General features: G+C 43.7%; 60 protein-coding genes and 1 riboswitch (2 of these 61 only partly in view). Of the genes, 40 read left to right on the top strand and 20 right to left on the bottom strand.

Annotation, left to right across the window (positions count from 1 at the left end):
- The 6 genes in view from mreC to AC0VYG_RS13475 are tightly spaced (at most 49 nt apart) and all read left to right on the top strand, a layout consistent with a single transcriptional unit that may run on beyond the window.
- On the top strand, positions 1-538 hold the 3' portion of the coding sequence (gene mreC, locus AC0VYG_RS13500; protein WP_475428513.1) for a rod shape-determining protein MreC. Its footprint begins 251 nt before the window's first position; only the last 538 of its 789 coding nucleotides appear in the window; its start codon lies beyond the left edge, outside the window; the stop codon is at positions 536-538.
- Positions 535-1,008: a rod shape-determining protein MreD gene (gene mreD, locus AC0VYG_RS13495; RefSeq protein ID WP_475428512.1), complete on the top strand. Its 474-nt coding sequence runs from the start codon at positions 535-537 to the stop codon at positions 1,006-1,008. Before mreC ends, mreD begins: the two co-directional genes overlap by 4 nt.
- 49 nt (positions 1,009-1,057) lie before the next feature.
- A complete protein-coding gene (locus AC0VYG_RS13490; RefSeq protein WP_475428511.1) occupies positions 1,058-1,669 on the top strand; it encodes a Maf family protein in 612 nt (203 codons plus the stop codon).
- Positions 1,662-3,116 (top strand): ribonuclease G, encoded by a 1,455-nt coding sequence (gene rng, locus AC0VYG_RS13485; RefSeq protein ID WP_475428510.1) that lies wholly within the window; start codon positions 1,662-1,664, stop codon positions 3,114-3,116. The genes AC0VYG_RS13490 and rng overlap by 8 nt, the downstream gene beginning before the upstream one ends.
- Positions 3,117-3,130: 14 nt before the next feature.
- Positions 3,131-7,015 carry a YhdP family protein gene (locus AC0VYG_RS13480; protein ID WP_475428509.1) on the top strand — a complete coding sequence of 1,295 codons (3,885 nt, stop codon included), beginning with the start codon at positions 3,131-3,133 and terminating at the stop codon, positions 7,013-7,015.
- Entirely contained in the window at positions 7,012-7,851 is an 840-nt protein-coding gene (locus AC0VYG_RS13475; protein ID WP_475428508.1) for a carbon-nitrogen hydrolase family protein, read from the top strand. The genes AC0VYG_RS13480 and AC0VYG_RS13475 overlap by 4 nt, the downstream gene beginning before the upstream one ends.
- 119 nt (positions 7,852-7,970) lie before the next feature.
- On the opposite strand, the gene yjgA is transcribed toward AC0VYG_RS13475, so the two are convergent.
- The 9 genes from yjgA to AC0VYG_RS13430 all read right to left on the bottom strand — a co-directional run bounded on the left by yjgA (position 7,971) and on the right by AC0VYG_RS13430 (position 14,993).
- Positions 7,971-8,504 carry a ribosome biogenesis factor YjgA gene (gene yjgA / locus AC0VYG_RS13470; RefSeq protein WP_475428507.1) on the bottom strand — a complete coding sequence of 178 codons (534 nt, stop codon included), beginning with the start codon at positions 8,502-8,504 and terminating at the stop codon, positions 7,971-7,973.
- A 6-nt stretch (positions 8,505-8,510) separates the two neighbouring features.
- Complete coding sequence (mgtE, locus tag AC0VYG_RS13465) at positions 8,511-9,863, bottom strand: magnesium transporter (RefSeq protein ID WP_475428506.1); 1,353 nt, start codon at positions 9,861-9,863, stop codon at positions 8,511-8,513.
- An 8-nt stretch (positions 9,864-9,871) separates the two neighbouring features.
- The gene (locus AC0VYG_RS13460) at positions 9,872-10,141 is read right to left on the bottom strand and encodes an HPr family phosphocarrier protein (RefSeq protein ID WP_475428505.1); all 270 of its coding nucleotides are present in this window, start codon (positions 10,139-10,141) and stop codon (positions 9,872-9,874) included.
- Positions 10,142-10,167: 26 nt separating this feature from the next.
- Positions 10,168-10,620 carry a PTS sugar transporter subunit IIA gene (locus AC0VYG_RS13455; RefSeq protein ID WP_475428504.1) on the bottom strand — a complete coding sequence of 151 codons (453 nt, stop codon included), beginning with the start codon at positions 10,618-10,620 and terminating at the stop codon, positions 10,168-10,170.
- 17 nt (positions 10,621-10,637) lie between these two features.
- The gene (locus AC0VYG_RS13450; RefSeq protein WP_475428503.1) at positions 10,638-12,137 is read right to left on the bottom strand and encodes an RNA polymerase factor sigma-54; all 1,500 of its coding nucleotides are present in this window, start codon (positions 12,135-12,137) and stop codon (positions 10,638-10,640) included.
- 87 nt (positions 12,138-12,224) lie between these two features.
- Positions 12,225-12,950 (bottom strand): LPS export ABC transporter ATP-binding protein, encoded by a 726-nt coding sequence (gene lptB, locus AC0VYG_RS13445; protein WP_475428502.1) that lies wholly within the window; start codon positions 12,948-12,950, stop codon positions 12,225-12,227.
- Positions 12,951-13,481: a lipopolysaccharide transport periplasmic protein LptA gene (gene lptA, locus AC0VYG_RS13440; protein WP_475428501.1), complete on the bottom strand. Its 531-nt coding sequence runs from the start codon at positions 13,479-13,481 to the stop codon at positions 12,951-12,953.
- A complete protein-coding gene (gene lptC, locus AC0VYG_RS13435) occupies positions 13,465-14,031 on the bottom strand; it encodes an LPS export ABC transporter periplasmic protein LptC (RefSeq protein ID WP_475428500.1) in 567 nt (188 codons plus the stop codon). Before lptC ends, lptA begins: the two co-directional genes overlap by 17 nt.
- Positions 14,031-14,993, bottom strand: a complete 963-nt coding sequence (locus tag AC0VYG_RS13430) for a calcium/sodium antiporter (protein ID WP_475428499.1) — start codon at positions 14,991-14,993, stop codon at positions 14,031-14,033. Before AC0VYG_RS13430 ends, lptC begins: the two co-directional genes overlap by 1 nt.
- Positions 14,994-15,219: 226 nt before the next feature.
- On the opposite strand from AC0VYG_RS13430, the gene AC0VYG_RS13425 reads away from it, so the two are divergent.
- The 9 genes from AC0VYG_RS13425 to AC0VYG_RS13385 all read left to right on the top strand — a co-directional run bounded on the left by AC0VYG_RS13425 (position 15,220) and on the right by AC0VYG_RS13385 (position 22,150).
- Positions 15,220-15,963, top strand: coding sequence for an ABC transporter ATP-binding protein (locus AC0VYG_RS13425; protein WP_475428498.1), 744 nt, complete (start codon positions 15,220-15,222; stop codon positions 15,961-15,963).
- Positions 15,960-16,745: a lipid asymmetry maintenance ABC transporter permease subunit MlaE gene (gene mlaE, locus AC0VYG_RS13420; RefSeq protein ID WP_475428497.1), complete on the top strand. Its 786-nt coding sequence runs from the start codon at positions 15,960-15,962 to the stop codon at positions 16,743-16,745. The genes AC0VYG_RS13425 and mlaE overlap by 4 nt, the downstream gene beginning before the upstream one ends.
- A gap of 1 nt (position 16,746) precedes the next feature.
- Positions 16,747-17,220 carry an outer membrane lipid asymmetry maintenance protein MlaD gene (mlaD, locus tag AC0VYG_RS13415; RefSeq protein WP_475428496.1) on the top strand — a complete coding sequence of 158 codons (474 nt, stop codon included), beginning with the start codon at positions 16,747-16,749 and terminating at the stop codon, positions 17,218-17,220.
- A gap of 20 nt (positions 17,221-17,240) precedes the next feature.
- The gene (locus AC0VYG_RS13410; RefSeq protein ID WP_475428495.1) at positions 17,241-17,861 is read left to right on the top strand and encodes an MlaC/ttg2D family ABC transporter substrate-binding protein; all 621 of its coding nucleotides are present in this window, start codon (positions 17,241-17,243) and stop codon (positions 17,859-17,861) included.
- Between the two features lie 230 nt (positions 17,862-18,091).
- A complete protein-coding gene (locus AC0VYG_RS13405; protein WP_475428494.1) occupies positions 18,092-18,328 on the top strand; it encodes a BolA family protein in 237 nt (78 codons plus the stop codon).
- 23 nt (positions 18,329-18,351) lie between these two features.
- Positions 18,352-19,614 carry a UDP-N-acetylglucosamine 1-carboxyvinyltransferase gene (murA, locus tag AC0VYG_RS13400; protein ID WP_475428493.1) on the top strand — a complete coding sequence of 421 codons (1,263 nt, stop codon included), beginning with the start codon at positions 18,352-18,354 and terminating at the stop codon, positions 19,612-19,614.
- Position 19,615: 1 nt separating this feature from the next.
- Entirely contained in the window at positions 19,616-20,260 is a 645-nt protein-coding gene (gene hisG, locus AC0VYG_RS13395; RefSeq protein WP_475428492.1) for an ATP phosphoribosyltransferase, read from the top strand.
- The gene (gene hisD / locus AC0VYG_RS13390; protein WP_475428491.1) at positions 20,260-21,591 is read left to right on the top strand and encodes a histidinol dehydrogenase; all 1,332 of its coding nucleotides are present in this window, start codon (positions 20,260-20,262) and stop codon (positions 21,589-21,591) included. Before hisG ends, hisD begins: the two co-directional genes overlap by 1 nt.
- Entirely contained in the window at positions 21,581-22,150 is a 570-nt protein-coding gene (locus tag AC0VYG_RS13385; RefSeq protein WP_475428490.1) for an SRPBCC family protein, read from the top strand. The genes hisD and AC0VYG_RS13385 overlap by 11 nt, the downstream gene beginning before the upstream one ends.
- Before the next feature lie 94 nt (positions 22,151-22,244).
- Here the strand turns inward: AC0VYG_RS13385 and AC0VYG_RS13380 are convergent, their stop codons facing one another.
- Positions 22,245-23,297, bottom strand: coding sequence for a S1C family serine protease (locus AC0VYG_RS13380; RefSeq protein ID WP_475428489.1), 1,053 nt, complete (start codon positions 23,295-23,297; stop codon positions 22,245-22,247).
- A gap of 16 nt (positions 23,298-23,313) precedes the next feature.
- Between AC0VYG_RS13380 and AC0VYG_RS13375 the strand changes: the two genes are divergently transcribed.
- Complete coding sequence (locus AC0VYG_RS13375; protein WP_475428488.1) at positions 23,314-24,075, top strand: Nif3-like dinuclear metal center hexameric protein; 762 nt, start codon at positions 23,314-23,316, stop codon at positions 24,073-24,075.
- 84 nt (positions 24,076-24,159) lie between these two features.
- Here AC0VYG_RS13375 and AC0VYG_RS13370 read toward each other — a convergent pair whose 3' ends face one another.
- Entirely contained in the window at positions 24,160-24,618 is a 459-nt protein-coding gene (locus AC0VYG_RS13370) for a ZapG family protein (protein WP_475428487.1), read from the bottom strand.
- Positions 24,619-24,746: 128 nt separating this feature from the next.
- Between AC0VYG_RS13370 and zapE the strand changes: the two genes are divergently transcribed.
- From zapE to AC0VYG_RS13325, 9 genes are all read left to right on the top strand, one after another.
- Positions 24,747-25,847 carry a cell division protein ZapE gene (gene zapE, locus AC0VYG_RS13365; protein ID WP_475428486.1) on the top strand — a complete coding sequence of 367 codons (1,101 nt, stop codon included), beginning with the start codon at positions 24,747-24,749 and terminating at the stop codon, positions 25,845-25,847.
- Positions 25,848-25,999: 152 nt separating this feature from the next.
- A complete protein-coding gene (rplM, locus tag AC0VYG_RS13360; protein ID WP_067014800.1) occupies positions 26,000-26,428 on the top strand; it encodes a 50S ribosomal protein L13 in 429 nt (142 codons plus the stop codon).
- A gap of 14 nt (positions 26,429-26,442) precedes the next feature.
- Entirely contained in the window at positions 26,443-26,835 is a 393-nt protein-coding gene (gene rpsI, locus AC0VYG_RS13355) for a 30S ribosomal protein S9 (RefSeq protein ID WP_067014797.1), read from the top strand.
- Positions 26,836-26,996: 161 nt separating this feature from the next.
- Positions 26,997-27,593, top strand: a complete 597-nt coding sequence (petA, locus tag AC0VYG_RS13350; protein WP_475428485.1) for a ubiquinol-cytochrome c reductase iron-sulfur subunit — start codon at positions 26,997-26,999, stop codon at positions 27,591-27,593.
- Positions 27,593-28,834, top strand: coding sequence for a cytochrome b (locus AC0VYG_RS13345; RefSeq protein WP_475428484.1), 1,242 nt, complete (start codon positions 27,593-27,595; stop codon positions 28,832-28,834). Before petA ends, AC0VYG_RS13345 begins: the two co-directional genes overlap by 1 nt.
- On the top strand, positions 28,831-29,568 hold the full coding sequence (locus tag AC0VYG_RS13340; protein ID WP_475428483.1) for a cytochrome c1: 738 nt from the start codon (positions 28,831-28,833) through the stop codon (positions 29,566-29,568). The genes AC0VYG_RS13345 and AC0VYG_RS13340 overlap by 4 nt, the downstream gene beginning before the upstream one ends.
- A 97-nt stretch (positions 29,569-29,665) precedes the next feature.
- A complete protein-coding gene (locus tag AC0VYG_RS13335) occupies positions 29,666-30,298 on the top strand; it encodes a glutathione S-transferase N-terminal domain-containing protein (protein ID WP_067014785.1) in 633 nt (210 codons plus the stop codon).
- Between the two features lie 327 nt (positions 30,299-30,625).
- The gene (locus tag AC0VYG_RS13330; RefSeq protein WP_475428482.1) at positions 30,626-31,012 is read left to right on the top strand and encodes a stringent starvation protein B; all 387 of its coding nucleotides are present in this window, start codon (positions 30,626-30,628) and stop codon (positions 31,010-31,012) included.
- Positions 31,013-31,154: 142 nt separating this feature from the next.
- The gene (locus AC0VYG_RS13325; protein ID WP_475428481.1) at positions 31,155-32,822 is read left to right on the top strand and encodes an ABC transporter ATP-binding protein; all 1,668 of its coding nucleotides are present in this window, start codon (positions 31,155-31,157) and stop codon (positions 32,820-32,822) included.
- Between the two features lie 40 nt (positions 32,823-32,862).
- On the opposite strand, the gene AC0VYG_RS13320 is transcribed toward AC0VYG_RS13325, so the two are convergent.
- The 3 genes from AC0VYG_RS13320 to AC0VYG_RS13310 are packed head-to-tail and all read right to left on the bottom strand — an operon-like array spanning position 32,863 to position 35,685.
- On the bottom strand, positions 32,863-33,456 hold the full coding sequence (locus AC0VYG_RS13320; RefSeq protein ID WP_199474744.1) for an SIS domain-containing protein: 594 nt from the start codon (positions 33,454-33,456) through the stop codon (positions 32,863-32,865).
- 5 nt (positions 33,457-33,461) lie between these two features.
- Positions 33,462-33,845, bottom strand: a complete 384-nt coding sequence (locus tag AC0VYG_RS13315; RefSeq protein ID WP_475428480.1) for a YraN family protein — start codon at positions 33,843-33,845, stop codon at positions 33,462-33,464.
- On the bottom strand, positions 33,796-35,685 hold the full coding sequence (locus AC0VYG_RS13310) for a penicillin-binding protein activator (RefSeq protein ID WP_475428479.1): 1,890 nt from the start codon (positions 35,683-35,685) through the stop codon (positions 33,796-33,798). The genes AC0VYG_RS13315 and AC0VYG_RS13310 overlap by 50 nt, the downstream gene beginning before the upstream one ends.
- Between AC0VYG_RS13310 and rsmI the strand changes: the two genes are divergently transcribed.
- Entirely contained in the window at positions 35,684-36,544 is an 861-nt protein-coding gene (rsmI, locus tag AC0VYG_RS13305; protein ID WP_475428478.1) for a 16S rRNA (cytidine(1402)-2'-O)-methyltransferase, read from the top strand. The genes AC0VYG_RS13310 and rsmI overlap by 2 nt on opposite strands.
- A gap of 34 nt (positions 36,545-36,578) precedes the next feature.
- The gene (locus tag AC0VYG_RS13300; RefSeq protein ID WP_475428477.1) at positions 36,579-37,373 is read left to right on the top strand and encodes a transporter substrate-binding domain-containing protein; all 795 of its coding nucleotides are present in this window, start codon (positions 36,579-36,581) and stop codon (positions 37,371-37,373) included.
- A gap of 165 nt (positions 37,374-37,538) precedes the next feature.
- On the opposite strand, the gene AC0VYG_RS13295 is transcribed toward AC0VYG_RS13300, so the two are convergent.
- The 3 genes from AC0VYG_RS13295 to AC0VYG_RS13285 all read right to left on the bottom strand — a co-directional run bounded on the left by AC0VYG_RS13295 (position 37,539) and on the right by AC0VYG_RS13285 (position 40,691).
- Positions 37,539-38,804: an Nramp family divalent metal transporter gene (locus tag AC0VYG_RS13295; RefSeq protein WP_475428476.1), complete on the bottom strand. Its 1,266-nt coding sequence runs from the start codon at positions 38,802-38,804 to the stop codon at positions 37,539-37,541.
- 100 nt (positions 38,805-38,904) lie between these two features.
- Entirely contained in the window at positions 38,905-39,825 is a 921-nt protein-coding gene (locus AC0VYG_RS13290; protein ID WP_475428475.1) for a dihydrodipicolinate synthase family protein, read from the bottom strand.
- Positions 39,826-39,857: 32 nt separating this feature from the next.
- A complete protein-coding gene (locus tag AC0VYG_RS13285; protein WP_475449860.1) occupies positions 39,858-40,691 on the bottom strand; it encodes an IclR family transcriptional regulator in 834 nt (277 codons plus the stop codon).
- 166 nt (positions 40,692-40,857) lie between these two features.
- Positions 40,858-40,962: riboswitch (TPP riboswitch) on the top strand.
- A gap of 184 nt (positions 40,963-41,146) precedes the next feature.
- Here AC0VYG_RS13285 and thiC point away from each other — a divergent pair.
- The 7 genes from thiC to AC0VYG_RS13250 all read left to right on the top strand — a co-directional run bounded on the left by thiC (position 41,147) and on the right by AC0VYG_RS13250 (position 48,248).
- Positions 41,147-43,183, top strand: coding sequence for a phosphomethylpyrimidine synthase ThiC (thiC, locus tag AC0VYG_RS13280; protein ID WP_475428473.1), 2,037 nt, complete (start codon positions 41,147-41,149; stop codon positions 43,181-43,183).
- Between the two features lie 15 nt (positions 43,184-43,198).
- Positions 43,199-44,731, top strand: a complete 1,533-nt coding sequence (thiE, locus tag AC0VYG_RS13275; protein ID WP_475428472.1) for a thiamine phosphate synthase — start codon at positions 43,199-43,201, stop codon at positions 44,729-44,731.
- Positions 44,728-44,925: a sulfur carrier protein ThiS gene (gene thiS / locus AC0VYG_RS13270; protein ID WP_475428471.1), complete on the top strand. Its 198-nt coding sequence runs from the start codon at positions 44,728-44,730 to the stop codon at positions 44,923-44,925. The genes thiE and thiS overlap by 4 nt, the downstream gene beginning before the upstream one ends.
- 1 nt (position 44,926) lies before the next feature.
- Entirely contained in the window at positions 44,927-45,703 is a 777-nt protein-coding gene (locus AC0VYG_RS13265; protein ID WP_475428470.1) for a thiazole synthase, read from the top strand.
- The gene (gene thiH / locus AC0VYG_RS13260) at positions 45,700-46,872 is read left to right on the top strand and encodes a 2-iminoacetate synthase ThiH (protein WP_475428469.1); all 1,173 of its coding nucleotides are present in this window, start codon (positions 45,700-45,702) and stop codon (positions 46,870-46,872) included. Before AC0VYG_RS13265 ends, thiH begins: the two co-directional genes overlap by 4 nt.
- Before the next feature lie 229 nt (positions 46,873-47,101).
- Positions 47,102-47,569 carry a Spy/CpxP family protein refolding chaperone gene (locus tag AC0VYG_RS13255; RefSeq protein WP_475428468.1) on the top strand — a complete coding sequence of 156 codons (468 nt, stop codon included), beginning with the start codon at positions 47,102-47,104 and terminating at the stop codon, positions 47,567-47,569.
- 193 nt (positions 47,570-47,762) lie between these two features.
- Entirely contained in the window at positions 47,763-48,248 is a 486-nt protein-coding gene (locus AC0VYG_RS13250; protein ID WP_475428467.1) for a DUF192 domain-containing protein, read from the top strand.
- A gap of 77 nt (positions 48,249-48,325) precedes the next feature.
- Here the strand turns inward: AC0VYG_RS13250 and aroA are convergent, their stop codons facing one another.
- Complete coding sequence (gene aroA, locus AC0VYG_RS13245; RefSeq protein ID WP_475428466.1) at positions 48,326-49,603, bottom strand: 3-phosphoshikimate 1-carboxyvinyltransferase; 1,278 nt, start codon at positions 49,601-49,603, stop codon at positions 48,326-48,328.
- A 57-nt stretch (positions 49,604-49,660) separates the two neighbouring features.
- Positions 49,661-50,554 (bottom strand): MurR/RpiR family transcriptional regulator, encoded by an 894-nt coding sequence (locus AC0VYG_RS13240; RefSeq protein WP_067014746.1) that lies wholly within the window; start codon positions 50,552-50,554, stop codon positions 49,661-49,663.
- 372 nt (positions 50,555-50,926) lie between these two features.
- Between AC0VYG_RS13240 and alc the strand changes: the two genes are divergently transcribed.
- The 4 genes from alc to AC0VYG_RS13220 all read left to right on the top strand — a co-directional run bounded on the left by alc (position 50,927) and on the right by AC0VYG_RS13220 (position 54,179).
- Complete coding sequence (gene alc, locus AC0VYG_RS13235; protein ID WP_475428465.1) at positions 50,927-51,913, top strand: allantoicase; 987 nt, start codon at positions 50,927-50,929, stop codon at positions 51,911-51,913.
- A gap of 65 nt (positions 51,914-51,978) precedes the next feature.
- The gene (locus tag AC0VYG_RS13230) at positions 51,979-52,509 is read left to right on the top strand and encodes an ureidoglycolate lyase (protein WP_475428464.1); all 531 of its coding nucleotides are present in this window, start codon (positions 51,979-51,981) and stop codon (positions 52,507-52,509) included.
- Between the two features lie 30 nt (positions 52,510-52,539).
- The gene (locus tag AC0VYG_RS13225) at positions 52,540-53,439 is read left to right on the top strand and encodes an aldo/keto reductase (RefSeq protein WP_475428463.1); all 900 of its coding nucleotides are present in this window, start codon (positions 52,540-52,542) and stop codon (positions 53,437-53,439) included.
- A gap of 230 nt (positions 53,440-53,669) precedes the next feature.
- Positions 53,670-54,179 (top strand): putative pterin-binding protein, encoded by a 510-nt coding sequence (locus AC0VYG_RS13220; protein WP_475428462.1) that lies wholly within the window; start codon positions 53,670-53,672, stop codon positions 54,177-54,179.
- Positions 54,180-54,190: 11 nt separating this feature from the next.
- Here the strand turns inward: AC0VYG_RS13220 and AC0VYG_RS13215 are convergent, their stop codons facing one another.
- Positions 54,191-54,718: a YchJ family protein gene (locus AC0VYG_RS13215; protein WP_475428461.1), complete on the bottom strand. Its 528-nt coding sequence runs from the start codon at positions 54,716-54,718 to the stop codon at positions 54,191-54,193.
- Positions 54,719-54,798: 80 nt separating this feature from the next.
- Between AC0VYG_RS13215 and sbcB the strand changes: the two genes are divergently transcribed.
- Entirely contained in the window at positions 54,799-56,250 is a 1,452-nt protein-coding gene (sbcB, locus tag AC0VYG_RS13210; protein WP_475428460.1) for an exodeoxyribonuclease I, read from the top strand.
- 12 nt (positions 56,251-56,262) lie between these two features.
- Positions 56,263-56,470, top strand: partial view of an AI-2E family transporter gene (locus tag AC0VYG_RS13205; protein WP_475428459.1) — the start only. The gene runs 851 nt beyond the window's last position; the window shows 208 of its 1,059 coding nt (coding positions 1-208); it begins with the start codon at positions 56,263-56,265; its stop codon lies off the right edge, out of view.

The following is a 56,470-nucleotide window of genomic DNA, read 5'->3' as shown; positions in this document are numbered from 1 at the left end:
AAATGTGAGATTGCGTGAGCTGCTTGATGCTTCCCAGAGGGTGAATGAAAAAGTTGTCTTGGCTGAGGTGATTGGTTTTGACCAGAATCCGTATAGTCAAAAAGTACTGATTAACAAGGGGTTTTCATCTGGTGCTTATGTAGGTGAGCCGGTCTTAGATGCCACTGGTGTCTTTGGTCAAATCGTCGAAACCTCTGCTTATACCAGTCGTGTCTTATTGATAGCGGATGCCAGTCATTTTTTACCTGTACAACTTGCCCGGACTGGGTTTAGGGGAGTGCTGCGAGGTATTGGGAATTTGCATCATATGAAATTGATGAGTGTGCCTCAGTCAGCCGATATTAGAAAAGGTGATATATTGACGACATCGGGTTTAGGGAATCGTTTTCCTGCAGGGTATCCTGTCGGTGTTGTTCGAGAAGTTAAGCATATTCCAGGGCAGCCTTATGCCGATGTGGATGTAGTGCCACTGGCCCAACTTGGACGTAGTCGTCATGTTATGTTAATTGATAGACCCAAATCGGAGCGTGATAAATGAGAGCTTTCTTTGTTTTCATAGTGACGTTGATTGCCGCTTTAATGCTGGAGGCTATGCCCCTTCCTGAGTCTTTGATTTGGTATCGACCTGAATGGGTTCTGTTGGTGATCTTATATTGGGTAATAGCCTTGCCCTTTCGTGTGGGGGTGGGACTGGCTTGGTTTTTGGGGTTATTGGTCGATTTGCTTCAGGGCGGCATTATTGGTCAGCATTCGTTAACCTATGTCATTATTGCCTATACTTGTGGTGTGTTTTATAAACGCTTACGAATGTATCATCGTTGGCAACAAGGTTTGTTTGTCTGTTTGCTGGTAAGTGTGAATCAGCTGGTAGATTTTTGGATTGATCATTATTTTGGTGACGCTAAACCGACGTTGATGATCTTTATGCCTGCCATTGTGACGGGGCTACTGTGGCCATGGTCATTTATTCTTTTGCGCAGCATACGTCGTATTTACGCGATTCGTTAGATCAATGATATTAGGCGTTTGTTGGGCTATTTTTTATTAGGATAGGTTTATGCTTGTTTTGGCCTCTGCATCGCCAAGAAGGAAAGAACTGTTAGGAACATTGGTCAGAGAATTTGATGTTTGCCCTGCAGATATTGATGAAACGCCTCATGAGGCGGAAACTGCCCATGACTATGTCACACGAATGGCGTTCGAAAAAGCACAAGCTGTCGCTTCACAGTATCGTCAAAATCCCATATCAAAAAGCGAGCGCTGTGTTATTTTGGCGTCTGATACCAGTGTCGTCGTTGATGGGAAGGTGTTAGGTAAGCCTGCCTCTTTTGAAGACGCTAAGTGCATGCTACGGCTATTGTCTGGCCGATCTCATCAGGTGATGACGTCTTTATGTTTATGTGATAAAGATAGTGAGCACGTACAGTTAACCAACGTGGTGACGGACGTGTCATTTAGGTTTATATCTGATGTTGAAATTGCTCAATATTGGCATACTGGTGAGCCCCAAGATAAAGCGGGAGCGTATGCTATCCAGGGATTAGGCGCTGTGTTTGTTTCACATCTTTCTGGTTCCTACTCTGCGGTTGTAGGTTTGCCCCTATTCGAAACGTCGCAGCTTCTAGCATTATATGGGATTCATTCCCTTGAGGAGATATCTCATGAGTGAAGATGTATTAATTAATGTCACTCCGATGGAGGTTCGAGTGGCGTTGGTAGAGAATGGCGTCCTTCAAGAAGTCTATATCGAACGTTCTAGCCGCAAGGGGATCGTTGGTAATATTTATCAAGGTAAAGTGGTCCGCGTGTTACCAGGAATGCAGGCAGCCTTTGTTGACATAGGCTTAGAGCGAGCGGCTTTTATTCATGTCTCTGAGGTGGTGGATCGAGATGCTGTTAACCCAAGTGATCAAATTGGTGATTATTTGCGTGAAGGGCAATCTCTGGTGGTTCAAGTAACAAAAGATCCTATTAGCACCAAAGGCGCTCGTTTAACCACGCATTTATCTATTCCGTCTCGTTATCTGGTTTATATGCCAGACCAGTCTCATGTCGGTGTCAGTCAGCGTATCGAAGATGAAGCAGAGCGTGAGCGTCTAAAATCTCTAGTGTCAACGGCATTAACCGAGGCGGATGAATCCAATGGCTATATTCTTCGTACCGCAGCAGAGCGTGCTGGTGAAGAAGAAATTTTGTCGGATATTAAGTTTTTAACGCGGTTATGGCAATCCGTTAAAAAACGCATCAAAAGTGCTAGGTCACCTTCCGTTATCTATGAGGATTTGCCTTTGCATTTGCGTACCATGAGAGATTTGGTGAGCTTGACGACAGAGAAAATTCGCATTGATTCACGTGAAAACTACAATAAACTGCGCTCTTTTGCGGAAGACTTTATTCCAGAGCTTAGGGATCGTATTGAATATTATCCGGGTGAGCGTCCCATTTTTGATCTGTACAGCGTGGAAGATGAAATTCAAAAGGCGCTGGATCGTAAGGTGCAGTTAAAGTCCGGTGGTTACCTTTTGGTAGAGCAAACTGAGTCGATGACAACGATCGATGTCAATACCGGAGCATTTGTTGGAAGTCGTAATTTAGAAGAGACGATCTATAAAACGAACCTTGAGGCCGCTACAGCGATTGGACGCCAATTGCGTTTACGTAATCTGGGTGGCATCATCATTATTGATTTTATCGATATGGAAGATGATGAGCACAAGCGTCAAGTATTGAGAATGCTTGATAAAACACTAGAGCTTGATCATGCTAAGACCAAAATTACGGGTGTGTCGGATTTAGGGTTAGTGGAAATGACGCGCAAACGTACACGTGAAAGTCTTGGTCAGACATTATGTGAGCCATGTCGGGCTTGTCGCGGTAGTGGCTTAGTAAAAACGCCGGAAACTGTCTGCTACGAAGTGTTTAGGGAGATTTTAAGGGCCGATAGGGCATATGACTCCCAAACTTACACTGTATTAGCGGCCAGTTCTGTGGTGGATCGCTTTCTTGATGAGGAAAGTGCTGGTGTTGCGGAATTAGAAGCATTTATTGGTAAAACTATTCGTTTTCAGGTTGATCCTGTATATACACAAGATCAGTATGATGTCGTCCTAAGATAAACGGAGAAACCTGGATGGCTAAACCTCTGCAACGTGCGATTAGTATTATTTGGTGGATTTTAGTCTTCATTGTTGCTTTTTTAGCACTTGTTATTGTTGCCGCCAAGCTGCTGTTGCCACTTTTAAATGAGTACCGCCCTCAGATAGAGCGAAATCTGAGTCAAATCTCGGGCTATCATATTTCTCTGGGCAAAATAGGAGGAGGGTTAGAAGGAATTGATCCTACTATTTATGCTTCTAATGCGAACCTAGATATTGATGGCCAGTCTGTTGTTTCAGTGTCAGAAGTCCGTATACGCCTCAATACCATTAAATCTCTTTTAACCTTTAGTCCGAAATTCACCTACGTTCGATTTACTAATCCTTCTGTGGCACTTCAAGAGCGACAAGGTAAATGGCAACTGAAAGGGGCAAAAGCAAGCCATGATGTTCAAAATGATGTAGGAATAGAGAGAATCCTTGGCTACTTGATGGCACAAAAGCGTTTTTCAATGTTAGATGCCAAGGTTATTCTCGATAGTGATCAATTTGGTAATCACAAGTTATTGATTCCCAAAGCTTATGTATTTCAAAGCGACTTAAGCTCTTGGGTTAAGCTAAAGGCTTATTTGGATGGTAAATCAGAGCCGTTTACCATCAAGGCCAAAGTGTCACGGTTATTGGGGCTGATAGGCGATTATCATGTTCAAGCCAATATTAATGTTCCCAATATTCAGCTGCCGTTAATTGATAGTTCATTTTCATGGGCCAAACCCTTCAAAAGCATTCAGGTTGGCGGTAAGTTTTGGTTAAACTATCGAGTGGGTCATTCTCTTGATTTGCAAGGGCAAAGTACGACTCTTGCTGTCGCGCTAAAGAATGGTCAAACCTACCAAGCTCATCCTGACTTCAAGCTTCGCTTTAGCCAGCGTTTTCCAAGTTTATCTCTGAGTGTGAATGATCTTGCCATTGAGGATGGAACAGGTCATGTTGCTGCTAGCACTAATCTGGTTTATGACTGGTCTGAAGCGAGTGATCGTTCTTTTGTTAAGTTTGATCAGATAGATTTAGGAGCGGTTAAAAGGATTGCAGTAAACTTTTTGCAACCTAAATGGCATGTTACTTCATTATTAGAGGGTTTGAATCCCAAGGGCGTCGCAAGTAACGGATCGCTATTACTTGATTTTCATGGCAAGGATCCTTCCTATCATTACTTAAGTAATTTTCAGAATGCCTCCATCGACGGGTTTAATGGTATTCCTAAGGCAACCCACCTAAATGGCACCTTTAACTTAACGGATGAAGGAGGAGCGGTTCAGTTTAAGGGTAAGGATGGTTATCTTGAGTTTCCAACTGTCTATGATAAAGGGTGGGATGTCAATCAAATATCTGGACAAGTGAATTGGAGGGAAAACCAAGGTACTTTCATTGTGTCTGGCAAGGATTTGTATCTATCTCGTCATAATACGCAGGTCGTTGGTGGCTTTAGGGTGGAATCTCGGCCAAACGAGTCAGATTGGTTGTCGCTCAGTTTGGGGGTTGATCATGTGCCCGTCAAAGACCGTAATGAATACATTCCCAAAGGGGTGTTAGATCCATCGACACTGGACTGGTTGAATCAAGCATTCAAGTCCGGAAAAGGGACGATCAATAACATGAGTCTTGTCGTCCAGACAGGGCTTAAAAAGGGTGACGATGCGAACGTTCTTATGAAGATGAACGTGAAGAATGCAGACGTGGCTTTTGCTAAAGATTGGCCTGTGGCAAAACAGGTAAATGGTGAAGTTGAGCTGGAAAAATCGGGTTTGCATGTGGCCGTGAAGTCCGCCACCTTGTCAGGTCTTGCTGTTAACAATATTTTTGTTGATTTGCCGATTGAGAAAAATAAGGCTGACTGGGTGAATGTCCATGGTAACTTAGAACAGAATTCAACATCTGTTTTAACTCTGCTTCGTACTACGCCACTGAAAAATTCTGTTTTGTCCGCTTTTGACAAATGGCGCATATCAGGGCCGATAAAAGGAGATTTTTCTGTCGATATTCCTTTATCCCATGATCATTCTGATCCCAAAATCGGCCTTAATTTGCAATTCCAAAATAACCCCTTGTATATCGGTGATGTCGACTTAAATACAAGGGTGAAGCAAGGTCAATTACACTTTGATTCGAGTAAAGGTTTTTACAATACTCGGTTTGATGTTCAGGCATTGTCTGGTGATACGACTGTTTCTATGTCCTCTAAGAATAAAGCGGACGGTAGTATGGTTATTCTGGCAGATATGACGGGAACAGCAAAAATTGGCGATGTTGCGAAATGGCAAAAAGCGCCGCAGTTATTGGCGTCTAATCTATCAGGAAGCATGAAGTATTCTGCGCTGCTTAGTGTCAATCAGGCCCAAGCCGGGCAAGTTGATTTAACCGTTAATAGTGATCTTTCTGGTGTTCGTATTGATTTACCTAAGCCCTTTAATAAGCAAGAAAATGTATCTGAGCCACTTTCTCTGAAGATTATGTCCCATCAACATGACCTTGTAATTCAAGGGCAATATGGAGCAAAAGTTCGCTCTAAGCTTTTGTTCAAATCGGCTGAATTTGTTGGTGGGCAAGTTCTTATTAATAGTAAAAAGCCACTGGATCAGGTCCTTTATAAGGGCTTATCTATTGATGGTCAGATAAAAAAAGTGGATGTGGATGCGTGGAAAAAGGCATTCTTTTCACCGCAGGTTAGCTCTCCTGCTGCAGAGGCTGGAAAAATACATAACACTAAGAAGGTTGCTGGATTATCCGCTTCTTTGGCGTTGCCTAAATGGCTTCGAAAAGTTGATTTTATTATTGATCAAGTGGTAGTTAACCCTCAAAACACCTTTCATAACATGAAAGTGACTTATAGTGATGGAGATAAAACCCTAAAAGTTGCCTCTGATGAGATGAACTTCATGTTGGATACTTATAAGAATAAACCCAGATTACGTATTGGTTATTTGAATTGGACAACAGCGCCCAGTACTGCGAATAAGAAAGGTAAGAAAGATCAGGCCGCTAATCAGCAAAATACGATAAGTGAGCCGCCAATACATGCTAATGACATCCCTAGTATGTATTTATCGATTAATAAGTTGTTTATTAATCAAAGGCCCTATGGAGACTGGAATCTTACGATTGAGAGTGATGGTAATGAATTACGAATCGACCCTTTGTCTTCTTCTTTAAAACAAGGGAGTTTCGATGGTCGCTTGTTATGGGTTGATGATGGTTCGCGCTCAAAAGTTGAATTGTCGATGGCTATTAAAGGTGAAAATTTAGCGGAATTGACCAAAAAGTTCGCTAAAAATGCGTTTATCACATCACAAAAATACGATATTAATGTGTCATTGGCTTGGCAAGGCAACCCGTTTGAGTTCAACAGAAAGACGGTCTCTGGGCGTATTGCGTTTTCCGCGTCTGATGGTAACGCATCAAAAGTGGATGATATGCCTGTCTTTCTTAAAGTCTTTGGTATATTTAATGTCGAATCATTGACGCGTCGGCTATCGCTGGACTTTTCTGATCTCTTTGAGCCGGGTCTGACCTTCGATAGCGTTAATGGAGACTTTGTTGTTAATAAAGGTATTATACAAACAACGACACCTTTATCGATAATTTCTCCATCGGCAGATTTATCCATTGAGGGGAAAGCTAACATTGTCAATGAGACCTTGGATGAGGTGTTAACGGCCACCTTGCCGATTAGCGGCACGTTGCCATTGGCTGGATTGATCTGGTCGACTCCTCAGATCGCTGGGTTGCTATATTTAACCGATAAGTTGATAGGTGATCAAATTTCCAAAGTGACCAGCGTTCAGTATAAGGTTCAAGGGCCGTTTGGTAATCCTACTCTTACGCCAATTGTCCACAAATTTAAAAAAGGATCGAATAGATGACGGAAACCCTTCGTATTGCGGCGATTCAGCTAACCAGTGGGGCAGATTTTAACGAAAATCTGCAAGAGGTTAAGAAATGGGTCGTCAAAGCCGCAGCTGATGACGCAAGAGTTATCGTGCTGCCTGAGAATGTTTTTTTGTTCAATGGCAAAGGTATGCGTGTCCTTGCCGAATCTGATGATCAAGGAATGTTGTTGAGAGAGGTGGCTGAATGGGCCCGCAATTATGGGGTGTATTTAGTGGTTGGCTCTCATCCTAGTCTTGTCAATGAGGGGGGAGAGCTTGTTGCTAATCAGCGTGTGCGTCAGTCTTGTATGGTCTTTGACCCCAATGGTGAATTGGTACAGCGCTACGATAAGATTCATCTGTTTGATGTGTCTGTGGACGATAAAGCAGGGTCTTACCGCGAGTCCGATTACATCGAGCCTGGAGACTTGGAAGTCAAAATATTTGAAGTCGATGGTTTTAAAGTAGGGCTGACCATCTGTTATGACGTACGCTTTCCTGAACTTTTTAGACGGCTATCCAAAGAAGGCGCGGAGCTTATACTTGTTCCAGCCGCTTTCACCTACGTGACTGGTAAGGCCCATTGGGATACTCTTCTGGCAGCCAGGGCCATTGAAAATCAGTGCTTTGTTATGGGGGTGAATCAATGTGGTTGGCATACTCAGACGCGTCAAACCTATGGGCACAGTGTTTTATATTCTCCAAATGGTGAGATGTTGAAACAGTTGCAAGAAGAGCCAGGGTATTTTGTGGGAGAGATAGACAAAAGCAGTCTACAGACATGTCGTACTAAAATGCCCTGTTTAGAGCACCGACGCTTTACAAGCTAAGCAAATAGTATTGAGTTCATAATAATTGATAAAGGCTCAAGAGAGCCTTTATCTTGCTTTAAGCGATGATGTTGATGACAATCTGTCAGGTTAGTAAAGTAAGCTAACAAAGAGGGAGGTTACTCTTTTAGTCCAAGTTTCTTTTCTTCAACATCACGAAGAAAGCGGAACAGCTTTTTGCGGTTGGTGGTTTTGCCATCTTCGGATACCTCTTTTTGAGACTGGCGAATAAGCTGTCTCAGCAGTTGGATGTCTTCTAATCCTGGATGATCTTCTAGGTATTGTGATAGCACTTCTTTGCTATGCTCACCGATCAATTCGTCGCGTTTTATTTCCAGTTGGTGGAATAATTTGTTATAGGCAGCTGAGGTTGTATCAAACATGGCAACTTGCTTGGCAATTGCTTCATGGTCTTCGGTACGCATTACCTTGCCTATGTATTGTAAGTGTCTTCTCATCGCTTCTCGTTGCTTGATGCGATCAGCTTCGGCAAGGGCATCTCTGAGTGTTTCTGACATCACAACTTTTTTTTGCTGATTTTTGCTCAGTGCTAACAGTTTCTTACCGACTTCTTGCAGGGCTTCCATTTCGCGTTTGATCTGCGTTTTACTCTTAGGGATGTCGTCTTCATTAAATTGATCAAAGTCAGTCATGGGAACCTATACTAAAAAAATGGTGGCGAGACCAAGGAAGGCTAAAAAGCCGACTACATCGGTCACGGTAGTCAAAATAACACTGGCCGCTAAGGCGGGGTCGATACCAAGTTTTTTTAAGAAAATTGGTAAAAGAGTTCCAGTAAGAGCGGCAATCAAAAGGTTGATGATGGTCGCCCCCGCAATGATATAGGCAATCTTGAGGTTGTCAAACCAAACTGCTGTCAGTATGGCAATAACGGTTGACCAAAGAAGACCATTGAGTAAACCAACAATCAGTTCCCTGTTTAGTAACCAACGCATATTGGCAGAGCCAATCTGATCCAAGGCGATCCCGCGTATGACCAAAGTAAGAACTTGAGAGCCGGCGATGCCTCCCATGCTGGCAACAATGGGCATTAAAACGGCCAGCGCAACAACTTGGTTGAGAGTGTGTTGAAAAAGACCGATGACGTACGAGGCAATAAAGGCGGTGATTAAGTTGATTCCTAACCAAACAGCACGACGGCGAGTGGTTTTCATGATTGGCGAGAAAGTGTCTTCGTCGTCTTCCAAACCGGCCATACTGAGCATGGAGTGTTCGGCTTCATCCCGAATAACATCGACCACGTCATCAATGGTAATACGCCCAAGTAGCTTTCCCGTACTGCGATCAATAACGGGGGCGGAGACCAAATCCATTTTTTCAAACACTTGGGCGACTTCGCTTACGGATGTGTCTGAGTGGATGGCGGTGTGGTCTGTCTCCATAATGTCTCGTACAGTGGTTTTTGTATCACAGACTAGGAGTTTGGCTAAGGGAAGCGTTCCCAAAAGTCGGTTTGAGCGGCTGACAACTAACAGGCTATCTGTCATGTCAGGAATTTGTTTATATTGTCGAAGGTAACGAAATACTCTGTCCAAGGTGACGTTAGGGCGAATGGTAATGGTGTCTGTGTTCATTAAGCCACCGGCGGAGTCTTCCGAGTAGCTTAATAAGGCCTCAACTCTTAGTCTGTCCTGAGGAGGCATGGATAAGAGGACTTCACTTACCACCTTGTCTGGCAGGTGTTGCAGTAAGTCGGCTAAATCATCGCTTTCAAAGTGTTCAGATACGGCAACCACCCGCTGGGTGCTCATATTCTCTAGAAACTGTAGGCGTATGTCTTCGTTTAGGTATTGAAGAACCTCGCCTTGGTTTTTGTCTTCAATGAGTTCCCAAAGCTGCTTACGTTCTTTAGGGGGAGAGGATTCTAAAAGGCTAGCAACATCTTGTGCGGGTAAAGCGCCATTTAATAAATAGCGCGTTTGTAATGTGGCGCCAGACTCTAAAGACTCTGTGACCGTTTGTAGGTGGGCGAGTGTATTTTTATCTGGCATTGTTGTCCTTATTCATCTTCCCCAAAGCGATCATTGATTAATGCAATAATGGCCTTGATGGCATCTTCTTCATCTTCACCATTGGTTTTAATGGTGATGTCCGTGCCCTTGCCAGCAGCTAGCATCATCATTGCCATAATGCTTTTACCATCGACATTACGCCCGTCTTTCTCGATGGTAACATCGCAAGAAAAGCGAGAAGTGGTTTCGACTAGTTTTCCTGCGGCTCGTGCATGAAGGCCAAGTTTGTTGATAATGGTGACAGACTCTTCCAACATACCTTTTTCCTTAATTAAGATTAAATCTAATTCAATAATGATTCTAACTCAGTAAGAAGGGCTTGATTGGTCTCGGCCGCTCTTAATTTATTGAGTTTTTCGGTAGATTGCGCCAGCTCGGCAATTTCTGATAGGGTCGATAAATGGTTGTCGCATTCGCTTGGCGGCACAATCAAAGCAAAAATTAAATCCACATTTTTCTTGTCCACGGAGTCGAAATTAATGGCGGATTGCAATGACATGACAACTAGAGCTGTGTGGTTGGCACTCTCCAAACGGCAATGGGGGATGGCAATGCCATTGCCTATGCCAGTACTGCCAAGTTTTTCACGTCCTAGTAATGCATCATAAACTGCTTCGTTGTCGCAATGTAACCGGTTTGATGCAACTTCAGCAATACTTTCTAGTACGCGTTTCTTGCTGATAATATCTTGTTTGGCGATAACGAGTTCAGCTTTTAATATAGATTTCAAAGGCATAAAGAAATGTATCCGTATTAGATGAGTCGTTTGCGTTCATTGGAAGGCGGAATATTCATCGCCTCACGATATTTTGCTACAGTTCGCCTAGCAACCTGAATACCTTGTTCCGCTAAAATACTGGCTAGTTTGTTGTCACTAAGCGGTTTTTTGGCTGGTTCTTCGCTAACGAGCTTCTTAATCATAGCTCGAATAGCGGTCGAAGAACATTCCCCTCCAGAAGCGGTATTGACATGACTGGAGAAAAAATATTTCAGCTCAAAAATGCCTTTAGGAGTATGCATGTATTTCTGTGTGGTTACTCGAGAAATAGTAGACTCATGCATGCCGACCTCTTCTGCGACATCATGAAGCACCATAGGTTTCATAGCTTCTTCACCGAGTTCGAAGAAGTCGATCTGTCGATTCACAATGCAACTAGTGACTTTTAGTAAAGTTTCATTGCGGCTTTGCAAGCTTTTCATGAACCATTTTGCTTCTTGCAAGGAGTTTTTGATGTACGTGACATCTTCTGATGTGGAAGCTGTTGCTGCCATGGCGGAGTAGGTTTCGTTTATCTTAACCGGTGGCAGAGCGTCATTATTCAGTTCAACTTGCCAGACGTTATTGCGTTTTCGTACAGACACATCGGGGATAACATAATCGGTATCGTCCGTGTCAATGATGGACCCTGGTCGAGGATTAAGTTGCTGGATCAGTTCAATCACTTCTTTGAGCGATTCTTCCTTTAGTTTTGTTTTTCGGCTTAATTGAGTGAAATCTCGATTACCAAGCAGAGGGAGATAGTTGTCTACTAAATTATAGGTGCTCTTATACAAAGGGTGCTCGCGGAACAGTTCTAATTGAACTAACAAGCAATCACGCAGATCAATAGAGCATACACCAACGGGATCAAAACGTTGTAAGCGGTGTTGAACCGCAATGACCTCATCAAGCTCAAGGTCTTCAAGTTCAGAGGTCAATGACTCCCAAATTTCATCTGGGGAAATGCTTAAATACCCATCGGACTGAACACACTCAATGATGGCGTAAGCAATCTCAATATCCCTATCTGACATGTGGGTGAGGTTGAGCTGCCAAATTAAATGGTCTTGAATGCTTTCTTCTGGTGCGTTACGACTTTCAAAATCCCCATCATTTTCATAGCTGTTGGAGTGGCTGACAGACGCTGCTGAATTTTGGTAGGTATCGTCCCAATCGCTGTCAATGGATAGCTCTTCTGGAATACTATCGGTCCATTCTGATTCGACCTTTGCTTCTTCGCTGCTGTTTGACTCAACCTTTTTTTCAGACGCGTGTGTGTTGTCGCTATCACTATCGCGTTCTTTCAATGCTGATGGGGCATCACTAGAAGTGTATTCCTCATCATCAATTTCCAGTAGCGGATTAGACTCTAAAAATTCATGGATCTCCTGTTTAAGATCCAACGTTGAAAGCTGCAGTAAACGAATGGCTTGCTGCAACTGTGGCGTCATGGTCAGTTGTTGACCAAGCTTTAATTGTAAAGACTGCTTCATAGAGCAACTCTTTTATCGTTAAGTTGAAAGTAAGAAAGATGGAACAAGTTATGCATGTTACTCCCTTTGAGTTGCAAAAATAAGAGGTTATAAGCGGAAGTCGTCACCTAAGTAGACTTTTTTCACTTGTTCGTTGTTGATAACGGTATCGGCATCCCCTGATGCGATGATGTGTCCATTACCAACAATGTAGGCTTTATCACAGATGTCGAGAGTTTCTCTGACGTTGTGGTCGGTAATTAACACACCAATACCACTTTCTTGTAAATGCCTGATAATGAGCTTTATATCGCCCACTGAAATAGGATCCACACCAGCGAATGGCTCGTCAAGTAATATGAACTTGGGGTTCATCGCGAGTGCCCGGGCGATTTCAACTCGGCGACGCTCCCCCCCAGACAGCGCCATACCCAAGTTAGAGCGAATGTGAGTAACATGAAATTCTTTTAATAAGCTTTCTAATCGCTCTTTTCTTTGGGCTCTATTAAGCTCTTTTCGTGTTTCAAGAATGGCGTAAATGTTGTCTTCTACCGACATTTTTCTAAAAATAGACGCTTCTTGCGGGAGATAGCCTATGCCTTTTTGAGCACGGGTATGCATGGCATATTTGGTGATGTCCTGGCCATCGATAAAGATGCCGCCGGCGTCATTGGTGACCATGCCAACGATCATATAAAAACAGGTTGTTTTACCCGCGCCATTCGGTCCGAGTAAGCCAACCGCCTGGCCTGATTCGACAGAGAGGGAAACATCTTTAACCACTTGGCGTTTTTTATAACTTTTTGCGAGATTTTTTGCTTCTAAAACGGCCATTTACTTCTCTTTTTTCTGTGGTGATGCTTGTTTTTTTTCGGTTTGTGGCTGTAGCGTCATGGAAACTCGGCCTGATCCTTCTTTCTCGGCGCTGAAGGTGCCATTTTTGATGTAGTAGACAATATGGTCGGCGGTGATTTTGTCATCCATTCTGTTTAAGTAGCCGTCCCCAAAAATTTCCACTTTGGACTGAGCGGTTTTATAGATGACTTTATTACCACGACTAATCATCATATTACCTTGCCAATCGATTTGTTGGCTAAATTTGGCAGGGTGGCCCGTTGCAATGAGTTCGGTGAATTTACGCGTCTTAGGATTGGTGATGACTTTCAGATACTGGGCTTGAATTTCAATCGAACCTTGTTTTACAAATACGTCACCTGTATAGACGGCTTCGCCTGTTTTTTGATCAAAATGGGCTTGATTGGACTGTATATTTAATGGTTTGCTTGTATCATCTGGAAGCGCTAGTACCCATTGGCTTACGAATAAGCCGGCTAAGAAAGTACATACCTTAATGTGTTGCTTCATACTGTCCTCTTACAGATCCTGTCATTTTAACTTCTTCTGTGTTGATATAAGTGACAATGACATCGGCAGATGTTTCGCCTTGTGTTGAGTATATTTTTGCATTTCCTGTACTCGTAAGTGACTGCTGTTTATCTAAATAACGAATATTGTCCGCTGTTAGTGTGATGTCTGGTGAGTCTACGTAATGTTTTACGGCTGATGCATCATCAGTTAGTAGAATATCACTACTGCCATCTTCAATTATCCCTTTTTTTCCTTGTGCTTCCCAGTTCCCCGTTTTTTCAACTCTTTTTACCTTTGGGTTTTCGAGAAGTGTCCTTGCACCTTTGTTGTAATGTAGAGCTCTATCTGCGGTTAAGGTTTCTATCAGTTTGCCATCTTGGTCAAATTCTGTGGCGTGTATTTTTGTAATGAAGTAATCGGGGGTGCTACTCAGATTGTCGGTTTGAAGCAAATTTTTATTATCAGATGAGCCAGCCCAGAAAAAAAGAGTAACGATCGCAATGCCGCCAGCCCCCAGTAGTAGTTTTTTGTGGCTTGCTTTGATCATTAGACAGAATCCCCTGTGCTAACGAAGAAAATATAGACAGCGTACGAAACGAGTAAGGGAATGGCTATCCAGCGAGGAATGCTTTGGTTTTTGGTTTTGGCAAATCCATAGATGAGTAAGGACAAGGCAACCGTTAAACCTAGAACCCAATAGAAATCTCGTCCCGATGTGGTTTGATCAATCACGCCTGGTGCGATTAACGCGGGCAGTGGTAACACTGTCGCCAAGTTGAACATATTTGAACCTAAGATGTTGCCAATGGCGATATCATGATGGCCTTTACGTACACTACTGATTGATGCAGCTAGCTCAGGTAGGCTGGTGCCGACGGCCACGATAGTTAAACCAATCACCATGTCGCTGACACCAAGAGCGGAAGCAATACCGATGGCTCCCCAAACAAGCAGTTTCGAGCTGCCTATCAGAACCACTAGACTGACAAGTGAAATGCATAGGGATTTGCCGACAGGGCTGCCATCATCCTCGGGGAGCTCACTGGAAAGTTGCTCTTCAAGGTTTTTGCTGCCTTTTAGCATGACGATCATCATGATAATAAACATGAAAACTAATACGATACCGTCTGAAAAACTTAAGGTACCATCATGAAGTAACCAGCCAGTAACCAGGGTGATGGTTAAAACAAGGGGGACCTCCTTACGCATCAAATCTTTCGTAACCGGGACGGCGGAGAACAACAGAGTGGCGCCGAAAACCAGCGCGATATTGGCAATGTTAGAACCTAATACGTTACCGATAGCAATGCCTGGCGCATTATCAAATGATGCAATCGCCGACACAACCATTTCGGGCGCAGAGGTGCCCAGTCCCACCAAGATTACTCCAATAACAATGGGGCTCACTTCTAGTTTTTCGGCAACGAGTGCCGCATGTTCAATGAATTTATCAGAACTAATAACCAGCAAGACTAAGCCTGCAATTAGAGCAGCGGAAAACAGCAGCATAACCTCTTATTTACTCTCGAATCAAAAAGATGTCCCATTTAATGAGGTTTGCTGTGTAAATTCAAGACTTGATCTTTGAAACAATTTCGATTCCGTTTATTGCGCGATTCTATTTTATAAGGGCGAGTGTTAGTATCAGCAACTATTATATTGGGAAAGGATAGGTGAGTCCGTGCTGGATAGGTATATAAAAGTACAGAATCTTCGCTTTTCAAGAGGGGAGAGGGTGATATATGAAGATGTGTCGCTGGATATTCCTCGTGGAAAAATCACCGCTGTGATGGGGCCAAGTGGAACCGGAAAAACGACTCTCTTAAAGCTAATCGCTGCGCAGCTTTATCCAGACAGTGGTCATGTTTTTGTTGATGGGCAGGATATTCATTCTTTGTCTCGTTCAGATTTATATAAAGTCAGAGAGAAAATGGGTATGCTTTTTCAAAGTGGTGCCTTATTCAGTGATATGTCTGTTTTTGAAAATGTCGCTTTTCCTCTGCAAGAACATACCAATTTTGATGCGAGTAAAATCGAAGGTATTGTGCTCGAGAAATTGCACAGCGTGGGGTTGCGAGGTGCGGCAAAGTTATTCCCTTCTGAATTGTCAGGGGGGATGGCTAGACGTGTCGCTCTTGCTAGGGCGATCGCATTGGACCCTGAGTTGGTTATGTTTGATGAACCATTTACGGGTCAAGATCCCATTTCTAAAGGGGTTCTAGTCGAGCTGATTCGTCAATTAAATGATGGGTCTGGTATTACTTCAATCGTGGTGTCCCATGACGTAGAAGAGTCCTTATCCATTGCAGATCATGTCTGTATTTTGTCTGGTGGTTATGTCATTGCTCAAGGGACACCCAGCGATATTCGTGCCTCTGATGATGCGCAAGTAAAACAGTTCTTAAATGGGGAGCCTGATGGTCCTGTTCCATTTCATTATCCGGAAAGTGTTGCTGATGAACAGAGGAGTCAAAGATGATAAATAGTTTGATTTCTTTGGGCGCTGGTTTTTTAGATTGGCTGGAGGCAGTTGGAAGAGCGGGAATATTTATTGTTCAAAGTCTTGTGCGTTTACCTGTTCGATTAGGGGAATCTATTAATCTTTTGATTCGCCAGTTGTATTCAGTGGGCGTGCTGTCTCTGGTTATTATCATTGTATCCGGTACTTTTATCGGAATGGTATTATCCCTACAAGGTTATAGTATTTTGGCAAAATTTGGCTCATCAGGGTCTGTTGGTCAATTGTTAGCCTTGTCTTTGTTACGTGAATTGGGACCTGTGGTGACGGCGTTGTTGTTCGCTGGTCGAGCTGGGTCATCGCTTACTGCCGAAATAGGTTTGATGAAGGCAACAGAGCAGCTCTCCAGTTATGAAATGATGGGGGTGGATCCTTTACGTCGTGTGATTGCGCCGCGATTTATTGCTGGTGTGATTTCCTTGCCTTTGCTTAGTTTTGTATTTTCGGCGGCGGGTATCATTGGCGGTATGCTTGTCTCTGTTGGTTGGCTTGGTGTGAGTGATGGGGCGTTTTGGACCCTTATGCAGCAATCCGTTAACTTTGATACGGATGTCATGAATGGCGTAATCAAAGCGGTAGTATTTGCTGTTGTGGTGACTTGGATCGCTGTCTATCAGGGCTATGAATGTGTTCCGACATCAGAAGGGATTGGGAAAGCGACTACTCGAACCGTCGTTTTGGGTTCATTGTCTATTTTAGCATTAGATTTTATTTTAACCGCTGCGATGTTTGGAGATTTTTAGGATGAGAAGTAAGCGCGTTGAGTTATTGGTAGGTTGTTTCATTGTTTTGGGGGTCGTGGCTTTTGTTTATCTTGCCATACAAGTAAGCGGATTGGCGTTTACTGGCAAAAAAGATACTTATCAGGTTGTGGCTGAATTTAATGATATCGGTGGTTTGACAGATCGTGCCAAAGTAACCATTGCCGGTGTTACGGTGGGGCATGTTGTCTCCATTAGCTATGATAAAAAGCTTTACATGGCAAAAGTCACCATGGCAATCGATTCGGATATCAACAATATTCCTGTAGACAGTTCCATCGCTATCCTGACAAGTGGGTTGCTGGGTGAGAAGTACCTCGGTATTACGATCGGGGCGGATGAGAAAGTACTGAAAAATGGCAGTCAGATATATGATACTCAATCTGCTTTGGTGTTAGAGAATTTAATTAGTCAGTTCTTGTTTAATAAAACTAGTCAGTCTGACTCGAAAAAGTAATGAATTGGAGTACTTAGACCATGTCAAAGATAATAAACGTGATGTTTTTAGTAGGGGCGCTGTTTTCGTCCCTAGTTTGGGCGGATAACGATGAGGGCGCTCGTGATACCGTCGTTAAGGTTGTTAACGAGTTTCGCACTCAGATTGTGGCCGATAAAGCTGAGCTTAAAAACAACCCTGCGTTATTGTCCAAAAAAGTAGATAAAATTCTCACTCCAGTGGTTAATTTTGATGAATTCGCGAAGAGAGTGATGGGTCAGTACTATCGTAGAGCGACTCCTGAGCAGCGAGTGCGTTTTGCCACCGTCACTAAGGAAACCTTGTTGAAAACCTATGGTGGCTCTTTGTTGGACTTAGACCCTAACAAAATTAAAGTATTGCCATTAGGTCCTCAAAATCGTAGTGATGAAGTTAGAGTGGATGTTACCTTTCAGCGGGAAAACGGTAAGGTGATTGATATTAACTTCTACATGGAAGACTATGGCAACAATAACTGGAAACTGAGTAATGTGGTGGTTAGTAATATCAATTTTGGACTGACCTTCCGCAAACAGTTTGGTGTGATGATGCAGCAAAATAGATACAATATTGATGATGCCATCACAGCTTGGAAGGATTCTTTGTCTAAAAAACAGTCCTAGTTTGCATGTAAATCAGCAAGGCACTGAATGTTCTTGCTCACTGATTTCAAATAAAAAATCCGAATTCTTTGTGCTGAATTCGGATTTTTTTGTTTTTGACTGCTCGATCAAAGATTACTTGCGAAAACAGACGGCTTTTTTACGCTGAGTTGTAAGGATGGGTGTTAAGAAGTTGGTAAGACTAGGGTAGAATGTCTTCATCTGTAAATATTTAAAAAACTGGAGTGACTGTGAACGCAAGTGAAGTTAAAGCACTTTTAGAATCCACTATCAACGATTGCAAGGTCATTGCCGAAGGTGAAGGTTGTAATTTTAGTATTATCGTTATCTCTTCGGAGTTTGAGGGTATGTCTACCGTAAAAAGACAGCAGCTTGTTTATGCTCATCTTCAAGATGCCATCTCTAGCGGCGCAATTCATGCCGTCACCATGAAAACACTGACGCCACAGCAATACAGCGCACAATAAATTCTAAAAAGAGAGTGGAATGTATGGATAAACTACTGATTTCCGGTGGTGTTAAGCTCAATGGTGTTGTACGTGCGTCAGGTGCTAAAAATGCGGCTCTACCTATTCTAGCTGCCACTTTGCTAACAAAAGAGTTAATCACAATTAAGAACTTACCGCACCTTCATGATATTACGACCATGTTAGAGTTGTTAGGCTCCATGGGGTGTGGTGTGGTGGTTGATGAAAAGATGAGTGTTCAGTTGGATGTTTCGACATTGAACAATTCAGAAGCGCCCTATGAATTAGTCAAAACAATGCGTGCCTCAATTCTGGTTTTAGGGCCGTTGGTCAGTCATTTTGGTAAAGCAACCGTTTCTTTGCCTGGTGGGTGTGCTATAGGGAGTCGACCTGTTGATTTACATCTGCGTGGTTTGGAAGCCATGGGGGCAACGATTGAAGTGGAAGGTGGCGATATTGTTGCCAGTGTTGATGGTCGTCTAAAAGGTGCGCGAATTTTCTTTGATAAGGTTACTGTCACCGGAACAGAGAACTTATTAATGGCGGCGACGTTAGCAGAAGGTACAACCATTTTAGAGAATGCGGCCAAAGAACCAGAAGTGGTGGATCTTGCTGAATGCTTGATTTCGATGGGAGCCAAGATAACAGGGCAGGGGACAGATACCATTACCATTGAGGGCGTAGAGACCCTGCATGGTACCACCTATCCAGTTATGCCTGATCGCATTGAAACGGGCACATTCTTGGTCGCGGCAGCCATTACTGGTGGCAAAGTGCGTGTCATTGATACCGATGTGAAGTCATTAGAAGCGGTCCTGGCAAAATTGGAAGAGTCTGGTGCGAAGGTGACTTGTGGCGATGACTGGATCGAGTTGGATATGGCGGGCCAGCGACCTAAGGCGGTTAATATTAGCACCGCACCTTATCCTGCTTTTCCAACGGATATGCAGGCTCAGTTTGTAGCGCTTAACTCTGTCGCGACAGGCGTTGGTAGCGTTGTAGAAAATATTTTTGAAAATCGCTTTATGCATGTGAACGAGATGGTTCGTATGGGGGCTGATATCGAGATCAATGGCAATACTGCCATCGTTCGCGGTTGCGAAAAGCTAACAGGGGCCCCCGTTATGGCGACGGATTTGCGTGCGTCAGCAAGCTTGGTGCTGTCTGCTTTAGTGGCAGAGGGAGATACAAAGATTGATCGTATTTACCACATTGATCGCGGTTATGAATGTATCGAAGAAAAATTTGGTTCTTTGGGCGCGAAAATTTCACGAGTAGTAGATTAATATGAGTAATACCTTGACTATCGCCCTCTCTAAGGGGCGAATTTTACATGAAACCCTACCGCTATTGGAAAAAGCCAATATTATTCCAGCGGAAGACATTCATAAAAGCCGAAAATTAATTTTTGATACCAACCATGACAATATCAAGTTAGTGGTTTTGCGAGCCACGGATGTGCCAACTTATGTCGAGCATGGCGTGGCGGACTTTGGTGTCGCGGGCAAAGATGTATTAATGGAAGCCACCACCAAAAATTTGTATGAGTTGGTGGATTTGAAGATTGCAAAATGTCGCTTAATGACGGCAGGTGTGGTGGGTGAAGCTCTGCCGGCTCGCCGTTTGAAGGTCGCCTCTAAGTTTTCTAAGACTGCCAAGGCGTATTTTGCTGAACAGGGCATTCAGGCTGATGTGATTAAGCTTTATGGGGCGATGGAGTTGGCTCCTATCATGGGCTTGGCTGATTTGATTGTGGATATTGTCGATACGGGCAACACCTTAAAAGCGAATGGATTAGAACCAAGGGATTTTATTGCCGATATTAGTACCCGTTTAGTGGTCAACAAGGCGGCCTATAAAACAAAGTATGCCCAAATTGAACCAATTATCGAGATGCTTCGTCGTGCAGTTGACAATAACGAGGATAAGTAGTGAATCTGAATATTAGAGAATTCTCCACGGATTCTGACGGTTTTTTAGCAGAATTGGAGAGCTTGTTAGCATGGGATTCTGTGTCTGATTTATCAGTACAGGATGCGGTAACCAATATTGTGAATCAGGTGCGCCAACAGGGTGATGCCTCGGTTATTGAATTTACCAATAAGTTTGATCGTCGTCAGGTGGCGTCTGCCGCTGAGCTTGAGATCTCCCGTGAAGAAATGGCCGCTGCCAAGTTGCGAGTGAGTGACGAGCTGATTGCCAGTTTAGAAGCAGCAGCTAAGCGCGTCCATGATTATCATGAGCGTCAAAAACAACCTTCTTGGCAGTATCAAGAAGCAGATGGGACGATTCTTGGTCAAAAAGTGACGCCTTTGGATCGTGTTGGGGTATATGTGCCTGGCGGTAAGGCCGCTTATCCTTCTTCTGTATTGATGAATGTGATGCCTGCGAAAGTAGCGGGTGTTGGCGAAATTATTATGGTGGTACCGACACCAGATGGTTTTGTGAATGACATTGTGCTAGCGGCTGCATACATCGCGGGCGTTGATCGTGTATTTACCATCGGTGGTGCGCAAGCAGTGGCAGCACTGGCGTATGGCACAGAGTCTATTCCTAAAGTAGATAAGATAGTTGGTCCTGGTAACATCTTTGTTGCGACAGCCAAGCGTATGGTGTTTGGTGCAGTTGGTATTGATATGATTGCTGGGCCGTCTGAAATTCTTGTGGTCTGTGATGGCAAAACCAATCCAGATTGGATTGCCATGGATCTCTTCTCTCAAGCAGAGCATGATGAAGACGCTCAAGCTATTTTGATTTCACCTGATAAGCAATTCATTCATGATGTTAAAGCGTCTATGGAGCGTTTAATTGAAACGCAAAGTCGCCGTGACATTATTAAAGTATCCTTGGAAAATCGTGGTGCGTTTGTGCATGTTAAAGACATGGATGACGCCATGGATATTGCGAATATTGTTGCGCCAGAGCACTTAGAGTTGTCGGTCGATGAACCTGAAAAGTGGGCCGAGAAGATTCGTCACGCAGGTGCCATTTTTATGGGTCGACATACACCAGAAGCCTTGGGTGACTACTGCGCGGGGCCGAACCATGTATTGCCAACATCTGGTACCGCGCGTTTTTCTTCTCCACTTGGCGTTTATGACTTTCAAAAGCGCAGTTCTTTGATTAACTGTTCACCAGAAGGCGCGAGTGCGTTAGCTAAAATTGCCTCTCCGCTGGCTCGTGGCGAGTCTTTAGAAGCGCACGCTATGTCTGCTGAATATCGTATTATCGATGAGCAAGCAGCAGGTCAACATGACAAGTAAGAAGTCAAAGGCATCTGAGCATCCAAAAGCGCTCTATAAATTACGCACCGTAACGCGTATTTCTGCCTTTGTAATTTTGGCAGTGGTGATCGTAGGATTGCTGCTGCCAACGAATTATAAAGTAGAGCGGTCTGTGACAATAGACTCATCCAAGCAGACCGTGATGAGGGTGTTGCTAGATGGGAACGCTTTACCAAACTGGATGTATATTAGTGATGGTCGAGTAGAGGCGTTTAATGGCGTTTATACTAAAGGGCGATCCGCTACCATTCATTATAATAAAACCGATAAAGTAGGCAGTCTTACGATTACCAGCATCGGGAATAATCAGTTTACCTTTGATGTAAAACCTAAGCCGGGAGTCGATGTGGTTCGCAATGTGATTCGCTTGCAATCCATTGGTGGTAAAACCAAAGTCGATTGGTTGATTCAAGGTAAGTTGCGAGCTGGTTTGCTTAGTCCTTATGTGGCTTTATTGGCTAATCGAATTGCGGGTAGCAATTTTGAAAGAAGTTTGGATCGTTTGAAAGACATCGTTGAAACAAAAGTAGGTCAGTAAGGCCTGCTTTTGGTGTTGTGCTGGTTTGCTTTGTTCCTATAGGCCATTGTTCATGGCGCTTTTCATCTTTAATCACTTTTTAAATCAATCAATGCTAATTGATTAAGTGTTGCATGACTGGTTGTTTTTCTAACTTGATATTGGCTTGATAGGATTGCTGTCCTCTGACACCAAGTAACGAAATGACGGATCCTGGCTTCATACTGGCGATTTTTTGTCTGGTTTCAAATGGGTTGGTACTTGGGGTGTTGTCGATTTTAACGATAATATCGCCCACTTCGATTCCCGCTTTATCTGCGGGGCTTTGCTGAATAATGTTGCTGACAAGCAAGCCATGATCAACTGGTAAGTCTAGGCTCTTGGCTAGCTGTTGATTGATTTTTCTAGTGTCCATACCAAGATATGAGCGCGTTACCTTACCGTATTTAATCAACTGAGTCATGATTTTAAGGGCATCATTCACGGGTGTGGCAAAGCCTATCCCCTGGGAGCCTCCCGTGCTTGAGTAAATGGCAGAACTTATTCCAATCAATTGTCCTTTTAAATTAACCAGTGCGCCGCCAGAATTGCCTGGGTTGATTGCTGCATCGGTTTGTAAAAAATTTTCGTAGGAATGAAGTCCAATACTGTTTCTGGCCTTGGCGCTGATAATGCCAGCAGTCACCGTTTGTCCAATGCCGAAGGGATTGCCGATGGCAAGAATCTTATCTCCCACTTGAATTGTCTGACTATTTCCCAGCTCTATTGGGGTGAGGTTGGGCAAATCTATTTTCAGTACCGCTAAATCCGTCGCTGGATCAGAACCTATTAACCTAGCTTCTGCTTGTCTGTCATCATGGAGGCCAACCACAATGTGACTGGCATTTTGTACAACATGATAATTGGTTAAGATGTATCCTCTTTTGGACATGATGACGCCTGAGCCAAGGTTGATTGTGCGTGGGTCATTGTTATGTTCTAAGATACTGTTGGGAGGCTCTGTCTGAGTATATATATTGACAACAGAAGGAGCGGCTTTTTTGACGGAAGAGGCGTAGCTTGTGTTGGCCAATTTGTTTTTTTCTTGAATGAGGAGGGTGCCTAATCCTATACAAGAGCCAAGTAGAATGGCGATAATGATAGGCGTCCACTGTTTTTTATGTGTCATAAATGTCGAGGTTGTTTTGCTACGTAGTGAATTTGAATGGTTATTAGACCGAACATTGAGCCCAAGCTTATTTAAAGATTATGCCCCTAATGGCTTACAGGTGGAAGGAAAAGCCGAGATTAAGCGTGTTGTCACTGGTGTAACGGCTTGTCAGGCATTAATAGAAGCAGCGATTGACTATCAAGCTGATGCCATTTTTGTGCATCATGGGTATTTTTGGAAAAATGAGTCGCCACAAATCGTGGGGATGAAGTATCGGCGAATTGCTGCGTTGATCAAAAATGATATCAATTTATACGGTTACCATTTGCCCTTAGATGCCCACCCAGTACTTGGCAATAATGCAGGATTGGCGGACGCCATAGGTTTAACCGATCGTTCGTCTTTACAACCAGCCCTTCCTTTAGAGCAATCGATTGGTCTAGTGGGATGTTTGGATAAACCTGTTGAGGCTGATGCGTTTAAGTCCTTGGTTGAGCAAGCTGTTCAACGAGACATTCTGTTTGAGGTGGTCAATAATAGGGTCATTCAGAAGGTGGCCTTATGCACAGGGGGCGCGCAAGGCTATATTGAGCAAGCTGCCGAACTTGGTGCGGATGTCTTTATTACTGGCGAGGTATCTGAGCAAACGATTCATGTTGCCCGGGAAATGGATATTCACTTTATTGCTGCTGGGCATCATGCGACAGAACGCTTTGGCGCAAAAGCTATGGCTGAATTCTTGTCTAACGAGCATGGCCTTGAAGCGATATTTATCGACGTAGATAGCCCTGCATAATAATAGGCTTGAACAACAAAAAAGCGGCTTGTGCGGCCGCTTTGTGTTATGTGTAGATGACTCCCACAGTATGGCGAGTTTCTTTTAGATTGTGCGCTTTGGCTCGGTGAATTCGGCTTGTTTTTTGAGTCCAAATTTCTCACTTAACATACCTTGGCCATCGTCGCTTTTAGGGGCGTAGTCTCTTGGCGGTTCTGACAGACTGTCTTCGGTCGCCAATTCTTGTTGTAGTGTTGAGGGAGAAGCTGGTGCTATTTGAACATGGCTTAACTGGCTTGCACCGTTCGATAAGCTACCTCTTAACTCAGCAAGACGCTTTTCTAGGGCTAATAAATGATCGTTGCTGTCTGAGAAAAAATTATCAATAACGACTTGTTTTTTGTCTAGTTCTTCCTGTAATGACTTAATCGTAATGGCATTGGTGTTGGAGACAGTGTTTTTCTTTGCGTTTTTGGTGGTGATGCTTTTTAAAATAAGGGTGACCGCGACCCCTGCGACAACGCCAGTAATAAAAACAATAATGTTGAATTCTTCTAAGATCATGGCTTACTCCTAAAAATCAATAAAGCATTATAGCCTGAAATCCTTAAACGATGACACCATGGTAGGTGTGGTTTAAGTATCTATTTGTTAGAATGCATTCACTAAATTAATCGAATGAATGAGCAACAATGACACCTATTACTCGGTATAAGCAAGATTTAGAGAGAGAAGATTTCCATTATGATCCGGCGCAGGAAGAAGCGGTGCTGGCTCTTCAAGATTTATTCGATCGCCTGGTAGCACGCCAAAATGAACCTGAGTCTAATGGCTTGTTCGGGATTTTTCGTAAAAAGAAGGGCATCGATGTTGAAAAAGGTCTGTATTTTTGGGGTGGCGTAGGTCGCGGAAAAACCTATTTGATGGATGCATTTTACGAATGTCTACCAACCGATAAAAAAATGCGTCTGCACTTTCATCGCTTTATGCAGATGGTTCATAAAGAGATGCGTAAGCATGAGCATGTTAAAAACCCGCTGGATATTGTCGGTAAGGACATTGCTGAAAAGGCCCAAGTGCTTTGCTTTGATGAGTTCTTTGTGACGGACATAACTGATGCCATGATATTAGCAGGCTTGTTAGAGGTGCTGTTTAAGAATGGCACCACGCTGGTGGCGACGTCGAACATTGAACCGGATGGTTTGTACAAGAATGGTCTGCAACGGGCACGTTTCTTACCTGCGATTGATCTGGTAAATAAGTATACCAGAGTAATGAATGTGGATGGCGGTATTGATTATCGCCTGCGTACCTTGAAGCAAGCGAAGCTATACCATTTTCCGCTGACAGAGGAATCAGATCAGATACTGGAAGATCGCTTTATGAGTTTGATTTCTGATACATCACACATTCAAACGGGTGGAGCGGTCGAAATAGAAGGCCGTCAAATACCATTGGTGAAAAGCTGTGACCATATGGCTTGGTTTGATATCTATGCTCTATGTGATGGGCCTCGTAATCAGGTGGATTACATTGAGATTGCGAAACTCTATTCAACGATACTGATTTCCAATCTGCCGCAAATGGATGCGACCCGCGACGATCTAGCGCGGCGTTTTATTAACCTGATCGATGAGTTTTATGATCGCCACGTAAAGGTCATTATCACAGCGGATGTCGATATCCCTGATATTTATACAGGTGACCGCTTGGCTTTTGAGTATGATCGTACGGTGAGTCGTTTGCTGGAGATGCAGTCTGAGGAATACCTTTCTCTGGAGCACCGTCCGTAACCGTAATTCGGCTTTATTATTTATATAGACTCATGTATACTTCGCTCGCCTTTTTAAGGGTATGTGTACGTTGCTCAAACATGTGAATGTTTGGTCAACCAATAATAATAGGTATAGCGTGCATTGAGCACGCGTATTGAAAGGGTTTTTTGATGAAAACTTTTACAGCTAAGCCTGCTGAAGTACGCCGCGACTGGTTCGTGGTTGATGCTGAAGGCAAAACACTAGGCCGTTTGGCTACTGAAATCGCTCGCCGTTTACGCGGTAAGCATAAAGCGGAATACACTCCACACGTTGATACTGGTGATTACATCGTTGTTATCAACGCTGAGAAAATTCACGTTACTGGTAACAAAGCAGCTGCGAAACAATACTACCGCCACACTGGTTACCCAGGCGGCTTGCGTTCTATGAATTTCGAGAAGTTGATTGATCACGCTCCTGAGCGTGTTCTTGAAATCGCCGTTAAAGGTATGTTGCCAAAAGGTCCTTTGGGCCGTGCAATGCACAAGAAAATGAAAGTGTATGCTGGTGCAGAGCATCCTCATGCTGCGCAACAGCCTCAAGAACTTAACATTTAATACGGAAGATCATTATGTCAGCTACTCAATACTACGGTACAGGTCGTCGTAAAACGTCTACCGCTCGTGTGTTCCTTAAAGCCGGTTCTGGTAACCTAGTTATCAATAACCGTTCAATTGATCAGTACTTCGGTCGTGAAACGGCTCGCATGGTTGTTCGTCAGCCTCTTGAGTTAGTAGAAGCAACTGAGAAGTTTGATGTATACATCACTGTTAAAGGTGGTGGTATCTCTGGTCAAGCTGGTGCAATCCGTCATGGTATCACTCGTGCATTGATGCAATACGATGAGACTCTACGTCGTACTTTACGTTCTGCTGGTTACGTTACTCGTGACTCTCGTGAAGTTGAACGTAAAAAAGTGGGTCTACGCAAAGCTCGTCGTCGTCCTCAGTTCTCAAAACGTTAATTTTCGTTTTCAGATTACTATCAAAGCGCTTGGTGTTTTTCACCAGGCGTTTTTTTTGTTCTGCGATTTGTTGAATTGTATTTTTTGAGGCAAGACATAGAGTTAATTGCGTTTATTCAATAGAATATTGTTTTGTTATTGTTCAATGGAGTGCGAGCTGCTTGGAAGAAAAAATCAATAAAAGTCGTCGTCGATTTTTAGTTGGCTCGACCACTGCTTTGGGAGTGGTTGGGGGCGTTAGTGTGGCCGTGCCTTTTTTGTGTTCTTGGCAGCCTAGTGATGCGACAAGAGCGTCTGGTGCCCCTGTTCAAGTAGATGTCAGTAAGCTTGAAGAAGGTCAACAAGTGACGATTGCTTGGCAAGGAAAGCCTGTTTGGGTATTACGTCGTACGGCTCAAACCATTAACGATTTGCCAAAGCTAAACGCGCAGTTGGTAGATCCTTTTTCTTCTGTTGATCAACAGCCAGCCTATGCCGATAATCTTTATCGCTCCATTAAGCCAGAATATTTGGTATTAGTGGGTATTTGTACCCACCTCGGTTGCTCACCAAACTATCAACCCAACTCAGCGTCTGATAACAATGCAGAATGGTATGGCGGATACATTTGTCCATGCCATGGTTCGCGTTTTGATTTGGCAGGAAGAGTCTACAAGCATTACCCTGCGCCAACTAACCTTGTTGTTCCGCCTTATCATTTTAAGAATGATCGCGTGATTGTGATTGGTGTTGGTCAAAATGCCAAGGGAGAAGTGTAGTGGGCTTTTTTTCTGGGCTGATTAATTGGCTGGATGAGCGTTTCCCTATTAAGGCATATTATAAAAAACACTTCTCTGAATACTATGTTCCCAAAAACTTAAATGCTATGTATGTGTTTGGTGTTTTGGCAATGTTGTTGCTATTTAATCAGCTAATTACGGGAATTTGGTTGGCGATGAGCTATACGCCTACCGCAGCCGGTGCGTTTGCTTCCATTCAATATATTATGCGGGATGTGCCCTACGGTTGGCTGATTCGCTATATGCATACAACCGGAGCTTCGGCTTTGTTTATCGTACTGTATATTCATGTGTTGCGAGGTTTACTGTACGGTTCATATCAGCGCCCTAGGGAGTTGGTATGGTTATTGGGAATGACTCTGTATTTTATCATTATGATCGAAGCGTTTATGGGCTATTTGCTACCTTGGGGGCAAATGTCTTATTGGGGCGCGCAGGTCATTACCTCATTATTTGGAACTATTCCCGTGATTGGGAAAGGCTTAGAGCAGTGGGTTCGAGGCGATTATCTCGTCTCTGGTGTGACGTTGGGTCGATTCTATGCGCTGCACATTATAGCGTTTCCTATATTGATGGTATGCTTGGTGTATTTGCACTTGTCGACGCTGCGTCATGTTGGCTCAAACAATCCTCAAGGCATTGATATTAAAAAACACCTGAATAAAAAGGGCGTGCCTTTAGATGGCATTCCTTTCTCCCCTTATTTTATTACCAAAGACATTTTAGCCATTGCCGTTTTTCTTTTCCTTTTTTGCGCGGTGATTTTCTTTTTCCCTGATGGTTTTGGTTTTATTCTAGAAAAAGCGAATTTTGAGCCTGCTAACCCTTTAATAACGCCCGAGCACATTGAGGCCGCTTGGTATTTTTCGCCTTTTTATGCCATGTTGCGTGCTATTACCTTTTCGCTGTTCGGGCTTGATGCGAAATTCTTGGGCATGGTCGTCATGATGTCGTCGGTGCTTATCGTATTTTTTGTTCCTTGGCTGGATAAAAGCCCTGTGCGATCTATTCGCTATAAAGGGTATTTAAGTAAATGCTTTTTAGGTGTTTTTGTGGTGAGTTTTCTGGTGTTGGCAGTGATGGGAAACTTGCCTGTTAGTAAGACGACGACTTGGGTTTCACAGTTCGCTACCTTGGGGTATTTTTCTTATTTTTTATTAATGCCTTGGTATTCTCGTGTTGAAACGACTAAGCCCGTGCCAGAAAGAGTCTCTCCATGATGCATAGAGCTATTTTTATTGCGCTGCTTTCCTGTTTTTTTAGCCTTGCTGCCGAAGCGGCTGTGAGCAATCAGGGGGTGATGACACCCGATTATAAGGACCAAGCCTCTCTGCAGCGAGGGCTAAAAATTTATTCGAATTATTGCTCTGGCTGCCATCAGCTTAGTTATATGCGCTATAAGGAAATTTCTATTGATTTAGGTATTCCTAATGCATTATTTGAGGAAAATTTATTACCAAAATATGCTAGAATGGGCGACCAAATTACAGCGACTATGACGTCAGCTGATGCAAAACGTTGGTTTGGTGCAAAAGCACCTGACTTAACGCTTGAGGCAAAGCGACGAAGTCCTAATTGGATATATCATTATTTACAAAGCTTTTATCAAGATAAATCACGTCCTCTAGGGGTGAATAATCTGTTGCTTAACAATGTGGCAATGCCAAATGTGCTTGAGCATTTGCAAGGGCAAAGGTTGCTGCAATGTAAGCAAGAAGAGACAGCTTCTAAGGCGGGCCACGGTTGTCGTACGGTGGCTGGGGAGATAAAAGGAACGATTTCGGAGCAAGATTTTAAGCAAATTGCATACGATACCGCGAACTTTTTAGCTTATACAGCGGATCCCTCGCGTTTTAAACGAGAATCTTTAGGGCTAAAAGTTTTGCTGTTTGTTGCTTTATTTTGTGTGTTTGCTTATTTGTTGAAAAAAGAATTTTGGCGTGATGTTAGATAAGTTATCGTCCAGTCCAATCCCTCAATAATGGATTTAGCTGGTCAATTTTAAGTTTGCCCATCATGGGTGTGTGTTGTTTTTAAGAAAGGGGTTATACATGGGTGTTATTGCTAAGCGCTCTTCAATGACGTTCTTCTCCGATGGTGAAGATCATTACAGCCATCGAGTTCGTATTGTATTGGCAGAGAAAGCTGTTACTGTGGACATCATTGATGTGGACCCATTCAATAAGCCAGAAGAGTTGGCTGATGTGAATCCATACAATGAGTTGCCTGCGCTAGTAGATCGTGACTTGGTTCTATATGAGCCTAATGTCATGATGGAATATCTTGATGAGCGTTTTCCTCATCCGCCTTTGTTGCCTGTTTATCCGGTTGCTCGTGCAGAAAGTCGTTTGTACATGTACCGTATTCAGCGTGACTGGGCAAAGTTGGTTGATTTGATACTTTCTAGTAAAGACAAAGAGGCTGTCGCTCAAGCACAAAAAGAGTTACGCGAAGGTTTGATTAGTGTTTCTCCCATTTTCTCAGAGAAGCCTTATTTTATGAGCGATGAGTTCACCATCGTTGATTGTTGTTTGGCACCTATCCTATGGCGTTTACCTTCTTTGGGAATTGATATTCCTAAAGAGCAGGCAAGTGCTTTATACAAATATATGGATCTGGTGTTTGAGCGTGACTCTTTCAAAGAAAGCCTGTCTGAGGCGGAACAAGAGATGCGTTTAGATTAAGTCATTGACTTAATCTGTCACCATCTATAGATGGTGACAAGTATAAAAAAAGAGCCAGCGGCTCTTTTTTTATGTCTTAAATGAGCAATTTTACACTTTGATGACCTTTATCGGCGCAATTTTCCATTTGTCGTCTTTGTGCTGAGTAACATGAGTCGCTGCCATGTGTTACCATCAGCTCCATCAATTTGCTTAAGCTTTTCATCATGGAGGTCATGCTGTTACTAGAGAAAGTATGATAGTCCACTTCATTGAGGGGAAGATGTGAATAACATAAACCATTTTCATTCGATCAAGCGTTAGGCTAGATGGTTATAGGGAGTAAAAATGTTACCGAAAAGATCGTATTTATTGAACGCGGCTTATAGCTGGATTGCCGATAACAACATGACACCGTATCTTTTGGTGGACGCGGATCAAGCTGGTACGATTATTCCGCGAGAATTTGTAAAAGATGGACAGATTGTGCTGGATATTAGCATGTCGGCAGTTCGTAACTTAATAATGGACAAAAGTGGTGTGTCTTTTGGTGCACGTTTTGGTGGTAAGCCCATGGAAGTGTATGTGCCCATTCAGGCCGCATTAGCATTATACGCACAAGAAAATGGCGATGGCTTTGTTTTCCCTGACGAAGAGTTTCCTGAGGAAGCGCCGGAGCCGACTCCGCCAACAACGCCTGAGAAGAAAGGGTTTACCTTAAAAGTGGTTAAATAATGGCTTTCTTGGTGAGTGCAAACGGCAAATAGCCGATGGTTTAAGATATAGAAAAAGGCTTCCTCGGAAGCCTTTTTCTATATCGACGGCAGTGCCACTATTTTTAGGAAGGGTTAAAAGTAATATGTGAGGTCTTTTGGTTATGGAAGAAAAAATAGATTCTCAAAAAGTCATAGTGCCTTTTGGGCACATTATTCGTCAATTTATTAAGACCTCCCGTTTATTTCTATTAATCGTTTCTTTGGTTATTTTAGCTTCTGCTGTTACTTCTGTATCGGCTCCATATGTTTTTTCAAAGATGATTGATAGCATGACAGGAAGTCAGTGGCAGGAGAAGGTGACTGTTTTAGTCATATCCTATGCCGTATTGATAGGTTTATCGCTGACGCTTCATAATGCTGTAAATTATTTATCCGCGATGCTCGCAGAAAACCTGAACTTTATTGCAGCGACGAGTTTCTTCGAACGATTAGTTAAAAAGTCTCCACACTTCTTTATTGAACATAACCCAGCTGAAATTCATGCGGTGCAACGACAGGGGGCACAAGCGGTTAATATTTTGATTCAGCTAATGTTCATGGTTATCCTACCTGGGCTCGCTCAACTTGTGTTTACTCTGCTGGTTTTAGGATTAACAATTGATATGAGAGTTGTATTGATTGTTATCACTTATGGCATGGTTTATATCTCACTTACCTATTTTTCTAATAAAATCACAAGAAAGTATCTCCAAGAAGCAACTCAAAAAGGACAAAGCAACGCTCAATTGGTTGGTAATGCAGTAACACTGATGGAAACGCTGCGTTATTTTGATGCGACGGATTGGATGAGTCGACGTTTTCATCATGGCGCTAAAGAAATATTGCATAACTGGCGACGTTACTCCCTGAGAAAAGTTCAGTTTTCAGTGGTTTATGGTGTAGCGCTTTGCCTCCAATTTATCATTACTTTTACGATTTTTCTGCCCCGTTATCATGATGGTGAGCTTTCTGTCGGTGATATCGTGTTGTTTAATATGTTGTTACTGCAACTCAATCGGCCATTTGAAATGGCTGGCCTTGCTATTGAAGGAGTTATGCGGGCTTTGACTGAGTTCAGACCTTTTGCAAAGATGTGGTCTGCTCCTGAAGAAGTAGCATTAAGCTCCCAGGCTTCGTGTTTAGATAAAAAAATGGTAAAAGGTGTTTTGACATTTAACAATGTGAGCTTTTTTTATAAAAATGGTCGGGGAGTATCGGGAATTAGTTTTACGGCTAAGAGGGGAGGTATTACCTTTATTACGGGTGAGACAGGCAAGGGTAAATCAACGCTTCTTAAGCTTGCTTTGAAGTATGCTGAGCCCTCTAGCGGATCTATCTACATTGATGACCAAATATTACATCAAATCAATCGAAAAGATTGGTATCACTGTATTGGTGTGGTGCCACAGGAAATTATTTTATTGAACGATACGTTAGAAGCAAACATCACTTTAGGGCGACCGATTGATAAAAAACAGTTAGAAAGTGTGGCTGCAAAGGCAGCGATTCTGACAAAAATTGAATCGCTGCCGGATGGCTTTACAACACAGGTCGGTGAACGTGGTCTCACCTTGTCCGGTGGGGAACGTCAGCGTATTGCTATTGCTCGGGCACTCTACGGTAGACCAGCATTTTTATTTTTAGATGAAGCCAGCTCCAGTCTTGATGAGGCAACACAAAACGACATTATGCAATACATCAGAAATATTGCTAAAGAAGTGACCGTTATTGTCATTACTCATCAGACAAGTTTGATTCATCCTACTGATAATGTTGTACATTTGGACTAATACAGGGTGCCGCTTCGTCTTTATCTGAAGCTAAGTTAGCTTATTCGTCGTAGCCAAAAAGTTGACGCTCAATTAGATCAATGATGGTATGAACAACTGTTATTTGGCATTCGTGAACGCGAGCAGTGCCTAACAAGTTGACTTTGATCTCTGTATCGTCTCTGGAGGTCAAGGAGGAAATGTTTTTCGCCTCAGGGCTGGTGAGTGCAACAATGCTCATCTTGCGCTCATGGGCGGCTTGAATGGCTTGGATGATAGGGGAAGTATTGCCTTTGTTTGCGACGACAAATAAGACATCACCCGGGTTACCAATAGCGGTAATCGGCTTAGAGTACACATCATGATAACTGTCGTTATGAGAGATCGACATTAAGGCGGCGGCATCACCACTTAGATTGATCGCGGGTAGTCCTGGTCGTTCTCGGTCCATTCTGTCTAGCATGAGAGTGCTAAAGTATTGGGCGAGATGGGCACCAGTGCTGTTGCCCACACATACGACTTTACCTCCGCCAGCAATGCTAGCAAAAATAACGCGAGCAGCGTGCTCAATATAAGGAGGCAAACTTTCTAGTGCTTGCTGTTGAGCTTCGAAACTTTGGGCAAATTGAGTATAAATTGCTTCTTGAAAATCCATAGTAATTAAAATGCTGCTCTTAGCCAGGTTAAATGTTGATAATCAATTTTTTCATCAAATAGTACCGCATCAAAGCGACAACTGCTGGTATCTTGATGGTGTTTATGTAGCCAGTAGGATGCGGCCAATCTCACTCTTCTGAGTTTGGCTTCACTCAGGCTTTCTGCTGCCGTACCGTGGGCTGAGTTTGCCCGATAGCGTACTTCTACAAACACATAAGTCGTCTTGTCTAAAAAGATCAGATCAATTTCACCACCACGACAATGGTAGTTACGAGCGATAAATCTGAGACCTTTTTTGCTTAAAAAGGTCTCAGCATATTGTTCTGCTTTTTCGCCGTTATTGTTCGGTTTCTTCTTTTTTCGGAAAAAACTGCGTGCTAACTGCATGTACCAAATGTCCATTTCGGTAAGTCATGATTTCCGGGCGTCTATGGAATGTACCATATTGATCCATCGTAATAATGCCCGTGTTTGCTGATAAGCGCGTGGTTGGTAGCTGTACAAACAAGGGATAGCGATTTGCTAACAAGTAAGCGTCTGCACCTAGCGCTTGTAACCGTCGTAAAATATTGGAATCACGTCCCGATGATACATCTTTTAGTACGCTGTCTTTATTGACAATGGCAGGTATTTCAGCAAATAAAATGCGCTCAATGTCATTGTAATTAATGCCTTGTTCTGGTGGTGAATCATTCAGCGTGCTACTGGCTAGCATAGGGACATCGCTTGCAAAATAAAAATCCAAAAGAGGCCGAATTTGCTTCGCATCGCTCAACTTGCCAGCATAATAAATATAGTTTAAATCCTGACGAGGGCGCACTTCTGTGTCGACTTTTTCGCCAATCCACTTTTGGATGGTATAAATACGGGATTTACTTTCGTTTATCAGTAATAATTTTTGAACCGCTTGCTGACGACCTCTGGAGGTGTCTTTATAAGACAAGTCGCCAGTGATAGTCACATTGGCTTTCTTAGCAGCTTTACGAAACTCTTCACTTTGTCTTAGTGCCCATGGGGCCCTAGAACTTAAAATAGCGGCTCTGGTGGCGCCAGCTTGTTTAGCAAAAGAGATCAGCTCATTAATATCGTCGTCTGCGTTTAAAGAAAAATGATAAACATTAGGTATCCGCTGATTGTCAGTTACCTGGTTCAATGCGATAACAGGGTGCTTAGGAGACAAACGATTAATTTCGGTCACGTTGGACTTTTTAAGTGGCCCAATAATCACATCCGGGTTTTGTGCATCAGCCGCTTTAAGAGCGTCTTTAATATTTTTATAACGATCTGTATTAATCACATCGATTTGCGCTCTGGGCAGCTTCTGGTGGTAATAAGCACTGAAGAAGCCATTTACAATCGCCTGAGAAGCGCTTTCAAGCTTGCCAGTCATGGGGAGCATTAAGACAATTTTCTTGGGTGCCATGTCCTTTAGATTGGCAATAACCCTAAAATCTTGCGGTACATCAATGGCAGCAGGGTGATCCGGATGGGCTTTCTGCCACGCTTTAAATGCCTTTAGCTGTTGTTCAATAGACAGTGTCTGGTTTCTCAGAATGCCACTAATCGTCAAAAAGCCTTTGAGAACAGGGGAATCTGTTTGGCTCATTTTAGCCATTTCAGCTTCGGTCAGGTTCTGTACGGCGCGCCACAATTTGGCTTCGTTTTCCTGTCCTTCACCTTTTGGCAGGTGCTCAAGTAGATCTAAGCGGACTTTTACAACTTCGGGCCAATTGTTTGTGTGCTCTAGAATAGTCGCTTTGGTTTTATTTAACAGATTTTGATTGTCTGGAGAATCCGCAGCAGGCAGGTTCGATGCCTGTTTCAACATGTCCATTGCTTTGCTTGGGTCATCTAATTCCGAGGCAATGGCCGCCGCTAATAAATGCGCTTTAAAACGAATAATGGATTGAGTATCGAGTAGTTTTTCAGTCAGCGCGTCTCTTGCCAGCAAGAATTGCCCATTACGGTAGAGTTCTAGGGCTTTGTTGTAGGAGTCAGCCAGCTCCTTGGGAGCTTTAGTGGGTAATGGGTGATAAATGCTAGGAGGCAACTCATCACTTTTAGCCTCTCCTTTTTGTGAGTAGCTATCAGGTGAGTAGTAGCCTGGCTGCGTATTTAAATTGACCGAACTACAAGCACTTAGCAGAAAAGTACAGACAGTTAATGATATGATGCGGTAATTAATCAGGCTCATAAGCTTATAAATGACAGATAAAAGAGGCAACATGGTATCACATAGTTCCGATGATGCGAGAGGGTCGCTGTACATAGTTGCGACTCCAATTGGTAATCTAGACGATTTTAGTAAAAGGGCGGAGCAAATCTTACGAGACGTAGACTATATCGCAGCAGAAGATACGCGACATACTCGCCGTTTATTGAACCATTTTGGCATTGAGGCAAAACTCTTTTCCATTCATGATCATAATGAAAAAGATAAGGCTAATTACGTTGCCAGTTTACTGGATGACGGTAAGAGCGTTGCGTTGGTTTCAGATGCTGGTACGCCACTGATTTCAGACCCAGGTTACCATGTCGTTCATGCTCTTCGTGAACAGGGTCATAAAGTGGTACCTATTCCTGGTGCATGTGCTTTGGTGGCGGCGCTATGTGCCTCTGGATTACCAACCGATCAATTCTTTTTCGCTGGTTTTGTCCCAGCAAAATCCAAAGGTCGTTGTGACCTTTTTGAGTCTTGGAAAAAGCAAACAGGCACCGTCGTGTTTTATGAATCCACACACCGTATTTACGATTCGATCGGTGATGTGCAAAAAGTCTATGGTGACGATGCGCAATTGGTATTGGCTCGGGAAGTGACCAAAACCTTCGAAACCTTTTTATCAGGAACGGCCTCGGAGATTCTTGCTGCGTTCGATGCCGATGCAAACCAAATACGCGGTGAATTTGTTGTCATGCTGAGTTTTACACAAGAAAGCGGTAATGAAGCGGAATTAGAAGCAAAACGCATCTTGACTATACTATTAGACGATTTACCGGTTAAACAGGCAGCTGCGCTGGCGGCCAAATTAACTGGCGAAAAGAAGAACACCCTATATAAAATGGCATTGACCATGCAAAATGCGTAAGTCTACTGCCTATCGAATGAACAAAGGTTAAAACATGTTTAAAAAGAAAAATAATAAAGACGGCTTAAAACTTGTATCGCTTGTGGCATTCGCGTTAGCTGCGTTGAATACGCAACAGGTACAGGCCCGAACATGGCAGGAAATTCAACAAAGCGGTGTCTTAAAGGTTGGGCTAACGGAGGATTATGCGCCGATGTCTTTCCACACTCAATCAGGAAAGCTAGAAGGTTTTGCTGTGGATATGACCTCAGCGTTAGCGAAATCCTTGCATCTAAAAGTGCAATATGTCAAAACCACTTGGCCTAGCTTGTCTCAAGATCTTGCGGCTGATAAGTTTGATCTTGCGGCTGGTGGCGTTACACGTACTAAAAAACGTGCTGAGCAGTTTTTGTTATCTGATCCTGTGGCAAAAAATGGCAAAATTATTCTGAGTAATTGTCATAACAAGAAGCCATTGAGTACTTTGGCGGATATTGATAAGCCTAGCGTGAAAGTCATTGTTAACCCCGGTGGAACCAATCAAGCTTATGTGAATAAGCACATAAAACATGCCGATATCATTCTGACAAAAAATAATTTTGCTAATTTACAAGGGATTCGTGATCGCTCAGCTGATGCAATGATTACGGATCTAATTGAAGGGAATTATTATCAAGTACATGAAAAAGGCGTCTTTTGTGTGTCTTCAAAGAACGTTTTAGCAGGTACCTCTAGTGTTAAAGTCTATATGATGAAAAAAGACAATAACCACTTACTTAAAAAGGTTAATAATTGGCTTCATGGGAGTGAAACCTCTACTTTAGCTCAACGTTGGGGGATTGCCCAATAAGGTATTTATTGGGTATGCCGCTTTTAAAAAATGATATTATTGCTAGGGAAGGTCAATGCTGGCAAGAGGGGTTGCTCGTACCTTCCCTAAAAACTATTAGGCAATAATATCATTATTTCTGTTATACAAATTGCATGATGTTACTTTGGTTATTCTCTCACTATATTAGCTTGATAGGTTCACAATCAATCTAAAAGAAAGTGAAAAGATGGCAATAAGACCAATAATACCTATTATTTTATGATAATTTTTATTCACTAACTCTCCCATAATATCCTTGCGTGAAGACAGTATGAAAATGATCACTCCTAAAAATGGGGCCACTAATACAGTCAGAGCCTGAGCGATAATAATTATCCTTATTGGAGAGCCACTGTTAAATATGGCTACTGAGGCGCCAAAAATTAAAATAGCGTATGTGAAAAATTTAACTTTCATCGAGGATAATTTGTTTCCCCAGCCAAGCGCATCGCACAAGAGTGTGCCGCCGGCAGAAGCATTGGCGGCCATTGATGAAAATGCTGCTGCAAAAAAACCAATACTGAAAATGATGGAACTCATTTTTCCAGATACGGGCTCAAGAACTTTTGTTAACTGAGTAAAGTTTTTAACGGTTTCTCCCGTGGCACTAAATACCCCAGCGGCAACAATAATGACAAGTATCGTCATGGCGGCAGTGGCAATGTTTCCTGGGATTGTATCGATTAGCGTCAAACGTCTATATTGTTCAGGCTTTAATCCTCTTTCGTGAATGGAATAACCACTATAAAGGGCTGAGTTAATAGAAAAGTTTGTTCCAATTAAAGCGATCAGCAAGAAGCCAGCGGAGTTTGGGATGCTTGGTATGAAGCCACGGGACACATCTACCCATGACGGATCACTAATAATTGCCGATCCTAAAAAGCCAATTGACATAATTGCGATCAATGCGATAAGGAGCTTTTCGAGCGCTCTATATGCGTTTCTTAATGCAATTAAGATAGCTACTGCCACGGTGGATGCTAACACCCAAGCTATTACTGATCCTCCGAAGAGTAGTTGCAGGGCTATTCCTGAGCCAATTGCATTCCCTACAGAGAAACATAAGGTGATAAAAAAAACGCCAAAGCCTGCCAAAATACCGACAGGATGACCAATTTTGCTTTTTATTGTATCAACTAACGAGACACCTTTTGTTGATAGTCCTATTCGAACGGCCATGTCGTTAAAAAAGAACATAAGAATGCCCGATAAAACGATGACCCAAAGTAGTTGATAGCCATAAAGGCTACCTGCTTGAACGGCTGAAGTGAGTGCTCCAGGACCAAAGCGCCATGCACCAGCGACAAACGCAGGCCCCATAAGTAAGAGTATTTTGTACTTATTAGCTGCATTTTTGCTATTATGGTAAGGCTCCAAAGTGTCTTTTGGGGTACGGTTTTCAATTTTCATGGGATACCACACTATTATTTTTATTGAGTAGTAGAATAGCGATGTAAGTTTGCCCGCTCAGCATCGCTATTTTGGTTATCGTACGAAAACTGTTTGCTTATTAAATTAAGCCAGCAGATTGAAGTGCTTTTTTGATTTCCTCGCTTGCGCCTTCTTGAAGAGGTAATAGTGGACTTCTTACTGTTGCGTGCTCCAAAATACCACGTGCAACGAGGCCTTCTTTTAAAGCAACCGTGCCTTCCATATGGGAGCCGCGGTGGTAAACGTTTTGGGTGACAGGGAACAGACGATCGTGAATGGCTCGTGCTGCTTTGTAATCCTGACGTTTACCCGCCGCAATCAATTCAATTAGTGGTTCAGGAGTGAGACCACCGTAACCCACTAGTGCGCCATCCACATCAAACATAGTGTGTAGTAGATATTCGTCATGGCATGTTAGTACTTGTAGGTCTGGATTTTCACGACGAATGATTGGGATTTCTGTATCCCAGCGGCGCATATTACGAACGCCATTTTTCATTGCGAAAACACCGGGCTGAGCAGCGATTTCCAGTAAGGTATCTAGGTTGTAGCTCGCTTTTGTTACATCTGGGTATTGAAAAAGGATTAAGGGTAATCCTGTTTCTTCGTGAAGCGTTTTATATCTATCCTGAGGAGCGCCTTCTTGAAATCCAAAGCGCAACCAGCCGTGAGATGGATAAACAAGACCCGCTGACGCACCCGCCGATATAGCGCGTTTGGTTTCCTCTACAGCCACTTTGGTTCCTTCACCTGTGATACCAGCAATAACAGGAAGGCGTCCATCAGTAGATTCAACAAAACTTCTAATAACAGACATTTGTTCTTCAGAAGTCATAAATGTGCCTTCACCAGCGTGACCAAGCACTACTAGCCCTTTCACACCATCAAAGCTACCTAACCAAGCACCTAGTTTATGGATTGCTTTATGGTCAACCTCTCCATCGCGAGTGAAAGGTGTGACTGGTGCGGGTACTAAACCTCTTAAATCAATATTATTCATGATCATTTTCCTTATTATTTTTGGGTTTTTAGTTAAATGGCAGATGTTGCACTGCCGCTAACATTAATTGCCTTTGATAGTTTTTCAGACGTTTCAGCCATGCCATCAAAGGCTTTAATGAAGAGTTCATCTTCAGATATTCTAATACTTGGAACGACAACACTAATTGCCCCAATTGGATAACGGTCTCGGTCAAAAACAGGTAGTGCTAATACCGTTAATGAAGAGTTGAAACTGGAGCGTTTTAAAATATAACCTTTTGCTTTAATAGATTTTAATTGCTCCATGACTGGTATATCGTCTTTATCCAGCGGAACCACTTCATGAAAATCCGGCTCAAGGTTTAACACATGCTCTAATTCTTCCTCAGGTAGAAAAGCTAAAAGGGCTTGTCCAATCGCGCTGCAGTAGGCAGGAATCACTGATCCGACACGAATATCGACTCCCAGACGAGCTAAGCCAACGCGTACCCGTTCTAGATAAACCATGTTTGCTCCTTCAAGAGTGGCAAAACTGACGGTTTCTCCAATGCGTTTAGCTAATGAGCGTAAAATAGGTAATGCTAAGTCACGAATATCGCTGCGCCCGATCGCATTAAACCCGAGATTGGCGACTTTAAGTGTTAAATGAAATTGCTTTGTTTCTTCTAACTTTTCTATATACCCCAGATCGACCAATGTATTAAGAATGCGAAAAACCGTTCCTGAATCCAGTCCGGAGCGCGAGCAAACTTCGCTTAACGTTAGGGCTTCAAAAGCATGTGTAAAAGATTCCAGTACTTTGAAACCTTTTGCGAGGGAGCCCACTTTATTTTTAGAATCGACAGTCATAAAACCCACTTTTTCGGAATGCGAAATTTTTTTCATTTCAATCTTTGGCTATATAAGGACATTAAATTTTTATTGTCAATAGGAAATTATCGAAAGATTGAAGAAAAAAACGCTTATCTCATTGGGTTTTGCTCTGAAAAACGAAGTTGGGGTGGATATTGCCTTTGCGTTTACAAGATCCATTGTCTAGGGGTATACTGAAAATCACTTGTCGGAGTGCCATTTGGCTGAGATCGCATAATTAAGTGCGGGATCCGCAGAACCTGATCGGGCTAATACCCGCGTAGGAAACAAGAAAGTCACCATTTTTCTTTTCTGCATCGAATGAACTCCTGATTTTTATGGAATCGATGCGGGTCATATCACCTAAAGCATCCTTTTTTAATAAAACTCAGGATTCATGTTTTGCAATTAACGCCCGTAGTGCGTTTGCCTGTAAAACAGCACCCCAGACAAGCAATTCTCCATTTTTTGAAATAAGGGAAGTGCTCATGTCGACGACTAATGAATCACACAAGAAGCCAACGAATCTGTCTAAAAAGCAGTCTCGTGAAGAATCTCGTCAAGCGGCGAAATCTTTTATCGAGTCATTGCAAGCAAAGCCTTTTCCAGCCTCAGAGCGAATCTATCTCACGGGATCAGACGCTTCGATCCGTGTCCCAATGCGCAAGATCAATCTAACCGATACGCCGATTGGCTCTGATCCAAATAATCTAACGTTTGAACCCAATGAGGCGATTTACGTCTACGACTGTTCCGGTCCATACGCTGACCCGCAAGAAAATATCGATGTGTATAAAGGTTTAACGCCCATGCGTGCATCTTGGATTGAAAAACGTAACGACACAGAGATCTTGCCCAGTGTGTCATCTGAGTTTGCTCAATCGCGTTTAGAAAATGCTGCGCTGGATGAGCTGCGTTTTAAAAAATTGCCTAAAGTACGCAAAGCTCGCCAAGGTAAATGTGTGACGCAAATGCATTACGCTCGACAAGGCATCATTACCCCAGAGATGGAATACATTGCCTTGCGTGAAAACCAAAATATCGATGCCATCAAAAGTGAGTTGTTATTAAAGCAGCACCCAGGGCAAAGTTTTGGTGCTAATTTACAAAAGCGGATTACGCCAGAATTTGTCCGTGACGAAGTGGCAAGAGGTCGCGCGATTATTCCTAATAACATTAATCACCCTGAATCCGAGCCGATGATTATTGGTCGTAACTTCTTAGTAAAAGTAAACGCCAATATTGGCAATTCGGCGGTGACGTCTTCTATTGAAGAAGAAGTAGAAAAGTTGGTCTGGTCGACACGTTGGGGGGCGGATACCGTGATGGATTTGTCGACGGGCAAAAACATTCATGAAACACGTGAATGGATTTTGCGTAACTCTCCCGTGCCAATCGGTACTGTCCCTATTTATCAAGCCCTAGAAAAAGTCGACGGCGTAGCAGAAGATCTGAACTGGGATGTGTTTCGCGATACTTTGATCGAGCAAGCGGAGCAGGGGGTGGATTACTTTACGATTCATGCAGGTGTTTTATTACGCTATGTACCTATGACCGCGAAACGTCTGACTGGCATCGTCTCTCGTGGTGGTTCCATCATGGCGAAATGGTGTTTGGCGCACCATAAAGAGAGCTTCTTGTACGAACGCTTCCGTGAGATTTGTGAGTTGTGTGCCGCCTATGATGTGGCGTTGTCATTGGGGGATGGCTTGCGTCCTGGGTCGATCATGGACGCCAATGATGAGGCGCAAATGTCGGAGCTGCGCACCTTAGGAGAACTGACGAAAATAGCTTGGGAATACGATGTACAAGTAATGATCGAAGGGCCAGGGCACGTTCCAATGCAACTTATTAAAGAGAATATGACTGAGCAATTGGAACATTGTCATGAAGCACCGTTTTACACCTTAGGACCATTAACCCAAGACATTGCTCCCGGCTATGATCACTTCACTTCTGGGATAGGGGCTGCGCAAATTGGTTGGTACGGCTGTGCCATGCTGTGCTACGTCACACCAAAAGAACACCTTGGCTTACCAAATAAAGAAGATGTGAAAGAAGGTTTAATCACTTACAAAATTGCTGCCCATGCGGCGGATTTAGCGAAGGGGCACCCAGGGGCGCAAATTCGCGATAATGCTTTGTCAAAAGCGCGCTTTGAATTTCGTTGGGAAGATCAGTTCAATCTGTCATTAGATCCTGAAACCGCTCGCTCATACCATGATGAAACGTTGCCGCAAGCTTCTGGCAAGGTGGCGCACTTTTGTTCTATGTGTGGACCGAAATTTTGCTCCATGAAAATCACCCAAGAAGTTCGTGACTATGCAAAAGGGTTAGAGAGCGAAAAAGCTTTAGAAGATTCACAGACGATAGGTGTCAGTGCTTTAGAAGTCAGTGATGCTGAAGCGGGTATGCAAAAAATGTCGGAACAATTCCGTGAGCTGGGCAGTGATGTCTATTTAACCACGGATAAGTTAACCACAGACAAGCTAATAGATAATAAATCAAAAGAAAAATCACTGTAAGTGAAAGGAGGATTTATGTCGATAAAACCTCCTGTTGTCTGGTGTGTGGGCGGGTCGGATTCGTCCGCCCACGCTGGACTTCAAGCGGATTTGCGTACAGGGCAAGATCTAGGCTGCCACGTGCAAACCATTGTCACTTGCATTACGGCACAAAACTCCAAAGAGGTGCGTGCTGTTGAGCCAGTTTCTTTGGCTATGTTTGATGAGCAATGGCAAACCTTACTCGACGATGTGCAGCCAGATGCCATTAAAGTGAGCTTGTTACCTTCCATTGATATTGTGAAAGCGTGTTCCACATGGTTAAAACGAATAAAAGCGGACTTTCCAAGCATTCAGGTCGTCTTTGACCCTGTGATGGCGGCGAGCAGTGAGTCAGGCAATCAACTACAACAAACGGACGCGGGGGCTAGTTTACTGGATCATATCCTACCTTATGCGGATGTGATAACGCCAAATCGGATGGAGTTCTCGGCATTGACAGGTTTGTCAGCTGAGCTTGCCCCTGAGGATTTGCAAGCTGACATGGTTCCGTATTTTTCTGCTTCTAAAAGTCGTTGGTTGCTGAAAGGGGGGCATGTCGGTGAACTTAACAAGCAGAAAGAAGATCGAGCAACCGACTGGCTGGTGGATAGCGATACTATCGTTGGTTTCGTGGGCGAAAGACTCTCTGCGCATAATACGCGTGGCACGGGTTGTACCTTATCGACGGCGTTGGCGAGCTTTATCGCCCATGGTTATGACCTTCTGGATGCCATGACCATGGCAAAAGCCTACATAACGGAGGCGTTAAAAAGCGGTGTGCAAATTGGCGAAGGCGCTGGACCACTCGGTCGCCCTGGTTGGCCGTTACAAATTGACAATTTGCCGAGGATTGTTACGCCGCATAAACCACTGATGCCTATTAGTCGGCCTTTTGCCGCGATGGATCTTAAAAAAATGGGTTTATACCCGGTGGTAGATTCGATTGCTTGGTTAGCATTGGTGCTTAAACAGGGAGTAAAAATCGCTCAGCTGCGTATCAAAGATCCTGATGATGTCGACCTAGAACGTAAAATCCAACAGGCGGTGGCCTTAGGCAAAGAATACGACGCTCAAGTCTTTATCAATGACTATTGGCAACAGGCGATTGCTTATGGTGCTTATGGAGTTCATCTTGGCCAAGAAGATCTAGAGCAGGCAGACTTGGCACAAATCCAAGCGGCAGGTATGCGACTTGGTATCAGTACACATGGCTACTATGAAATGGCGAGAGCACAATTGATTCAGCCAAGCTACATCGCTTTGGGCCATATTTTTCCCACACAAACCAAAGACATGCCCTCCCAGCCGCAAGGCTTAACCCGATTAGGCCATTACATGACCTTATTAAAAGGCGTGTTTCCTACGGTAGCGATTGGTGGCATTAATGCAGAGCGTTTGCCTGCGGTTGCCCAAACGGGCGTGGACAGTGTCGCCTTGGTGACGGCCATTACCAAAGCAGCGGAACCAGAAGCCACCACTCGATCACTCATAACCTTGTTTGAGAAAAGCTCTAGAGGTGAGCAATGAAGATTATGTTGAACGACGCACCTTATGAGTTTGCTGGGGAAACTCTCGAAGACTTAGTCATTGAGTTGGATAAGAGTCAACAAGGCATTGCCATTGCACTTAATCAGCAAGTGATACCAAAAAGCTTGTGGTGCAGCACAACGCTTGATGAACAGAGCCTTGTGTTTATTTTTGAATCCATTGCAGGGGGTTAATATGCCGTCTTTACTGATTGCCGGACACGAATTTCAATCTCGACTTTTTACTGGCACAGGCAAGTACGCCAGTGCCGATGCTATGATGGACTCGATTACCGCCAGTGAAAGTGAACTGGTGACCTTGTCCTTGCGCCGTATGGATTTAAAACATCAAACGGACAATATTCTCCCACCCTTGCAAAAGAAGGGAATCAAACTGTTACCCAATACCTCTGGCGCACGCACTGCGAAAGAAGCCGTTTTTGCGGCTGAACTGGCCAGAGAAGCATTAGAAACCAACTGGGTAAAGTTAGAAATTCATCCTGATCCACGTTATTTAATGCCGGATGGTATGGAGACATTATTGGCGGCAGAAGCGTTGATCAAAAAAGGCTTTGTGGTGATGCCTTATGTTCATGCTGACCCCGTATTGTGTAAACGGCTAGAAGAAATAGGCTGCCAGTGTGTGATGCCATTGGGTTCGCCCATTGGTTCTAATATGGGGTTAGCAAGCCGTCCATTTTTGGAAATCATTATTGAGCAAAGTAGAGTGCCTGTGATTGTCGATGCCGGCATTGGCGCGCCGTCGGATGCGGCGTTGGCTATGGAAATCGGAGCGGATGCGGTGTTGGTTAATACCGCCATAGCCGTTGCTAATCAGCCTGGCAAAATGGCTAACGCCTTTCGTCTCGCCGTGGAAGCAGGGCGTATTGCCTATGAATCGGGGTTAGGTGAGCGACGAATACAAGCGCAAGCGACTAGCCCACTGACGGATTTTATCGGAGCCTTGTCATGATAGATCTCGCCAGTCATAAAATTCGCTTATTAGAACAAAGTCCCGCAGTAGAAGGTCAGTTTAGCCATTTTGTGGAAAGTACAGACTGGCATGCCATGACGCAATCCCATCAAGAGAAAACCGAGCAAGATGTGGTGCGAGCCTTGAGCAAGAGCAAACTGAATGTGGAGGATTTTGCGGCTTTAATTTCTCCAGCAGCAGAGCCTTATTTACTGGAAATGGTGGCGAAAAGCGAACAGCTTACTTTGCAGCGTTTTGGCAAAACCTTAAGCTTATTCGCGCCTTTGTATTTGTCTAATACGTGTGCGAACGAATGTACTTACTGTGGTTTTTCCATGAGTAATGCCATTAAGCGCCTGACGTTGAATGAATCTCAAGTAGAAAAAGAAATCACGGCGATTAAGGACAAAGGCTTTGATCATATCCTTTTGGTGACTGGTGAAACCAATAAGGTGTCTATGCCGTATTTTGAGCGCATGCTTCCTCTTATTAAATCGCAATTTAGCCAGCTTTCCATGGAAGTTCAGCCGCTTAATACAGATGAGTACAAGCGACTACAAGCTATTGGTCTGGATGGTGTGTTGGTGTATCAAGAAACCTATCGTCGCAAGACGTATCTTGAACACCATTTGCGCGGTAATAAATCCAATTTCAATTATCGATTGGACGCCCCAGATCGCATTGGACAGGCGAGTATTCATAAAATCGGTTTGGGTGTCTTGCTTGGGTTAGAAGACTGGCGTACGGATTCGGTGATGATGGCGCATCATCTACGACACTTGCAAAAGCGTTATTGGCGCAGTCGTTTCAGTGTGGCGTTTCCGCGTATTCGCCCTTGTGAAGGGGGCATAGTTCCTAAGTCAATTATTACTGATCGACAATTAGTGCAATTGATTGCTGCATGGCGTTTGTTTGATTGGGATGTGGAGATGAGTTTGTCAACGCGTGAGTCGCCAAAGTTTCGTCACCATGCGGTGAGAATGGGATTTACCACCATGAGCGCAGAGTCCAAAACCCAACCAGGTGGTTATGCTGATGACGCTCAAGCAGCCCTTGAGCAATTTGAAATCAGTGACGAGCGGCCAGTGGCTGACATCATCGCTATGATACGCAGTCAGGGGCGGGAAGTGGTCTGGAAAGATTGGGATCCTGCTCTTTCTTACGTATAAGTTGTTTCAAGTGCAATAAAAAGGACAGAGCGTCAGGCCATTCTTTGCCAATTCTAAGAATATGTTTGGGCGTACTTGGTTATTAGGAAAAATCCGTGAATGCGCATTTTTCCTTACATTCTCATGACAAGTTGTGCATCTCGTTTCACTCTCTTTGATACTGTCTGACGCAAATTTCGACATAATGAATTCCAGTAAATACAGGAAAGCAATAACTTAAGGAGCCATTATGATGAAACGTAGAAAGGCGGGAATGCTAACCGTTATTGGGTTGAGTGCAGCCCTTATGACAGGAATGGCAACCAACGCTGTTGCAAGTTCTTCTAAAGAGCCTGCAACTCAAGGTCACATCAGTGCGGCCCCAACCAGTGATCAAATTGCTGAAACAATGGCAAAACAACTCGGTTTGAGTAATGCCACTCGGGATAAACTGTCTAAGCTATTCAGTACGGATGGCAAACAGATTCAGAATCTGCAAATGAAGTTGAACGAGAAACGTCGAGAATTAAATGCATTAAACCCAACTAAAAAGGGTTATATGAAAAAAGTGGGCACTCTGGCAGATCAAAGCGCAGATCTTACCAAGCAGTTGACCATCAAATACGCGAAAAGTCGTGCTGAATTGTACTCTCTGCTAACGCCTAAGCAGATCGAAAAATTGGAGCACGGCGGTAGGCCAAAAGCCACAGCCAAATAAAGGAGTGATCGTCCTTAAACGATTGTCGTTGAGAGTGTTGCCCCAGCCGTCAAAAGCTGGGGCTTTTTTATGCTCAACAAATACTGAAATGAATGCCTTATACCGCGTTTTACTCTAAAATCAATTTATGTCTTTTGGTAGTTGTTTTGTTGTCTGTTTACAATCAGATTCCTTTTTATGGCGGAATTTTGGAATGCTCAAGAAACGCTTTCATTCTCAGGAATACCTATCCATATCTAAAAAAGTGATGTTGTTAGGCGGTCTTTTTTTACTTGCCCACACGCCATTTACCCAAGCCGCAGTAATAACAAAACATTGTGACCTGTATTTTTCCAATGGTATCGTGTTAAAAGCGGTTCCCACTGTTGAAACCGATGCACAACGACGGAAAGGCCTTTCTAATAGGAAAAGTGCAGGGGCTGGAATGTTGTTCGTCTACCCAGAAGCGGCGCCTCGCGCATTTTGGATGCATAACACACTGATCCCATTAACGGCTGGTTTTCTAGATGCCAATGGCATGATTATTAACCTTGCTCATATGAAGCCTAATACCGATACACTGCACAAGTCCGCGCAACCGGCTAAAACCGTACTGGAACTCGGCGAAGGAGGCTTTAAAAAATACGGTCTGAAAAAAGGTGTACGGCTGGAAATGACGGTCTGTCTGCAAAAAGGATAATCGTTAACACCTTCTATTGCCTCTTATCATCAATGGCGCCTTTCTCTGATGTGAAAGAGAAAGACGCCAGTTTATCTTTAGCTTGCTATGGAATTAAACAGCTCAAAATACGTTGGGAAGGTTTTCGACGTACAACCAGGGTCGTTGATGGTGACGGGAGTATCTGAAAAGGCCACCAATGAGAAGCACATGGCAATGCGGTGATCGTTGTAGGTGTCGATGGCCGCATGTTGTAGTTGCTCAACTGGTGTAACCGTGATGAAGTCTTCCCCTTCGATGACATCGGCACCGAGTTTTTTCAGTTCAGTCGCCATGGCGTATAGACGGTCAGTTTCTTTGACACGCCAGTTATAAATATTGCGAATGGTAGTTGGGCCTTTCGCGAACAGAGCAGTGGTGGCGATGGTCATGGCGGCATCCGGAATGTGGTTCATGTCCATATCAATGCCATTTAGTTCATTTCGTTCTGCTTCAATCCAGGTTGGACCGTAGGTAATGTTGGCCCCCATTTTCGCCAGTACATCAGCGAATTTAACGTCGCCTTGTACACTGTCTGACCCGACACCGTGAACTTTGATTTTTCCGCCTGCTATTGCAGCAGCGGCTAAAAAGTAAGACGCAGATGACGCATCACCTTCGACCATTATTTCACCAGGGCTTTGGTAAGTTTGTTGACCTTTTACAACGAAAGCTTGGTAGTTTTGGTTTTCCACTTCCACGCCAAATTGTTTCATGGCATCTAAGGTGATGTCGATATAAGGTTTGGATACGAGCTCCCCGTACACTTTTATGGTGAGGTCGTCTTTCGCCATCGGTGCGCTCATTAGGATAGCGGTTAGGAACTGGCTAGAGATATTGCCCTTGATGGAGACTTCACCGCCAGATAAACCGTTTGCTTTAATGCAAAGCGGTGGGTAGTTTTTCTCGCCTTCATAAGTAATGTCGACCCCCAATGCTTGTAAAGCATCGACAAGATCGCCAATAGGGCGTTCGTGCATGCGAGGTTCGCCGTGGAGGTGGAATTCGCCTTTGCCTAGGCACAATGCCGCTGTTAGTGGGCGCATGGCGGTGCCAGCATTGCCTAGGAATAAGTCTCCAAACTCGGCTTGGATTGGACCGCCCAGACCTTCCAGAACACAAGTGGTGCCATTATCTTCTAGAGAATAAATGACGCCAAGTTTTGCTAGGCTTTCTAGCATGCGACGGATATCGTCACTGTCGAGCAAATTCGTAATGCGTGTGGTGCCTTTTGCTAAAGTCGCCAACAATAGAATACGGTTAGAAAGGCTTTTCGAGCCGGGAATCTGGATGTCGCCGTTGGCTTTGGAAAGGGGGCCAAGTGTGATTGAGTTCATTTTTATGTCCGTTATATAGTCAGTATGTGTTCGATGATTACGACTTGTTTAAGAGGATTAAGCGTCATCATCAAAGTCGTCAATAATGGCACCGTTATTTAAAGCGGCCATGTCTAATTCATTGAGTGCTTGATAGGTATTTTCGATGTCTTCAATACGCTCATTGGCCTGATCGTAGTTTTCTTGATAGACGCTACTGGCTATCATACTGATTAAGTTCATCACGCTGGCATAAGAGTCAAAGGCAGACACACCTCGAACCACACAAGAGAAATGCAGATCGCTAACTTGTTGTGGGTTAACGTCCGCATGATCGGTAATGTAAATCAGTCGACAACCATTTTGGCGCAAAGTAATCATGTGGTTTTTTAACCAAGCAGGCCTTCTCCGTACCCCCATGATGATAACGATATCCTCTTTGGAAAAGCCGACGATCTCTTCACCAAGGGTTTGTCCAGGTAAGGGCAGGAGTTGCACATCGGGGCGGCATTGAATCAGTTGCTGACGCAAGTGTAAGGCAAGGGCATGGTTATTTCGATAACCAATGATGTAAACCTTGCTGGCTCGTGAGATCCAACGAATGGCGGTTTGGTAATGTGTCGTATTAATGGATTCCAAGGTTCGGCGGATATTGTTCTGATCACAACTAACATAATCCTGAAACAGGTTCGATAACAGTTGATTATCAGGTTGTTTATCGGCAATCGGTGCCCCCCAGCGACGTGCAGCGCGCACTTGCTTTTTGACTTCCGTGAAATCCTTATAGCCAAGACGTTGCAATAGACGAGTGACAGCTGACTTGGACACATCTGCCAATTTTGCAAGCTCTGTTGCAGAGTAGGTCGCAATATCACCTTGATGGTTCAAAATGCAGGCGGCTAGCTTTTGCTGAGTCGGTGAAAGTTGGTCGTATATTTGCTTGATTCTGTGTTCTATCGATTTATCAGACATTATTTAGATCGTGTTAGTTCGCGAGTAAGCAAATAATGAAGGAAAACAGGGCGTCAGGGAAGCCTTTCTAGCGTTTCTGTTCAGAATAGACGAATGAAACGGGGCGTTTAGCGAAATAGGAAAGAAATCGAATGGGGTCATTAATTTTATTTTTGGTTATTATGAAACAAATGTATTATATTGGTCTGCACTGCATGATAAAGCTGACCGTTAAAAGTAGTGAACTCTAGAATACCGATGCTCGCATATACCCTGTACGCTTGTCCTACCTTGTTAAGGGGCGTGGTGCATTGATCATGCTAGAGCCGTGTTTCATTTTAAAATTTTGAATTTGCTTTGTTTATGGAATCGGCAAAGCCATAAGGAGTTGTTATGTCTCTTAGTCAAAAGCCATGGTATGGCGTTAACCTTGCTTCTGAACGTTTAGGAGCAAAAGCGTTATATGCCAATGATGATTTTTTTGCCCCTAAGGAACGCATGTTACAAGACAGTGATCCCGTTTTTATTCCTGGAAAATACGATGATAACGGAAAGTGGATGGATGGTTGGGAAACACGGCGCAAGCGTGGTGAAGGCTATGATTATTGTATTGTGAAGCTAGCTGTACCTGGACGTTTGAATAAAATCGAATTAGATACGCGCCATTTTACGGGAAATTATGCCCCTGCTGCTTTGGTGGAGGCGTGCTTTAGCACCACAGAACCGAATGTTGACACTGTTTGGTGGCCAATTACTGACACCGTAGCGTTAGCTGGTAATGACCAAAAATTGGTGGATATCGAGCATGATGAGGTATTTAGTCATATTCGCTTAAACATTTATCCCGATGGGGGAATTGCCCGTTTACGTGTGTTTGGTCAACCTGAGGTTGACTGGAGTACATTGGCAAATCGTTCGGTAGATCTATTGGCTCTAGAAATGGGTGGTCGTGCTATTGCTACTAATGATGAACACTTTGGCACAATGCATAACCTGAATTTGCCTGGTAAAGGCATAAACATGGGGGATGGCTGGGAAACCCGTCGTCGTCGAGAGCCAGGCAATGATTGGGTGATTTTAGCCCTTGGTCATCGTGGTGAAATTGATCAAGTCGTCATTGATACAGCCTTTTTTAAAGGCAATTACGCTGCCGCTTGCTCTATTCAGGTGGCCGATATTCACGATCTACCAGACAGTACTTTGCCTGCGCAAAGTCTATACTGGAAAGAGTTGTTGCCAAAATCCGAACTGGGTGCAGACCAAGAGCATTTATTTACGGATATATTGGAAGAGGTCGGCCCCGTGACGCATTTAAGAGTGAATATTTATCCAGATGGTGGGATCAGTCGTATTCGAGTGATTGGTAAACCTGTTATCTGATTGGCTATTGTTTTGAGATAGTATAAAAGCCTTATTTTGTCTTCCTATTTAGGTAAGGATTCGCTATGCCTTTTGTGTTAGAGCCATTAACGGCTGAGGCGTTTGCTCCCTTTGGGGAAGTGATTGCTGCGACGGCGTCTGCCCATTCTTTTGCGATTAACGGTGGAACCACAGAGCGTTTTCACGATCTTGCTGCAGTTGAGGTGGATGGTGAAGCTCGTGGGGGCATTAGTATTTTTCGTGGGCAAGCCCGTGAGTTTCCCATTGCGATTCGCATGTTAGAGCGTCATCCAAAAGGGTCTCAGGCGTTTATGCCTTTACAAGGTCGTCCCTACTTAGTGGTGGTGGCGCCAAACGGCGCGAATGATGCGCCCAATCTCTCTCAAATTCGACTCTTTTATGCAACCGCCGAGCAAGGCGTGAATTATCGGTCAGGAACTTGGCATCATCCATTGTTGGCTTTGCAGGCGACGTCAGACTTTTTAGTCGTGGATCGCATTGGTGAGGGGCACAATTGTGATGAGTTTTTCTTTTCCGATGAGCAAGTCATGACCATTGAACAAAACTTGTTAGTTGAGTGTGATGGTTTAGAATGAGGAGATACTCAAACAAATAAGGGCACTTTTATGCGTCATCAATATCATCCTCTTGGGTTTGAAGGGTCTCGAATTGCGCAGGGTTTTTGGCGTTGCCATGAGTGGGATATGTCTGTTTCGGAACGTTTGGACTTTATTATGTCCTGTTTGGATTTAGGGGTAACCACGTTTGACCATGCGGACATTTATGGTGATTATCGTTGCGAAGCATTTTTTGGTGAGGCGTTAGCGAAAAAGCCCGCGATGCGCGATAAGATGGAAATCGTCACTAAATGCGGGATTTTGCTGCCGTCTGAGAGTCGCCCCGATATATCAGTACATCGTTATGATTACCGTGCCAAACACATACACGAAAGCGTGGATCGTTCTTTGGCCAATCTGCAGTGTGACTATATCGATACTCTACTATTGCATCGTCCTAGTCCATTAATGGATGCGGACGAGGTCGCTCAGGCGTTTGATCTGTTGTTTACGCTTGGCAAGGTCAAGCATTTTGGTGTGTCTAATTTTACGCCTGCGCAATTTGATTTACTGCAATCACGCTTAGATGCCCCTTTGATTGTGAATCAAATTGAGCTGTCGCCTCTTTCTCTAGCACCTTTTGAAGACGGTACTTTGGATCATTTACAGCAGCACGCGGTTACGCCTATGGCTTGGTCTCCTTTAGCGGGAGGCGAACTGTTTCGTGGAAATGGGGATCGCATTGTTCGAGTGAAAGAAGTGGTGTCAGATATCGCAAAATCGATGAAGGTAAACTTTGATCAAGTAGTGATTGCTTGGTTGTTACGTCATCCATCGGGCATTTGCCCTGTAATGGGGTCAGGTAAGATTGAACGTTTGGCTTCGGTTTGCCAAGCCGCCAATATCGTCTTAAGTGACGACGACTGGTTTAAAATTTGGATTACATCGCAAGGTCATCCCGTTCCGTAGTCAGATTTGCTGGTGGAGGGCTGTTGGCTCTTCACTGGCTTGCTGTTCATTGTTTGAGTTTATTCCCGTTTTTGTTGTCCTTTACTTCCCCTGTTTTGCTATAAAACGTCTATTAGATGCTTGCTAGCATATGCCTAGTATAAATAATCAAAATAACCAAAAAATAAGATAAAAAATGCACATTTTTTGCTATAATGCCTCGTCGGTTATTTTCTTTCAGGGGGGAGATTATGCGTAAGGTTTATAGAGTAATACTCATTGCATGTATGTTGCTATTCGTGTCCGTAACACAAGCAATCACGTTGCCCGATCCTCAGGGGAAGGTGGTTTTAGTGATTGGCGGCAAGATTACCAATACTGGAAAGGATGGCAAGACTGTTCGCTTAGACCGTCAAATGCTATCGGATATTGGTATTGTGGAAACTACCACCTCGACGCCATGGGCGAAAAAGGAAGAGAACTATACCGGTCCATTGCTGCGCCAAGTCTTAGAATACGTTGGAGCAAAAGGTGCTATTATGCGGGTACAGTGGCGTAATAAGCACAGTACCGTTTTGCCGGTTAGTGATGCTTACAATTACAGCTTATTACTGGCCATGGATGTGAACGGGAACCCAGTTGATAGTCGAGAAAAAGGTCCATTGTTTCTCCTTTACCCAGTAGAAAAAGTACCCGGGTTGGATACGTCAGCCCTGAAAAACCGCTCTCTGTCTCAAGTGGAAAGCATCATTCTTGAATGAATTGCACCGAGCTAACCACAACATTTTTTGAATTTTTTTCCCGACCCACAGGAACAAGGATCGTTCCGGCCAATGTTTTTTTGCTTAGCGATTTTAGGAGCAATGGTTTTGACAGGTGACGCTGATTTGATGTCATGTTCCCCTGCAACATACAGCCACTGACTCCCTTCTTTTTTAAACCAAGACTTTTCACTTAGTTCACCTTTGTGTGCGCCTTCTTGAAAGTAGGCGCGAAAGGTCACTGTGCCAGTCTCGTCGCTGGCTTGACCTTGTTCCGTTGCTAAAATCTCAAGCCGAGTCCAGTTGGTTAGAGCATTACTGCTATCTAAGTCTTCTTCGACTCCTGTCTCTCGCTCATCCTCTTTTTCTAGGCGCTGAGTGGCAAGGATATAATCCGTTTTATTCATGGCAAATGCCGAGTAACGGGAACGCATAAGAGCTTCTGCGGTGGGAGCAGAAGCCGTCCCACTATGATAAAGGCCACAGCATTCAGAGTAGGGGATTGTACTGCCACAAGGGCAAAGGGTCTGGAGTATCATTGATCGATCACCTTACATCGCCAAATAGTCAATAAGATGCGTATAATACCGCTTTATTTAATGGCTAACAGGAATTATTTGTGACCTCATCGGGACCCACTTCATTTTTCTGGTTTGATTTTGAAACCACAGGAACAGACCCCGCACGAGATAGGCCGATGCAATTTGCAGGCATCCGGACGGACTTAAATTTTCAACCCATTGGCGAGCCCATCATGCTGTATTGCCGCCTTTCAGAAGACGTCTTGCCACAGCCTGAAGCCTGTTTGCTCACTGGGATTACCCCGCAGGATGCTAACCGTGAAGGTTTGTGCGAAGCCGAATTTATGCAAGCTATTGAAGCAGAGCTGTCTCAACCAGGCACCTGTGCCTTAGGCTATAACACCATTCGCTTTGATGATGAAGTGGTGCGGTATGGTTTTTATCGTAACTTTATTGATCCTTATGCTCGTGAATGGCAAAACAACTGTTCACGTTGGGATATTATTGATTTGGTGCGTATGGCGTATGCAATGCGCCCAGATGGCATTGTTTGGCCAAGAGACGACGAGGGTCAGGTGTCCATGAAACTGGAAGCCTTAACGAAAGCCAATAATATTGCCCATGAGCAAGCCCATGATGCCTTGTCTGATGTATATGGTACGATAGAAATGGCAAAGCTCATAAGGGACAAACAACCTAAATTATTTCATTACTATCTAAAAATGCGTCAGAAACATGAACTTCAGCAGTTCATTGACCCTATTCGGATGAAGCCTTTTTTGCATATTTCTGGAATGTTTGGTCATGCGCGTAAATATGCGGCTTTTGTGGTGCCACTTGCCGCGCATCCAACCAATAAAAATGGTGTGATTGTTTACGATTTAATGGCTGATGCACAGCCGCTGGTGGATTTGTCAGTAGAAGAGATTCGTCATCGAGTGTTCACTTCCAAAGAAGAACTTGGTGAGGTAGAGCGGTTGCCATTAAAAGTGATTCACTACAACAAATCACCAGCGGTAGCACCAGCGACTTTTCTAAAAGACAAAACGGTTGTTGAACGTTTGGAGTTAGATGGCGATATTTGTCGTCGTAATTTGGCGTTACTGAAACAGCATTCTCATGTGGCGGCAAAAATACGCGATGTGTTTATGCAAGAAGAGCGAGCGATACCCAATGACCCAGATTTAATGTTGTATTCAGGCGGTTTTTTCTCAAGGGATGATAAAGCGCGGATGGAAACCATACGCTCAACCCCGCCTGAAGCGCTGAATGAATTGGAAATGTCGTTTGATGATCGTCGTTTACCTGAAATGCTGATGCGCTATATTGGTCGTAATTATCCTGAGTATTTGAACGAGCAACAACGTGAACAGTGGGAAGAATATCGAATGATTCGCTTAATGGAAAGTGATGGTGGAGGTTCGATTACTATGACGTCCTTTTTTGAGCATTTGAACCATCTTGCACAAACTGGTGATCTCACTCCTGCGAAACAAATTATGTTGCAGGATCTTGCGGACTACGCACAAAGTATCTATCCCATTGGGTAAGTAGGGTCAATCATGAGTGAACAGCATAGAGGGACACATTGGCTGGTTGGTTTAGCAGCTTTTGTGATTATTATTGCGGGATTAAAAACAGCATCGCAGATAGTGGTGCCGTTTATGTTGTCAGTATTTATTGCCATTATTTGTGCGCCTTTTATGGCCACATTGCGACGATATGGGTTACCAACATGGCTGTCTATTCTGATTGTGGTGTTGATCGTGT

It is taken from the genome of Marinomonas sp. 63XJN7_7_ISO-PGPR-S23-202 (assembly GCF_056173505.1).
Note: the sequence above shows the minus strand (reverse complement) of the source record. Positions and strands in the feature narration are given on the sequence as shown.

What these genes read in the sequence shown, in the direction of transcription:
- mreD (WP_475428512.1), top strand. Translation starts at nt 535, where the DNA reads ATGAGAGCTTTCTTTGTTTTCATAGTGACGTTGATTGCCGCTTTAATG.
- AC0VYG_RS13490 (WP_475428511.1), top strand. Translation starts at nt 1,058, where the DNA reads ATGCTTGTTTTGGCCTCTGCATCGCCAAGAAGGAAAGAACTGTTAGGA.
- rng (WP_475428510.1), top strand. Translation starts at nt 1,662, where the DNA reads ATGAGTGAAGATGTATTAATTAATGTCACTCCGATGGAGGTTCGAGTG.
- AC0VYG_RS13480 (WP_475428509.1), top strand. Translation starts at nt 3,131, where the DNA reads ATGGCTAAACCTCTGCAACGTGCGATTAGTATTATTTGGTGGATTTTA.
- AC0VYG_RS13475 (WP_475428508.1), top strand. Translation starts at nt 7,012, where the DNA reads ATGACGGAAACCCTTCGTATTGCGGCGATTCAGCTAACCAGTGGGGCA.
- yjgA (WP_475428507.1), bottom strand. Translation starts at nt 8,504, where the DNA reads ATGACTGACTTTGATCAATTTAATGAAGACGACATCCCTAAGAGTAAA.
- mgtE (WP_475428506.1), bottom strand. Translation starts at nt 9,863, where the DNA reads ATGCCAGATAAAAATACACTCGCCCACCTACAAACGGTCACAGAGTCT.
- AC0VYG_RS13460 (WP_475428505.1), bottom strand. Translation starts at nt 10,141, where the DNA reads ATGTTGGAAGAGTCTGTCACCATTATCAACAAACTTGGCCTTCATGCA.
- AC0VYG_RS13455 (WP_475428504.1), bottom strand. Translation starts at nt 10,620, where the DNA reads ATGCCTTTGAAATCTATATTAAAAGCTGAACTCGTTATCGCCAAACAA.
- AC0VYG_RS13450 (WP_475428503.1), bottom strand. Translation starts at nt 12,137, where the DNA reads ATGAAGCAGTCTTTACAATTAAAGCTTGGTCAACAACTGACCATGACG.
- lptB (WP_475428502.1), bottom strand. Translation starts at nt 12,950, where the DNA reads ATGGCCGTTTTAGAAGCAAAAAATCTCGCAAAAAGTTATAAAAAACGC.
- lptA (WP_475428501.1), bottom strand. Translation starts at nt 13,481, where the DNA reads ATGAAGCAACACATTAAGGTATGTACTTTCTTAGCCGGCTTATTCGTA.
- lptC (WP_475428500.1), bottom strand. Translation starts at nt 14,031, where the DNA reads ATGATCAAAGCAAGCCACAAAAAACTACTACTGGGGGCTGGCGGCATT.
- AC0VYG_RS13430 (WP_475428499.1), bottom strand. Translation starts at nt 14,993, where the DNA reads ATGCTGCTGTTTTCCGCTGCTCTAATTGCAGGCTTAGTCTTGCTGGTT.
- mlaE (WP_475428497.1), top strand. Translation starts at nt 15,960, where the DNA reads ATGATAAATAGTTTGATTTCTTTGGGCGCTGGTTTTTTAGATTGGCTG.
- mlaD (WP_475428496.1), top strand. Translation starts at nt 16,747, where the DNA reads ATGAGAAGTAAGCGCGTTGAGTTATTGGTAGGTTGTTTCATTGTTTTG.
- AC0VYG_RS13410 (WP_475428495.1), top strand. Translation starts at nt 17,241, where the DNA reads ATGTCAAAGATAATAAACGTGATGTTTTTAGTAGGGGCGCTGTTTTCG.
- murA (WP_475428493.1), top strand. Translation starts at nt 18,352, where the DNA reads ATGGATAAACTACTGATTTCCGGTGGTGTTAAGCTCAATGGTGTTGTA.
- hisG (WP_475428492.1), top strand. Translation starts at nt 19,616, where the DNA reads ATGAGTAATACCTTGACTATCGCCCTCTCTAAGGGGCGAATTTTACAT.
- AC0VYG_RS13385 (WP_475428490.1), top strand. Translation starts at nt 21,581, where the DNA reads ATGACAAGTAAGAAGTCAAAGGCATCTGAGCATCCAAAAGCGCTCTAT.
- AC0VYG_RS13380 (WP_475428489.1), bottom strand. Translation starts at nt 23,297, where the DNA reads ATGACACATAAAAAACAGTGGACGCCTATCATTATCGCCATTCTACTT.
- AC0VYG_RS13370 (WP_475428487.1), bottom strand. Translation starts at nt 24,618, where the DNA reads ATGATCTTAGAAGAATTCAACATTATTGTTTTTATTACTGGCGTTGTC.
- zapE (WP_475428486.1), top strand. Translation starts at nt 24,747, where the DNA reads ATGACACCTATTACTCGGTATAAGCAAGATTTAGAGAGAGAAGATTTC.
- rplM (WP_067014800.1), top strand. Translation starts at nt 26,000, where the DNA reads ATGAAAACTTTTACAGCTAAGCCTGCTGAAGTACGCCGCGACTGGTTC.
- rpsI (WP_067014797.1), top strand. Translation starts at nt 26,443, where the DNA reads ATGTCAGCTACTCAATACTACGGTACAGGTCGTCGTAAAACGTCTACC.
- AC0VYG_RS13340 (WP_475428483.1), top strand. Translation starts at nt 28,831, where the DNA reads ATGATGCATAGAGCTATTTTTATTGCGCTGCTTTCCTGTTTTTTTAGC.
- AC0VYG_RS13335 (WP_067014785.1), top strand. Translation starts at nt 29,666, where the DNA reads ATGGGTGTTATTGCTAAGCGCTCTTCAATGACGTTCTTCTCCGATGGT.
- AC0VYG_RS13330 (WP_475428482.1), top strand. Translation starts at nt 30,626, where the DNA reads ATGTTACCGAAAAGATCGTATTTATTGAACGCGGCTTATAGCTGGATT.
- AC0VYG_RS13325 (WP_475428481.1), top strand. Translation starts at nt 31,155, where the DNA reads ATGGAAGAAAAAATAGATTCTCAAAAAGTCATAGTGCCTTTTGGGCAC.
- AC0VYG_RS13320 (WP_199474744.1), bottom strand. Translation starts at nt 33,456, where the DNA reads ATGGATTTTCAAGAAGCAATTTATACTCAATTTGCCCAAAGTTTCGAA.
- AC0VYG_RS13315 (WP_475428480.1), bottom strand. Translation starts at nt 33,845, where the DNA reads ATGCAGTTAGCACGCAGTTTTTTCCGAAAAAAGAAGAAACCGAACAAT.
- rsmI (WP_475428478.1), top strand. Translation starts at nt 35,684, where the DNA reads ATGGTATCACATAGTTCCGATGATGCGAGAGGGTCGCTGTACATAGTT.
- AC0VYG_RS13310 (WP_475428479.1), bottom strand. Translation starts at nt 35,685, where the DNA reads ATGTTGCCTCTTTTATCTGTCATTTATAAGCTTATGAGCCTGATTAAT.
- AC0VYG_RS13300 (WP_475428477.1), top strand. Translation starts at nt 36,579, where the DNA reads ATGTTTAAAAAGAAAAATAATAAAGACGGCTTAAAACTTGTATCGCTT.
- AC0VYG_RS13295 (WP_475428476.1), bottom strand. Translation starts at nt 38,804, where the DNA reads ATGAAAATTGAAAACCGTACCCCAAAAGACACTTTGGAGCCTTACCAT.
- AC0VYG_RS13290 (WP_475428475.1), bottom strand. Translation starts at nt 39,825, where the DNA reads ATGAATAATATTGATTTAAGAGGTTTAGTACCCGCACCAGTCACACCT.
- AC0VYG_RS13285 (WP_475449860.1), bottom strand. Translation starts at nt 40,691, where the DNA reads ATGAAAAAAATTTCGCATTCCGAAAAAGTGGGTTTTATGACTGTCGAT.
- thiC (WP_475428473.1), top strand. Translation starts at nt 41,147, where the DNA reads ATGTCGACGACTAATGAATCACACAAGAAGCCAACGAATCTGTCTAAA.
- thiE (WP_475428472.1), top strand. Translation starts at nt 43,199, where the DNA reads ATGTCGATAAAACCTCCTGTTGTCTGGTGTGTGGGCGGGTCGGATTCG.
- thiS (WP_475428471.1), top strand. Translation starts at nt 44,728, where the DNA reads ATGAAGATTATGTTGAACGACGCACCTTATGAGTTTGCTGGGGAAACT.
- AC0VYG_RS13265 (WP_475428470.1), top strand. Translation starts at nt 44,927, where the DNA reads ATGCCGTCTTTACTGATTGCCGGACACGAATTTCAATCTCGACTTTTT.
- thiH (WP_475428469.1), top strand. Translation starts at nt 45,700, where the DNA reads ATGATAGATCTCGCCAGTCATAAAATTCGCTTATTAGAACAAAGTCCC.
- AC0VYG_RS13255 (WP_475428468.1), top strand. Translation starts at nt 47,102, where the DNA reads ATGATGAAACGTAGAAAGGCGGGAATGCTAACCGTTATTGGGTTGAGT.
- AC0VYG_RS13250 (WP_475428467.1), top strand. Translation starts at nt 47,763, where the DNA reads ATGCTCAAGAAACGCTTTCATTCTCAGGAATACCTATCCATATCTAAA.
- aroA (WP_475428466.1), bottom strand. Translation starts at nt 49,603, where the DNA reads ATGAACTCAATCACACTTGGCCCCCTTTCCAAAGCCAACGGCGACATC.
- AC0VYG_RS13240 (WP_067014746.1), bottom strand. Translation starts at nt 50,554, where the DNA reads ATGTCTGATAAATCGATAGAACACAGAATCAAGCAAATATACGACCAA.
- alc (WP_475428465.1), top strand. Translation starts at nt 50,927, where the DNA reads ATGTCTCTTAGTCAAAAGCCATGGTATGGCGTTAACCTTGCTTCTGAA.
- AC0VYG_RS13230 (WP_475428464.1), top strand. Translation starts at nt 51,979, where the DNA reads ATGCCTTTTGTGTTAGAGCCATTAACGGCTGAGGCGTTTGCTCCCTTT.
- AC0VYG_RS13225 (WP_475428463.1), top strand. Translation starts at nt 52,540, where the DNA reads ATGCGTCATCAATATCATCCTCTTGGGTTTGAAGGGTCTCGAATTGCG.
- AC0VYG_RS13220 (WP_475428462.1), top strand. Translation starts at nt 53,670, where the DNA reads ATGCGTAAGGTTTATAGAGTAATACTCATTGCATGTATGTTGCTATTC.
- AC0VYG_RS13215 (WP_475428461.1), bottom strand. Translation starts at nt 54,718, where the DNA reads ATGATACTCCAGACCCTTTGCCCTTGTGGCAGTACAATCCCCTACTCT.